Annotated in this window: 53 protein-coding genes (1 of these 53 cut by a window edge); 23 read left to right on the top strand and 30 right to left on the bottom strand. The window is 61.0% G+C overall.

The genetic code is table 11. The features are described from left to right. Positions 1-531: the 5' end (the start) of an MFS transporter gene (locus tag VF672_RS24125; RefSeq protein ID WP_331107681.1), read on the bottom strand. The gene continues 636 nt to the left of window position 1, outside the view; only the first 531 of its 1,167 coding nucleotides appear in the window; it begins with the start codon at positions 529-531; the stop codon falls past the left edge of the window. 37 nt (positions 532-568) lie between these two features. Next, entirely contained in the window at positions 569-877 is a 309-nt protein-coding gene (locus VF672_RS24120) for a metalloregulator ArsR/SmtB family transcription factor (RefSeq protein WP_331107679.1), read from the bottom strand. 277 nt (positions 878-1,154) lie between these two features. Between VF672_RS24120 and VF672_RS24115 the strand changes: the two genes are divergently transcribed. Then, the gene (locus VF672_RS24115; RefSeq protein ID WP_331107677.1) at positions 1,155-1,751 is read left to right on the top strand and encodes an ACP phosphodiesterase; all 597 of its coding nucleotides are present in this window, start codon (positions 1,155-1,157) and stop codon (positions 1,749-1,751) included. Here the strand turns inward: VF672_RS24115 and VF672_RS24110 are convergent. Continuing rightward, complete coding sequence (locus tag VF672_RS24110) at positions 1,712-2,500, bottom strand: lysophospholipid acyltransferase family protein (RefSeq protein WP_331107675.1); 789 nt, start codon at positions 2,498-2,500, stop codon at positions 1,712-1,714. The two genes, VF672_RS24115 and VF672_RS24110, sit on opposite strands and share 40 nt — an antisense overlap. Next, positions 2,500-3,255, bottom strand: a complete 756-nt coding sequence (gene olsB, locus VF672_RS24105) for an L-ornithine N(alpha)-acyltransferase (protein ID WP_331107673.1) — start codon at positions 3,253-3,255, stop codon at positions 2,500-2,502. Before olsB ends, VF672_RS24110 begins: the two co-directional genes overlap by 1 nt. 195 nt (positions 3,256-3,450) lie before the next feature. On the opposite strand from olsB, the gene VF672_RS24100 reads away from it, so the two are divergent. The 3 genes from VF672_RS24100 to VF672_RS24090 all read left to right on the top strand — a co-directional run bounded on the left by VF672_RS24100 (position 3,451) and on the right by VF672_RS24090 (position 6,181). Beyond that, on the top strand, positions 3,451-4,539 hold the full coding sequence (locus VF672_RS24100) for a serine hydrolase (RefSeq protein ID WP_331107671.1): 1,089 nt from the start codon (positions 3,451-3,453) through the stop codon (positions 4,537-4,539). Further along, positions 4,536-4,874: an amidase gene (locus tag VF672_RS24095; protein WP_331107669.1), complete on the top strand. Its 339-nt coding sequence runs from the start codon at positions 4,536-4,538 to the stop codon at positions 4,872-4,874. Before VF672_RS24100 ends, VF672_RS24095 begins: the two co-directional genes overlap by 4 nt. Before the next feature lie 149 nt (positions 4,875-5,023). Then, a complete protein-coding gene (locus VF672_RS24090; protein WP_331107667.1) occupies positions 5,024-6,181 on the top strand; it encodes a phosphatidylserine/phosphatidylglycerophosphate/cardiolipin synthase family protein in 1,158 nt (385 codons plus the stop codon). An 80-nt stretch (positions 6,182-6,261) separates the two neighbouring features. Here VF672_RS24090 and VF672_RS24085 read toward each other — a convergent pair whose 3' ends face one another. Continuing rightward, on the bottom strand, positions 6,262-7,785 hold the full coding sequence (locus tag VF672_RS24085) for a fumarate hydratase (protein ID WP_331107665.1): 1,524 nt from the start codon (positions 7,783-7,785) through the stop codon (positions 6,262-6,264). Positions 7,786-8,236: 451 nt separating this feature from the next. Between VF672_RS24085 and VF672_RS24080 the strand changes: the two genes are divergently transcribed. Continuing rightward, positions 8,237-9,358 (top strand): GGDEF domain-containing protein, encoded by a 1,122-nt coding sequence (locus VF672_RS24080; RefSeq protein ID WP_331107664.1) that lies wholly within the window; start codon positions 8,237-8,239, stop codon positions 9,356-9,358. Then, entirely contained in the window at positions 9,351-10,289 is a 939-nt protein-coding gene (locus VF672_RS24075) for an iron-sulfur-binding ferredoxin reductase (RefSeq protein ID WP_331107662.1), read from the top strand. Before VF672_RS24080 ends, VF672_RS24075 begins: the two co-directional genes overlap by 8 nt. A 112-nt stretch (positions 10,290-10,401) precedes the next feature. Here VF672_RS24075 and pyk read toward each other — a convergent pair whose 3' ends face one another. Then, entirely contained in the window at positions 10,402-11,853 is a 1,452-nt protein-coding gene (gene pyk, locus VF672_RS24070) for a pyruvate kinase (protein ID WP_331107660.1), read from the bottom strand. Positions 11,854-12,032: 179 nt separating this feature from the next. On the opposite strand from pyk, the gene VF672_RS24065 reads away from it, so the two are divergent. Next, entirely contained in the window at positions 12,033-12,407 is a 375-nt protein-coding gene (locus VF672_RS24065) for a tetratricopeptide repeat protein (protein WP_074884629.1), read from the top strand. Between the two features lie 314 nt (positions 12,408-12,721). Then, positions 12,722-13,081 (top strand): PilZ domain-containing protein, encoded by a 360-nt coding sequence (locus VF672_RS24060; RefSeq protein WP_331107657.1) that lies wholly within the window; start codon positions 12,722-12,724, stop codon positions 13,079-13,081. A gap of 12 nt (positions 13,082-13,093) precedes the next feature. Here the strand turns inward: VF672_RS24060 and VF672_RS24055 are convergent, their stop codons facing one another. From VF672_RS24055 to VF672_RS24025, 7 genes are all read right to left on the bottom strand, one after another. Then, entirely contained in the window at positions 13,094-14,449 is a 1,356-nt protein-coding gene (locus VF672_RS24055) for a DUF58 domain-containing protein (RefSeq protein ID WP_331107655.1), read from the bottom strand. Further along, entirely contained in the window at positions 14,446-15,522 is a 1,077-nt protein-coding gene (locus VF672_RS24050) for a MoxR family ATPase (protein WP_331107653.1), read from the bottom strand. Before VF672_RS24050 ends, VF672_RS24055 begins: the two co-directional genes overlap by 4 nt. 210 nt (positions 15,523-15,732) lie before the next feature. After that, the gene (locus tag VF672_RS24045) at positions 15,733-16,725 is read right to left on the bottom strand and encodes an NAD(P)/FAD-dependent oxidoreductase (protein ID WP_331107651.1); all 993 of its coding nucleotides are present in this window, start codon (positions 16,723-16,725) and stop codon (positions 15,733-15,735) included. A 353-nt stretch (positions 16,726-17,078) separates the two neighbouring features. Next, positions 17,079-18,299 (bottom strand): DUF4350 domain-containing protein, encoded by a 1,221-nt coding sequence (locus tag VF672_RS24040; RefSeq protein ID WP_331107649.1) that lies wholly within the window; start codon positions 18,297-18,299, stop codon positions 17,079-17,081. Then, the gene (locus VF672_RS24035) at positions 18,296-19,915 is read right to left on the bottom strand and encodes a DUF4129 domain-containing protein (RefSeq protein ID WP_331107647.1); all 1,620 of its coding nucleotides are present in this window, start codon (positions 19,913-19,915) and stop codon (positions 18,296-18,298) included. The genes VF672_RS24040 and VF672_RS24035 overlap by 4 nt, the downstream gene beginning before the upstream one ends. Continuing rightward, positions 19,902-20,882 carry a stage II sporulation protein M gene (locus tag VF672_RS24030; RefSeq protein ID WP_331107645.1) on the bottom strand — a complete coding sequence of 327 codons (981 nt, stop codon included), beginning with the start codon at positions 20,880-20,882 and terminating at the stop codon, positions 19,902-19,904. The genes VF672_RS24035 and VF672_RS24030 overlap by 14 nt, the downstream gene beginning before the upstream one ends. Next, the gene (locus tag VF672_RS24025; protein ID WP_331107643.1) at positions 20,879-21,616 is read right to left on the bottom strand and encodes an RDD family protein; all 738 of its coding nucleotides are present in this window, start codon (positions 21,614-21,616) and stop codon (positions 20,879-20,881) included. Before VF672_RS24025 ends, VF672_RS24030 begins: the two co-directional genes overlap by 4 nt. Before the next feature lie 235 nt (positions 21,617-21,851). Between VF672_RS24025 and sbcB the strand changes: the two genes are divergently transcribed. Further along, positions 21,852-23,282, top strand: a complete 1,431-nt coding sequence (sbcB, locus tag VF672_RS24020; RefSeq protein WP_331107641.1) for an exodeoxyribonuclease I — start codon at positions 21,852-21,854, stop codon at positions 23,280-23,282. A gap of 100 nt (positions 23,283-23,382) precedes the next feature. Here sbcB and mvaT read toward each other — a convergent pair whose 3' ends face one another. After that, positions 23,383-23,760: a histone-like nucleoid-structuring protein MvaT gene (gene mvaT, locus VF672_RS24015; RefSeq protein WP_065992265.1), complete on the bottom strand. Its 378-nt coding sequence runs from the start codon at positions 23,758-23,760 to the stop codon at positions 23,383-23,385. 352 nt (positions 23,761-24,112) lie between these two features. Between mvaT and purU the strand changes: the two genes are divergently transcribed. Continuing rightward, a complete protein-coding gene (gene purU, locus VF672_RS24010; RefSeq protein ID WP_331107638.1) occupies positions 24,113-24,964 on the top strand; it encodes a formyltetrahydrofolate deformylase in 852 nt (283 codons plus the stop codon). Positions 24,965-25,064: 100 nt separating this feature from the next. Beyond that, positions 25,065-25,253, top strand: a complete 189-nt coding sequence (locus VF672_RS24005) for a hypothetical protein (protein ID WP_331107636.1) — start codon at positions 25,065-25,067, stop codon at positions 25,251-25,253. Here VF672_RS24005 and VF672_RS24000 read toward each other — a convergent pair. The 3 genes from VF672_RS24000 to VF672_RS23990 are packed head-to-tail and all read right to left on the bottom strand — an operon-like array spanning position 25,230 to position 28,091. Beyond that, positions 25,230-26,225 carry a lysylphosphatidylglycerol synthase transmembrane domain-containing protein gene (locus VF672_RS24000; protein ID WP_331107634.1) on the bottom strand — a complete coding sequence of 332 codons (996 nt, stop codon included), beginning with the start codon at positions 26,223-26,225 and terminating at the stop codon, positions 25,230-25,232. The two genes, VF672_RS24005 and VF672_RS24000, sit on opposite strands and share 24 nt — an antisense overlap. After that, a complete protein-coding gene (locus VF672_RS23995; RefSeq protein ID WP_331107632.1) occupies positions 26,222-27,001 on the bottom strand; it encodes a polysaccharide deacetylase family protein in 780 nt (259 codons plus the stop codon). Before VF672_RS23995 ends, VF672_RS24000 begins: the two co-directional genes overlap by 4 nt. Beyond that, on the bottom strand, positions 26,994-28,091 hold the full coding sequence (locus VF672_RS23990) for a glycosyltransferase family 1 protein (RefSeq protein ID WP_331107712.1): 1,098 nt from the start codon (positions 28,089-28,091) through the stop codon (positions 26,994-26,996). The genes VF672_RS23995 and VF672_RS23990 overlap by 8 nt, the downstream gene beginning before the upstream one ends. Before the next feature lie 240 nt (positions 28,092-28,331). On the opposite strand from VF672_RS23990, the gene VF672_RS23985 reads away from it, so the two are divergent. Then, a complete protein-coding gene (locus tag VF672_RS23985) occupies positions 28,332-29,822 on the top strand; it encodes a helicase HerA-like domain-containing protein (protein WP_331107630.1) in 1,491 nt (496 codons plus the stop codon). Positions 29,823-29,937: 115 nt separating this feature from the next. On the opposite strand, the gene VF672_RS23980 is transcribed toward VF672_RS23985, so the two are convergent. After that, on the bottom strand, positions 29,938-31,410 hold the full coding sequence (locus VF672_RS23980; protein WP_331107628.1) for an inorganic phosphate transporter: 1,473 nt from the start codon (positions 31,408-31,410) through the stop codon (positions 29,938-29,940). A 245-nt stretch (positions 31,411-31,655) separates the two neighbouring features. Then, positions 31,656-31,853: a hypothetical protein gene (locus VF672_RS23975; RefSeq protein ID WP_331107626.1), complete on the bottom strand. Its 198-nt coding sequence runs from the start codon at positions 31,851-31,853 to the stop codon at positions 31,656-31,658. An 819-nt stretch (positions 31,854-32,672) separates the two neighbouring features. Between VF672_RS23975 and pcaR the strand changes: the two genes are divergently transcribed. The 6 genes from pcaR (at position 32,673) to pcaD (ending at position 38,848) form a co-directional block, all read left to right on the top strand. Beyond that, complete coding sequence (pcaR, locus tag VF672_RS23970; RefSeq protein ID WP_331107624.1) at positions 32,673-33,515, top strand: pca regulon transcriptional regulator PcaR; 843 nt, start codon at positions 32,673-32,675, stop codon at positions 33,513-33,515. Positions 33,516-33,681: 166 nt separating this feature from the next. Further along, positions 33,682-34,542: a CoA transferase subunit A gene (locus tag VF672_RS23965; RefSeq protein WP_331107622.1), complete on the top strand. Its 861-nt coding sequence runs from the start codon at positions 33,682-33,684 to the stop codon at positions 34,540-34,542. Then, positions 34,539-35,318 carry a CoA-transferase subunit beta gene (locus VF672_RS23960; protein WP_331107620.1) on the top strand — a complete coding sequence of 260 codons (780 nt, stop codon included), beginning with the start codon at positions 34,539-34,541 and terminating at the stop codon, positions 35,316-35,318. Before VF672_RS23965 ends, VF672_RS23960 begins: the two co-directional genes overlap by 4 nt. Beyond that, on the top strand, positions 35,315-36,517 hold the full coding sequence (gene pcaF / locus VF672_RS23955) for a 3-oxoadipyl-CoA thiolase (protein ID WP_331107618.1): 1,203 nt from the start codon (positions 35,315-35,317) through the stop codon (positions 36,515-36,517). Before VF672_RS23960 ends, pcaF begins: the two co-directional genes overlap by 4 nt. A gap of 168 nt (positions 36,518-36,685) precedes the next feature. After that, positions 36,686-37,975, top strand: coding sequence for an MFS family transporter (locus VF672_RS23950; protein ID WP_065992283.1), 1,290 nt, complete (start codon positions 36,686-36,688; stop codon positions 37,973-37,975). 84 nt (positions 37,976-38,059) lie between these two features. Continuing rightward, positions 38,060-38,848, top strand: coding sequence for a 3-oxoadipate enol-lactonase (gene pcaD / locus VF672_RS23945; protein WP_331107615.1), 789 nt, complete (start codon positions 38,060-38,062; stop codon positions 38,846-38,848). A gap of 111 nt (positions 38,849-38,959) precedes the next feature. On the opposite strand, the gene VF672_RS23940 is transcribed toward pcaD, so the two are convergent. Genes VF672_RS23940 through VF672_RS23930 form a run of 3 tightly spaced genes read right to left on the bottom strand, consistent with a single transcriptional unit; the run spans position 38,960 to position 44,721 of the window. After that, positions 38,960-40,426 carry an AdeC/AdeK/OprM family multidrug efflux complex outer membrane factor gene (locus VF672_RS23940; protein ID WP_331107613.1) on the bottom strand — a complete coding sequence of 489 codons (1,467 nt, stop codon included), beginning with the start codon at positions 40,424-40,426 and terminating at the stop codon, positions 38,960-38,962. Continuing rightward, positions 40,423-43,557: an efflux RND transporter permease subunit gene (locus tag VF672_RS23935; RefSeq protein ID WP_331107611.1), complete on the bottom strand. Its 3,135-nt coding sequence runs from the start codon at positions 43,555-43,557 to the stop codon at positions 40,423-40,425. The genes VF672_RS23940 and VF672_RS23935 overlap by 4 nt, the downstream gene beginning before the upstream one ends. Before the next feature lie 3 nt (positions 43,558-43,560). Beyond that, positions 43,561-44,721, bottom strand: coding sequence for an efflux RND transporter periplasmic adaptor subunit (locus tag VF672_RS23930; RefSeq protein ID WP_331107609.1), 1,161 nt, complete (start codon positions 44,719-44,721; stop codon positions 43,561-43,563). 254 nt (positions 44,722-44,975) lie between these two features. On the opposite strand from VF672_RS23930, the gene VF672_RS23925 reads away from it, so the two are divergent. Then, positions 44,976-45,632, top strand: a complete 657-nt coding sequence (locus VF672_RS23925) for a TetR family transcriptional regulator (protein ID WP_331107606.1) — start codon at positions 44,976-44,978, stop codon at positions 45,630-45,632. Positions 45,633-45,836: 204 nt separating this feature from the next. Next, complete coding sequence (locus VF672_RS23920; RefSeq protein ID WP_331107604.1) at positions 45,837-46,682, top strand: cache domain-containing protein; 846 nt, start codon at positions 45,837-45,839, stop codon at positions 46,680-46,682. Positions 46,683-46,700: 18 nt separating this feature from the next. On the opposite strand, the gene VF672_RS23915 is transcribed toward VF672_RS23920, so the two are convergent. The 3 genes from VF672_RS23915 to VF672_RS23905 form a co-directional block, all read right to left on the bottom strand. Then, a complete protein-coding gene (locus VF672_RS23915; protein WP_331107602.1) occupies positions 46,701-48,206 on the bottom strand; it encodes an MDR family MFS transporter in 1,506 nt (501 codons plus the stop codon). Between the two features lie 128 nt (positions 48,207-48,334). After that, complete coding sequence (locus VF672_RS23910) at positions 48,335-48,511, bottom strand: hypothetical protein (RefSeq protein WP_331107600.1); 177 nt, start codon at positions 48,509-48,511, stop codon at positions 48,335-48,337. 139 nt (positions 48,512-48,650) lie between these two features. Beyond that, complete coding sequence (locus tag VF672_RS23905) at positions 48,651-49,538, bottom strand: LysR substrate-binding domain-containing protein (RefSeq protein ID WP_331107598.1); 888 nt, start codon at positions 49,536-49,538, stop codon at positions 48,651-48,653. Positions 49,539-49,684: 146 nt separating this feature from the next. Here VF672_RS23905 and VF672_RS23900 point away from each other — a divergent pair, with 146 nt between their 5' ends. Further along, complete coding sequence (locus VF672_RS23900) at positions 49,685-51,316, top strand: 5-guanidino-2-oxopentanoate decarboxylase (protein ID WP_331107710.1); 1,632 nt, start codon at positions 49,685-49,687, stop codon at positions 51,314-51,316. A 62-nt stretch (positions 51,317-51,378) separates the two neighbouring features. On the opposite strand, the gene VF672_RS23895 is transcribed toward VF672_RS23900, so the two are convergent. Then, positions 51,379-52,341 (bottom strand): AraC family transcriptional regulator, encoded by a 963-nt coding sequence (locus VF672_RS23895; RefSeq protein WP_331107596.1) that lies wholly within the window; start codon positions 52,339-52,341, stop codon positions 51,379-51,381. 354 nt (positions 52,342-52,695) lie between these two features. On the opposite strand from VF672_RS23895, the gene VF672_RS23890 reads away from it, so the two are divergent. Together VF672_RS23890 and VF672_RS23885 are read left to right on the top strand one after the other, a co-directional pair. Then, positions 52,696-53,049, top strand: a complete 354-nt coding sequence (locus tag VF672_RS23890; RefSeq protein ID WP_331107593.1) for an antibiotic biosynthesis monooxygenase family protein — start codon at positions 52,696-52,698, stop codon at positions 53,047-53,049. Positions 53,050-53,164: 115 nt separating this feature from the next. Then, complete coding sequence (locus tag VF672_RS23885) at positions 53,165-53,404, top strand: hypothetical protein (protein WP_331107591.1); 240 nt, start codon at positions 53,165-53,167, stop codon at positions 53,402-53,404. Here the strand turns inward: VF672_RS23885 and VF672_RS23880 are convergent, their stop codons facing one another. The 4 genes from VF672_RS23880 to VF672_RS23865 form a co-directional block, all read right to left on the bottom strand. Then, positions 53,405-54,028 (bottom strand): flavin reductase family protein, encoded by a 624-nt coding sequence (locus VF672_RS23880; RefSeq protein ID WP_331107589.1) that lies wholly within the window; start codon positions 54,026-54,028, stop codon positions 53,405-53,407. Between the two features lie 199 nt (positions 54,029-54,227). After that, the gene (locus VF672_RS23875; protein ID WP_331107587.1) at positions 54,228-54,551 is read right to left on the bottom strand and encodes a hypothetical protein; all 324 of its coding nucleotides are present in this window, start codon (positions 54,549-54,551) and stop codon (positions 54,228-54,230) included. Positions 54,552-54,957: 406 nt separating this feature from the next. After that, positions 54,958-55,365, bottom strand: coding sequence for a phage infection protein (locus VF672_RS24740; protein ID WP_414705655.1), 408 nt, complete (start codon positions 55,363-55,365; stop codon positions 54,958-54,960). Between the two features lie 381 nt (positions 55,366-55,746). Next, a partial coding sequence (locus tag VF672_RS23865; protein ID WP_331107585.1) for an MFS transporter occupies positions 55,747-56,740 on the bottom strand: 994 nt, incomplete at its 5' end.

Genomic DNA, 56,740 nt, shown 5'->3' with positions numbered 1-56,740 from the left:
GAAGCGAATCAGGCCGATGAAGGCAATGACGCCAATCACCGTGACCGCGAAGAACGTCGAGCGCCAGCCGGCCTGTTGTCCCAACGCAGTGCCCAGCGGCACACCCAGTACGTTGGCCAGTGTCAAACCGGTGAACATCAATGCGACGGCGGATGCGCGACGATTGGCGGGCACCAGGCCTGCAGCCACCACCGACCCGATGCCGAAAAATGCACCGTGGCACAGCGCGGTGACCACGCGAGCGAACATCAGGATGTTGTAGTCCGCCGCCAGGGCGCAGAGCAGGTTGCCGACGATGAAGATCCCCATCAGCGTGACCAGCGCGCCTTTGCGCGGCAACTTCGCGGTGGCCATCGCCATGAACGGCGCACCGATGGCGACGCCCAGGGCGTAGCCGGTCACCAGCCAGCCAGCGCCGGGAATACTGACGCCCAGGTCGCTGGCGACGTCGGGGAGCAGACCCATGATGACGAACTCGGTCGTCCCGATGGCAAAGGCGCTCAGGGCCAGAATGAGTAGTGAAAGGGGCACGTTGCGTCTCCTGGAATCCGATTGGGTGGCGAAGGGCTCAGAGCCGCTGTGCCAGTTGCTGCACGAAGGCCTGAATGACGTCTTCGTTGCGTTTGAAAAAGTGCCACTGGCCGTGCTTCTGGCTGGTGATCAACCCGGCGCGCTGAAGCGTTGCCAGATGAGCTGAAATGGTCGACTGCGACAGGCCGGCGCGTTGGTCTATCTGACCCGCGCAGACACCGCCATCGATCGTGTGACGTTGATCTGGAAACGTCGTGACCGGGTCTTTGAGCCAATCCAGAATCTGCCGCCTGACCGGGTGCGCCAGGGCTTTGATGATGTCGTCAATGTCGATGTCGGTGGGCATGTCGTTCTCAGGGCAGTAGCGCTGTATCGCGATGGGGCGAACCTTATATCTATAAATCGCGATATACAAATATGAATAGGTGATTAAGACGTTCTGAATCGTTATATCGGGTTACAACGATATGGAAACCGCTCGATGAGGCGGGGAAGGTTTTGAACAGCGATGCCGCTTTACAGGCGCAATGAATGTGGCGAATGTACGAGGCAGATCACGGGCGATCCCGTCTTTCAAACGGTGTCAGTTGCCAGAGGCAACCGACCGCAATAAGGCTACAACCATGAATTACCTCGCACATTTGCACCTCGGTGGGCAGGCGCCGGCGCAATTGCTGGGCAGCCTGTACGGTGATTTCGTCAAAGGGCTGCTGCCCGGACGTTTTCCGCCGGACATCGAAGGGGCGATTCGTCTGCATCGGCGTATCGATGCGTTCACCGATTCGCACCCGCTGATCAAACGGGCAGTGGGGCGCTTTCCAGACGGCCGTCGGCGCTATGCCGGCATCGCACTGGATGTGTTTTTTGACCATTGTCTGGCCCGGGACTGGGATCGTTATTCGACTGAGCCGCTGGACCTCTTCACCCGCAAGGTTTACCGCGTGCTGGCCGATGAGCCCGCGTTGCCGGAACGGCTGGCACTGATTGCCCCGCGCATGGCAGCGCAAGACTGGCTGGGTTCGTACCGTGAATTTTCGGTGGTAGGCGATGCGCTGGCGGGCATCTCACGACGCCTGTCACGTCCGGAAGGCCTGGCCGGGGTCAACCAGGAACTGCAGGCGCTGTATCGACCCTTGAGTGACGACTTCAGCGCGTTTTATCCCGAGGTTCAGGCCTTTGCTCAAGCGGCCCTGGCGGCGGAACGAACAGCCGCAGGCTGAAGCGCCTCGCCGAACAGTGCGACCTGCACCGCTTGCTGGGCTTCGAACGCCAGCGCGGCGCGTTCCTTGCCGTGGGACGGGATGGGCGACAGCAACCGGATATGCACCTCGCTCACCTCGTGGGCAAACAGGCGGCGCAGGTGCGAGAGCAAGTCGTCGTCGCCAATGAATGGCGCTATCTGGTCCGGCTGGCCGTCCCGCACGTACTGAATGGCCACCGGCTGCACTGGCACGCCGGTGTCGATCGCACTGGACAGCAGACGGCCATGGAACGTGCGCACACTGCGCCCGTCGGTGGTGGTGCCTTCCGGGAAGAGCACCAGCGAATGCTTGCCGAGCAAATGCTGCCCCATCTGTTTCTGAATCAGCTTGCTGTCGCCCGAGCCCCGGCGAATGAACAGTGTGCCGGCTTTCAAGGCCAGCCAGCCCGCCACCGGCCAGGTGCGCACTTCGGCTTTGGACAGAAACGACAGCGGCGCCAGCATCCCCAGCAGCGGAATGTCGGTCCATGACACGTGGTTGCTCACCCATAACATCGGCTCGTTCGGCAGCGTCCCTGTCACTCTCACCCGAAAAGGCAGCGCGGCCGACAGACGTGCCATGAACCAGGCCGTCCAGCGCTGGCGACGCGCCATTGAGTTGCCGATACGCAGGCGTTCCATCAAGGCGAAGGTGCCGGCGATGCTCAGACCTAGCGCGATCACCCACAGCACGCGCACCACACGGGCGTATCGGCGTGAGGTGCTCATCACATCGCTGCCTTGAAGTGGCGAGCGTAACGCGGGCACAACTCGTCACGCTTGAGCAGGATGAACACGTCGGCGACCTGAAAATCCTCATCCCAGCACGGCTCGCCGCATATTTTCGCGCCCAGGCGCATGTACGCCTTGAGCAGGGGCGGCATCTCACAGATCACGTTTTTGGGGAGGTCCAGCGTCGGCAGAGGATTCTTCGGTTCGGCGCGCAGGTGTTCAGTGCACAGATACCGTTCGCGCAAGCGTTGCATGATGGCGTGGGCCTGAATGCCGCCGTCCTGCATCGGGATACTGGCGCAGCCCATCAGGTAGCTGTAGCCGCCTTCGTTGAGGATCTCGGCCAGTTCGCTCCACAACACCGCGATGGTGCCGCCGTTGCGATAGGCCGGGTCGACGCAGGTGCGGCCCAGTTCGAGTATCGGGCCCTGCAGGTGGCGCAGGCCATGCAGGCTGAACTCTTCTTCGCTGTAGAACCGGCCCAGGGTGTTGGCGGCCTTGTGATCCAGCAAACGGGTGGTGGCGACAAGGCGACCGTTGCTCAGGTCCCGCACGCCGATGTGCATGCAGTGAACGTCGTAATCATCGATATCCAGGCCCCGTTCGGCGCCCTTGAGTCTGGCGTTGAACTCGCCGCTGAACACACTGAAGCGCAACGCCTGTGCTTCCTGCAGGGCCTGCTCACCGACCAGGCGTTCTGCCTGCAGGCGACGTTCGGTTCGGGTGTCTCGAATGCTGGCGATCTGAGTCATGCGGCATCTCCGTAATCCAGCCTTCGTCCAGGCGGGTCGACTGATTGTTCGAGCATTGCTGTACGACTGCAGGCTAGGGAGAGGCCGTGTCATGACCGTTAAGCTTTGGTGATGGTTGCGTGACAGGGGTTTGTGAACCACGGGCTGTCATCATTGCCTGCCAGGGTTGCCTTGATCCGACTTCGAGCGCTGTCCATGACCCGTCTGCTATTCACCCTCGCGTTGTTGCTCGTTGCCTGTTCCGCCGCTGCCCAGCCCTGGCCCGAGCCTGACGGGTCGGAGCGCCCACTCAGCGCCAGCGCTGCTGTCGCTGCCCTTGAGGCGTACGCCTTTCCGCCCCGCGACGAAGCCGGCCGCACAGGTGTGCGCACCGATGCGCTGCTGATCATTCATGACGACGAAGTGGTGTACGAACGCTATGGCGGCGTGACGCGCGCCGATACCCCGCACCTGACCTGGTCCATCAGCAAAAGTATTTTGGCCACCGTGCTCGGCGTCGCTTATGGGGAAGGCCGCTTCAGCCTTGACGACCCCGTGGCAAAGTACGTTGCGCCCTTCACCGCTCATCCCGACATCAAGCTGCGGGATTTGCTGCACTGGGCCTCGGGGCTGGACTGGCAGGAAGACTATGAATACGCACCGCTCAACTCCTCGGTTGTTGCGATGCTCTACACCCGAGGTCGCGGCGACATGGCGCGGTACACCGCCGAACACGCCGTCGCCGGCGCGCCTGGCACCTCGTACCGCTATTCCAGCGGCGATAGCACTGTCCTTGCCGCCGCGCTGAAAACCATGGTCGGGGAAAGCGCGTACGCCGATTACCCGTGGACGGCATTGTTCGAGCCGCTGGGGATCACCAGCGCAACGTGGGAGCGCGATGCCACGGGCACCTTTGTCGGTTCGTCTTATGCCTACATGACAGCCCGCGACCTGGCGCGTGTCGGTCTGCTGATGCAACACGGCGGACGATGGCAGGGTCGCCCATTGCTGCCCAAGGCCTGGGTCGACTTCAACCTCACGCCGTTTGAGTCCGTGACCCCAACCGACGAAGCCCCGGGCGGTCACTGGTGGCTGAACAGGAGGGCAGACGGCAAGCCCGGTCCCTGGCCTGCCGCGCCGGCGGACACGTTTGCCGCCCTCGGCCATTGGGGGCAGGCGCTGTACGTCATCCCCAGCGCAGGCCTGGTGATCGTGCGGTACGGCGATGATCGCGACGGCAGTTATGACCACAACCAGTTGCTCAAACGGGTGCTGAACGCCGTGGCCGGGGAGGGTGGCAAATGATTGCCCGCAATGGATTTATCCGGCGCCGCCCCTTTAGCAGCCTCGGGTTCCTGGTGCTGCTGATCCTCGCCGGCCTGATCTGGCACTGGCGTGTCCCGCTTCAGGTATTCCCCAGCATCATCAGCGCCTACACCGCCAAGGAGTATTGCTCGTGCCGCTTCGTGGTGAATAACCCCGCCGAATATTGCCGCGGTTATGTGAAACAGTGGCTGCCGAGCACCATCGACGAAGACTCCCTGAATAAACGTGTGACGGCGACCGGCCTGGGCCGCGAAAGCCAAGCCCGCTGGGAAGGCCAGCGCCAGGGCTGCCGGTTGTCGTCGCCGGTGCCGTAGAACGTTGAAGTTTGCCTGCGGTCAGACTGCCGGATAGGGTTGCGTATCGCACCTTCTGGAGTTCGCATGTCCATTCGCCTTCCTTCCTCGCTGGCCCGCGCGGCAAACGCCGTTGACGCCTGTGCTTCAATCGCCACGGCGGGCCGCTCATGAGGGGCGCGATCTTCCCGTGGCGCGAAGAAAACCAATTCAACCTGCTGATCGACGGTCCCGCCTTTTTTCCGCGCATGATTGCGGCAATTGAAGGTGCCCAACAGCAGATTGAGCTCGAGCTGTACCTTGTCGAAGCCGGCGCCTGCGCCGAAGCGATTGTGCAGGCGCTGGTCGGCGCGGCGGGTCGTGGAGTGATCGTGCGTTGCCTGTTCGACGGTTTCGGCTCGGCAGCTTTCACCCACCACCTGCGCTCGCGCCTGACCGAGGCTGGGGTCATCCTGCGTTTTTATAACCCTGTGCATTGGCGGCGGGGCCTTCGCAACCTTTACCGCGACCACCGCAAACTGCTGCTGGTGGACAAAGAGTTGGCGGTGGTGGGCGGGACCGGGGTAACGGATGAATTCTGGCGCCCCGACCTCAACAGCAGCGAGTGGCATGAAGTGATGGTCGAGATTCGCGGCCCGATGGTGATCGACTGGCAGGCGCTGTTCGATCGCCAGTTTCACGCCAACCCGCGCCGCCGTGCCTGGCGGCCTGCAGAAAACTTTGGCCTGCCGCGCCTGCCCAAGGCGCCCGAGGGCGGCAGTGGTCTGGGCCGCGTGGCCTACGCCGATTCGCGTCAGCACCGGGACATTGTGCAGTCACTGGTGCGTGCGCTGAACACCGCCAAAACCCGCGTCTGGCTGGCAACGCCGTATTTTCTGCCAACCTGGAAAGTCCGTCGGGCCCTGCGCCGGGCCGCCTTACGTGGCGTGGACGTGCGCTTGTTGCTGACCGGCCCGCGCACCGATCACCCGTCGGTTCGCTACGCGGGCCACCGCTATTACCCGCGTCTGCTCAAGGCCGGGGTCAACATCTTTGAATACCAGCCGTGCTTCCTGCACCTGAAGATGGTGTTGATCGACGATTGGGTCAGCGTGGGCTCGTGCAACTTCGATCACTGGAACCTGCGCTTCAACCTTGAGGCCAACCTCGAAGCAATCGACCCTGCGCTGACGCAGGCGGTGGCTGCCAGTTTTACCAAGGATTTCGCCGTCAGCAGCGAAATCAGCCTTGAGGGCTGGAAATCCCGGCCTATTTGGCGGCGGGCTCAGGAGCGGGTTTGGGGATGGCTGGATCGGCTGGTGGTGAATGTGCTGGATCGGCGCGGCTGAGCGACCGCAACGCATCAAACCATCGCTCACAAAAAAGCCCGACACGCAGGTCGGGCTATTTCGTTGTTGCGATCAGACGTTTACTGCACTTCTACCGCCAGGCTTTCACTGATCTTTTTCTGCCAGATGGCAGGACCGGTGATGTGAACCGACTCGCCGTTGCTGTCGACCGCAACGGTGACCGGCATGTCCTTGACCTCGAACTCGTAGATCGCTTCCATGCCCAGTTCCGGGAAGGCCAGCACCTGGGATTTCTTGATCGCTTGAGCAACCAGATACGCGGCGCCGCCAACGGCCATCAGGTAAACGGCTTTGTTGTCCTTGATCGCTTCGATGGCGGTCGGGCCGCGCTCGGATTTGCCGATCATGCCCAACAGGCCGGTCTGCTCGAGGATCTGGCGGGTGAACTTGTCCATCCGCGTGGCTGTGGTCGGACCGGCGGGGCCCACCACTTCGTCACCGACCGGATCAACCGGGCCGACGTAGTAGATGAAGCGACCTTTCAGATCCACCGGCAGTGTTTCGCCCTTGTTCAGCATCTCGACCATGCGCTTGTGCGCGGCGTCGCGGCCGGTGAGCATCTTGCCGTTGAGCAGCACCGTTTCGCCCGGCTTCCAGCTTTGCACGTCATCCGGCGTCAGGGTGTCCAGGTTGACACGGCGAGCCGATGGGCCGGCTTCCCAGACGATCTCCGGGTAAGCGTCCAGCGGCGGCGCTTCCAGTGAAGCAGGGCCGGAGCCATCGAGCACGAAGTGGGCGTGACGGGTGGCGGCGCAGTTGGGAATCATGCAGACCGGCAGCGAGGCGGCGTGGGTCGGGTAATCCATGATCTTGACGTCGAGCACGGTGGTCAGGCCGCCAAGGCCCTGGGCGCCGATGCCCAGCTGATTGACCTTCTCGAACAGCTCCAGACGCATCTCTTCCAGACGGTTCGACGGGCCGCGTGCCTTGAGTTCGTGGATGTCGATGGACTCCATCAACACTTCCTTGGCCATGACTGCGGCTTTCTCGGCGGTGCCGCCGATGCCGATGCCGAGCATGCCCGGTGGGCACCAGCCAGCGCCCATGGTCGGCACGGTTTTCAAGACCCAGTCGACGATCGAATCGGACGGGTTGAGCATCGCCATCTTCGACTTGTTTTCCGAACCGCCGCCCTTGGCCGCTACGTCCACTTCCACGGTATTACCCGGGACGATGGAGTAGTGAATAACCGCAGGTGTGTTGTCCTTGGTGTTTTTACGAGCGCCTGCCGGGTCGGCGAGGATCGAAGCACGCAGGACGTTTTCCGGCAAATTGTAGGCGCGGCGTACGCCTTCGTTGATCATGTCGTCCAGGCCCATGGTCGCGCCATCCCAGCGCACGTCCATGCCGACGCGAACGAAGACGGTGACGATACCGGTGTCCTGGCAGATCGGCCGATGGCCCGTGGCGCACATGCGCGAGTTGATCAGGATTTGAGCCATGGAATCGCGTGCGGCGGGCGACTCTTCACGCAGGTAGGCCTCGTGCATGGCCTGGATGAAATCAACGGGGTGGTAATAGGAGATGAACTGCAGGGCGTCGGCGACGCTCTGAATCAGGTCATCCTGCTTGATCACGGTCATGAGCGTTCTCCTCTCTCAGGCGGGAACTTTAGGTAGGGCTGCTCACGCAATGCAATCGGCAATCGCGGGAACGGCCTTCGGCCCGGCAGCCCATCAGGCGCCGTGGCAGGAAAAGGCGCGGCAGTATACCGCTTGACCGTCGGCGCGACACCCTGCCGCAGGGTAAAGGTCAGTATTGCCGACAGAGGCGCGCGGAATGGGCGGAGAGGTTACGAGGCTTATTCAAATCGCGGCTGGACTCAGCGCAGCTTATACCGCACAACTGAATGGCCGTGTCAGCCTTGTTACACTCGAACGGCATTATGCGCGTGTTGGACGACGGGCGCGTTGGCGAAACGCGCCGTTTCCTCTACATTGGCACTCTTCCCGGATGATCAAAGCGTTCGCTGAACGTCTTCGGCCAGCGGCGCGAAGCAGGCCCCTGTGGCCGGACAGGACGAAACACGACACGATGACCACCCAGCCTCTATTAGACGGATCTATCCAGCGCTTGCGGCTAAAGCGTTTTGGCCTGGCAACCGGCACCTACGTGCTATTGATCATGCTCGTCATGGTTGCGTATTGCACCGGGTACTACCACGCAACCTTCTTTGGCGTCTGGCTTGCCAGCGTGTCAGTACTGCTGATCCAGGGCGTGCTGAGCCTGGTGTTTTTCGGCGGCTATAACCAGCGTTTCAAGGACCCCAGCCTGACCGAATTCCAGGTGCTCATGGGACTCGGCTGGCAGACGTTTTTGCTTGCCCATATGGATTCGGCCCGGGGCACGTTTCTGGTGTTCTACGTGCTGGTGTTGCTGTTTGGTCTGTTTCATTTGAGGCCAAAAGTCTTCATCCGCTGCTCGGTGTTCGCCTTGCTCGGCTTCATAGGGCTAAACCTGTGGGACGCTGCGCACGACCGGCTGGACGATCCGGGGCTCGCCGCGCTGCAGACCTGCGCCCTGTTCATCATTTTCTCGTGGCTGTGTCTGTTCGCGCGCTTCGTTCAGAATTCGCGCAACCGCATGCACCAGCGCCGCATTACCTTGCAGGCGCATCAGGAAACGCTGCGCGGCATGATGTTGCAGCTCGAAGAGCTGGCGTCCACCGACGAGCTCACGAACCTCTACAACCGCCGTCACTTCCTGCGTATTGCAACCCGTGAACTCGAACTCATGGACGGCAACTACACCGCCGGGCTGGCGCTGATCGACCTCGATCACTTCAAGCGGGTCAACGACATTTACGGTCATGCCGCGGGCGACCGAGTGCTGCAGACCTTTGGCAAAATCGCCGCTCAGTGTTTGCGGGCCGATGACATCCTGGCCCGCTACGGCGGTGAAGAATTCGTGCTGCTCATTCCCCGTTGTACCCGCGCCCAACTGGTCGACTGCTGCGAGCGCATCCGTCTGGCCTTTACTCTCGTCACGCTGCCCGACTTTCCGGACCTCGACCTGAGCCTGTCGATCGGCATGTCCATCATTGAGCGCGGTGACCGCATGGACCGCGCGTTACAGCGTGCCGATCAGTCGCTGTACCGCGCCAAGCACCAGGGCCGCAACCGCTGCCACGGCGCCTGGGATTTCGCCGATGCCTGAATTGCATGTCGGCGACCGGCAATGGTCGGTCGCAGCCGGGGCCCCTCTGCTGGATGCTTTGAACGACGCCGGTCTGTCTGTGCCCTACAGCTGTCGTGCCGGCAGTTGCCACGCCTGCATGGTGCGCTGTGTCCGTGGTGAGCCGCTCGATGAGCTGCCGCAGGCGCTGGACGCCGACAAACGCGATAAAGGCTGGCGTCTGGCCTGCCAATGCCGCGTGGTCCAAGACCTGTCCGTGGAAATATTCGATCCCTTGCGCGACGGTTTGCCCGCTCTGGTGAGCGATTACCACTGGCTCAGCGCTTCAGTGCTGCGCCTGCGCCTTGAGCCCGAGCGCCCGCTGCGGTACCGCGCGGGGCAGCATCTGGTGCTGTGGACAGCCAGTGGCGTTGCACGACCGTATTCGCTGGCCAGCCTGCCTGGCGACGACGCATTTCTGGAGTTTCACCTGGATTGCCAGCACCCCGGCGCATTCGTCGATGTGGCGCGTGCCCTGAAAGCAGGTGATCCGGTCAGGCTCGGGGAACTGCGCGGCGGGGCACTGCAATACGACCCTGACTGGCAGGAGCGCCCTTTGCTCCTGCTGGCGGCAGGCACCGGACTGGGCCCGCTGTGGGCGGTGTTGCGTGAAGCGTTGCGTCAGGAGCACCAGGGGCCGATCAGGGTGCTGCATCTGGCCCGCGATAGCGGCGAGCACTATTTGGCAGAGCCGTTGAAGCAGTTGGCGCAAGCGCATCCGAACCTGCAGATTGACCTGATAAGCGCTGTCGACTTTCAAGACGCCCTCGTCAGCCTGCGTATCACCTCCCGTCAGACCGTCGCGCTGGTCTGCGGCTCGCCAGCGAGCGTCGAAGCCTTTTCCAAACGGCTGTTTATCGCCGGCTTGCCAAGAGGACAATTGCTCGCGGACGTTTTCGTCGAAAAAGCCTGATCTGCCTTCGACGTCTGCTGCGGTGTGACGGGGGACTGATGCGCCACGCTGTAAACAAAAAAGCCCCGACCTCTCACGAGCGCCGGGGCTTTTGCTTGTTGCAGGCCGCGCCTTAAACCATTGGGTCGCCGACGTGAAGGATCTTCATGCCGTTGGTGCCGCCGATGGTGTGGTAGCTGTCACCCTTGGTCAGGATGACCCAGTCGCCTTGCTCAACCAGACCGCGTTTGACCAATTCGTCCACAGCCGACTGGCTGACTTGGCCGGCTGGCAGTGCCGCCGGGTCGAACGGAATGGTGTAAACGCCACGGAACATCGCCGCGCGCGCCTGGGTGCCACGGTGCGGGGAGAACGCGTAGATCGGCACCGAGGAGCGAATGCGCGACATGATCAGCGGGGTGTAGCCGCTTTCGGTCAACGCAATGATCGCTTTCACGCCAGGGAAGTGGTTGGCGGTGTACATGGCCGCCAGCGCGATGCTTTCGTCACAACGGGTGAACGAGTGACCGACGCGGTGGCTGGAGGTCTTGCCGGTCGGGTGACGCTCGGCGCCGACGCAAATGCGCGCCATCGCTTCCACGGCTTCGACAGGGTAGGAGCCGGCAGCACTTTCAGCGGACAGCATCACGGCGTCGGTGTAGTCGAGCACGGCGTTGGCCACGTCGGACACTTCAGCGCGGGTTGGCATCGGGCTGGAAATCATCGATTCCATCATCTGCGTGGCAACGATCACCGCCTTGTTATGGCGACGTGCGTGCAAAATGATTTTCTTCTGGACGCCGACCAGCTCGGCGTCGCCGATTTCCACGCCCAGGTCGCCGCGGGCAACCATGACCGCGTCGCTGGCGCGGATCAGCGCATCAAGGGTTTCGTCGTTGGCAACGGCTTCGGCGCGTTCGATCTTCGCCACCAGCCAGGCGGTGCCGCCGGACTCGTCACGCAGTTTGCGTGCGTACTCCATGTCGGCCGCATCACGCGGGAAGGAAACCGCCAGGTAGTCCAGGTCCATTTCGGCAGCGAGCTTGATGTCCTGCTTGTCTTTCTCGGTCAACGCCGGTGCCGTAAGGCCGCCACCGCGACGGTTGATGCCTTTATGATCTGACAGCGGGCCGCCGATCGTCACGGTGCAATGCAGTGCATCGGCGGTTTGCGTGTCAACGCGCATGACCACGCGTCCATCGTCCAGCAGCAGCTCGTCGCCGACGCCGCAGTCCTTGACCAGATCGGGGTAATCGATACCGACGATGTCCTGGTTGCCGTCAGTCAGAGGATGGCTGGTAGAAAAGGTAAACGTGTCACCTACCTTCAGCTCGATCTTCTTGTTGACGAATTTGGCGATGCGGATTTTCGGGCCTTGAAGGTCACCCAGCAACGCGACGAACCGGCCGTTCTTGGCGGCGATGTCGCGGATCAGCTTCGCGCGAGCCTTGTGCTCGTCGGGCGTACCGTGGGAGAAGTTCAGGCGGGCGACGTCCAGGCCAGCAAGAATCAGCTTCTCGATGACTTCTGGCGAATTACTGGCAGGGCCCAGTGTGGCTACGATTTTGGTGCGGCGAACGGTCATGCACAAACTCCTTAAATGAAGCGCAGCAAGAGGCTACTACTCTATTGCCCTGTAGTCATTGTTCCTTTGCACTACCTGACCTCCTGATCGCTGGGCAATCGGCCGGCCGGCGGCGCTCAAATCGCCCTTGAAGAAATCCTGCAATACGCCGATACAAGGGCTGAGCACAGGAGACTCTCATGCGAATCGTGATGATATTAGTGGCGCTGCTTGCCCTGGGTGGCTGCACCCGCTGGGCAATGAACAGCCATTTGAACAATGCCAACCGCGCCTACGCCCAGGGCGACTGCGACGCGGTGATGTACAACCTGTCGAAAGTCGACCGGGAAAGCCGTTCGCGCCGTTATGTACAGCCTGAAGTGTCGATGCTTCGCGGCCAGTGCCTGGAACGCCAGAAGTTCTACATGGACGCGGTCCAGACCTACCAGTACATCATCACCCAGTTTCCGGAAAGCGAATACGCCTTCCGTGCCAAGGCTCGTCTGGACACGCTGCATCAGCTCGGCCACGACAACCTGGCGCCGCCCGCCACCCCGCGCGCTGCTTCACGGTAGTTACACCCGAGTGGATGTACGGTCACGTTTACGGGTGGATAACGGGAAAACCTGAGCTAGGCTGAGATGGGTAGGGACCTAAGTGTTTTGGCGATAAGGTATCGCCACTGATCTGAAAGCGGGCGGGATAGACACGATTATCCCGAATTGAACGCGCGGATCAGTGACTTTTGCCGGCGCCGGGTGAGTCAGATGTCGTCATCGGTTTTCAACGGATGGATTCTGGTGTTGCGCGGCTCTGGCAGTTCTGTGCAACCGAATCCCAAGGCACTAGCGCGGCCATGCTCAATGGTCATCTCAGGGCGAGTGTTCGAATGCTTAACGAAAGACGAATAGAGCGTCACCAACTGCCGTACTACCTGCAGGTATTTAACCGGTTCACCGATAAGCCCATGGGGTGTCTGGGGAACGTGTCAGAGCAGGGCTTGATGCTGATCAGCGACCTGCCAATTCTGGTGGGGGCCGATTTTCAGCTGCGCCTGAAAGTGCCGGACGGCAAGCATGGCCTCTATAACATCGACATCGATGCCAGTTGCCTGTGGTGCCACGAAGACGAAACCCCGCGGGTGTTTGATTCCGGCTTCCGCCTCCAGGCGGCCCCTGCCGAGTATTTCGTCCTCATTCAGGCGCTACAGCACTATTTCAGCTTCTATCCAATGGAAGCGTCTGCCTGAAGAGGGTCGCGTTCAAAGCGCGCCGGCCTTTTTCCAGCTCAGGTATCGACTGACCAACTCCGGCCCCAGCTCACTGGGGCGCACATCCAGCACCGGGATTCCATGGGCGACCAAACGCTCATGCAGCCCGCTGCGTGCGTTGAGCAAATCGACCGCCCCGCAATAGTCCACGGCCTGTTGCCACGTGTGCACAGGCGTTTGACGCAGGTCGTCGAGCACGGCTTCGCGCAGACTTGCGATCAGCACCCGATGATGGCGGCTCAGCTGTTTGACCGCTCCCAGTAATTGCTCGTCATCTTCATCGCGCAGGTTGGTGACCAAGACCACCAGCGCCCGGCGTTTTTGCCGCGCGAGGATGTGTCGCATCGCGGTGGCGTAATCGGCAGGGCGCTGCGTCGCGTTCACGTTGTAGAGGTGATTCAACAGCACGTTCAGCTGGCTGGCGCCTTTCACCGGTGGCAGATGTTTGTCCTGCTCACCCGCAAATGTCGACAGCCCGACGGCGTCGCCCTGACGCAACGCCACATAAGACAGGAGCAGACAGGCGTTCAGCGCATGGTCGAAATGCGTCAGCTCGCCATCCTGGCTGCGCATGCGTCGGCCGCAGTCGAGCATGAACAAAATCTGCTGGTCGCGTTCGTCCTGGTATTCCCGCGCAATGGGCGCACGGTGCCGCGCAGTGGCTTTCCAGTCGATCTGGCGCAGGCTGTCGCCTTCACGAAACTCGCGCAATTGATGGAATTCCAGTCCCGGCCCTCGGCGCGGCTGTTGGCGAATACCGGTCTGGCTGAGCCAGTTCTCGACGCCCAACAGCTGGCCGTTGTGCAACCGGGCGAAATCCGGGTACACCCGAACGATGTCAGGGTTGAGCACATAACGCCGGGATGACCACAAGCGCAATGGGCTGCGTATGACGAGTTCGGTCCGTTCGAACGTGAAGTCCCCCCGACTGACCGGGCGCAGGCGATAGGTCAACTGCGCAGTGCGCTGGGGGCGCAGCAGGACGTCCTGCGGCAGGTTCTCGGTTTCGTAGCGGGCGTGCGGTTCCAAGGGGCCATGGTCAAAGAGGCTCACGGAAAGCGCGCGGGCGGAATCGTGTTCCAGGTTGATCTGCACCTCGCTCCAGCGTCCCATCCCGAGACTGCCATTGATGTGCCGCTTGACGCGGGGGGAGGGCAGGCGCCAAAGCCAGCCCGCATCCAGGGCCGCTACGGCGGTCATCACCCACAGCAGGGTCCAGAAAAAGCCATCCAGCCGCTCAGCGGAGTCTCGCCCCAATGCCTGGAGGATGCCGAGCAGCACCGAGACGCCGAGCAGAACGGCCAGCCACCAGAGCATGCGCGTTGACGGCTTGAGCAATTGCTTCATCGACGCGGCGCCGCCACCTGATCCAGCAATTGCCTGAGCACCTGATCCACCGACAACCCTTCGATGTCCAGCTCCGGCGCAAGCCTGACCCGATGACGGAGCACCGCCAGCGCACAGCCTTTGACGTCATCGGGGACAACGAACTCGCCGCCGCGCAACAACGCACGCGCCCGTGCGCCCCGAATCAGCGCGATGGAGGCCCGCGGTCCTGCGCCAAGCGTCAGGCCCGGCCATGTGCGCGTGGTGCGGGCGAGCCGAACGGCATAATCGAGGACCTGCTCATCCACCGGCAGCTCGCCGGCGATGCGTTGCAGTGCCTGCACGTCCCTGGCTTGCATCAACGTGCGCAAGGGCTGAATGTCGAGCATGTCCGAGCGTGTCGAACGGGTCACCTGGCGGACCATCTCCAGTTCCTGGTCGGCCTGGGGATAGTCCATGCGCACTTTAAGCATGAAGCGATCGAGTTCGGCTTCAGGCAGTGGGTAGGTGCCCTCCTGTTCGATCGGGTTTTGCGTCGCCAGCACCATGAACGGTTGCGGCACCGGCAGGGCACGGCCTTCCAGCGTGACCTGACGTTCCTGCATTGCTTCAAGCAGCGCGGCCTGGGTCTTCGCCGGTGCGCGGTTGATCTCGTCCGCGAGCAGCAGATGGGTAAACAGCGGCCCCTTGCGCAGCTTGAACTGCTCGCTCTGCATGTCGTAGACGGCATGCCCGGTCACGTCGCTGGGCATGAGGTCAGGCGTAAACTGGATGCGCGCGAACTCACCGCCGAAACACCGGGCTAGCGCCCGCACCAGAAGCGTCTTGCCCAGACCGGGCACGCCTTCGAGCAACACATGCCCGCCGCCGATCAGCGCGGTCAGCACGTCATCGATGACGGCGTTCTGGCCGATGACGGCTTTCTGCAGCTCATGCCGTACAGCCTGCACCAGATGAATCGCGCGCTGACGCTGCTGCGCCGGGTGACTGCCCTGCGCCGCATGAGGGTCGGCCTCTGCAGACCCTGCCGAAGGCAAGTCAGGCGCGGGAAGGGGGTTGCCCAAAGGCGCCGGCTCGGTCGGTTGATCGCTCATCACTCTCAAACTCTACTCACGGTTGAATTCCATTTATCTCCATGACATGAATCCACCACGAGTCGAAAGACCCTTGGCGGTCGTGCTCATAGAACCGCGTGCAGTGTCAGTTGAAGTGCCTTGAGTACGCAACCCGTCGGCAGTGACTGTTTAGCAACCTTCAAACGTAAAGCCCCGGATGCATTCCACGTCTTCGTAGCGCATTTACGTTTACTGTGAAGCCTCGCTGTGCGGGCGGCTCCAGAGTCGGGTCTCAAGACTGTTATGCACCGCAGTTGCGCAGACGGCAGCCTGCCCATTGGCAACGCTGATTTGCTTGAGGGAGCTGACCACATCGCCGATGGCATAAAGCCCCGAGACCGAGGTGGCCTGATGAGCGTCGACCTGAAGAAACCCCTCGCTGTCCGTTTGTGCGCCCACATTCGAGGCCAGCTCTGAGCAAACGCGAGACCCTAGTGAGGGGTACACGATGTCGAAGCAGTAGGCGTTGCCCTCGCAGGTGGTCAGTTGCACTTGATCGTTGCTCATTTCAATGTGCTCGACGCGATCGGTAACAAGGCTGATCCCGGTGTGCCTGGCCAATGCGACGGCCTCTTCACACGCGTGGCTTTCCCCGTGCGCAAACACAGTGACCCGGTCGGTGAAGTTACGCAAAAACACGCCATGTTTAATCGCGCAGTGTGCCTCCCCGTAAACGGCTACGTTGTCACCGTTGACTTCGTAGCCGTCGCAGATCGCGCACAAACGAATCCGGCTTTGCGCAACGGCGTCATAGGCGCCTGACATATGAGGCAGCGTATCGACGAGGCCTGTGGCCAATATCACGCGGCGAGCCCTCAACACCCGGCCGTTGAGGTGAGCGTCAAAGCCGGTGCGACTCTGGCGCAACTGCTCGACACGCCCGGATTCGAGGGTGGCACCGTAGTGCTCTGCTTGCTCCCGAAGTCTGGACAGCAAGTCGCGCCCGGATATGCCAGGCGGGAAGCCCGGGTAGTTATGGGAAAGGGGAATGAGGCTGGCCCGGCTCGGGCCCCCGTCCGCCACCAGCACCCGTCGGTGAAACCGGCCCAGATAGATAGCGGCGGTCAGCCCCGCTGGCCCGGCGCCGATGATCAGACAATCAACGTCCACGTGCCCTGCCGCGAGGGAGGCCGATTCTGGTTGATCGAACAGTTGTGCTAATTCGTTTGCTTGTGTGGACATCCGTTTTGATCCTTGGCGCTGCTTATGTTCCAAAGACCTGTGCGGCCCGCAAAAAATTGGCTGGGGCGACAACTGGTGTCTGTTTCTTCGGGGACCTGTCCTCCAGGGTATCTGCCCGATCAATCATTTTGCGTTCTATGCGGGATGGCCGAGTGTGTGCTCAGCCGTCCCGGCCTTCGAAAGCGTGTTTGCGAGTCGGGCTAAACACCCATCGCTCATGCGCAATAAGGCCATGAAGCGCTTTTTCAGCGATGAGGAGGATCGTCTGCTGGCTCATAACGAGGCCTTTCAGCGTCGAAACACTGTGCGCGGCAAGCGCGTCTGTTCGGCCGCGTTGAGTGTGAGGTCTCCGGTCACAACGCATTCCTGAGCGTTTGCAGGTAGGCCACCTGACGGGTGAATTCGGTACTGGACAGGCGTTGCTCAGGGCGCGGACGCAGTGCCTGGCCGATGCTGCTGGTGGATTGTCGCGTCATTCGCGCCAGCGTTTGCCATTGCTCGGTCACGGCCAGCGTTTCAAAACCCGGATGCTTCTGCCGTGCCCGGCGCAGGATGTCCTGTTGCAAAGCGCGCAATGCGGCGTGTTGACCTTCGCGACGAAGCATGAAGTCAGCGCTCGCCCTTAGATGTTCGCTGAGCTGCCGCCGCCCGCGCGAAAGAGCCGGCAGCAGTGGGCCATGGCGCATGCTGGCGTGCCATAACAAGGCCACAAGGCATATCGCCAACGTCAGGAGTGCTTGAGGGAAGTATTTCCAGAGCAGGCCAAAGAGGTTGTCGTGCTCGGTGCGCAACAACATCGTGACGGTAGTGTCCTGGCTCAGGTACCAGAGCAGCCAGGCATTATCGTATTCACCGATGGCCTGGGTTTTCCACAGGTCGGCGTCACTGACGATGGTGATCAAACCGCTGCCGTAGACCAGTTGCAGCAGGTGTGTGGCGTCCGCGCTGTTGGCCCACGACTGTGCATGATCTTCAGGGTCATCCAGATGGTAGGCCGGGTCGAAGCTCATGTAGGCCGGGTCGTGCTCGTTCTGCACATACAACCGGGTCAATTCAGGCCAGGGGGTTTCCGGCCCCTGAACATCGGGGATGCTCAGCGGGATGACCGGCTTGAGTTGCTCGCGCTGCCGTTCGCGGTCTTGCTCCTGTACGTCCTGGGTGAGGAATTGCCGAATCTGCAACGCGTCCAGCAGAAGGTCGCCGCTGCTGCCCTTGCTCTCGTTCCACAGCTGTTCTGCGACAAACAGAAGGCGGCCGCCTGACCGGGTCCAGGCCAGCAAGCGCTTGACCTCGGACGGCGTCATTTTCTCGCGCGAATCCAGGAGCATGAGTGTCTGTGGCTGGGTCTGGATGTCGGGGAGGGCACCGAGCGTTTCAACCGTCTTCACCTGGATGCTTCGCTGCTGCAAAAAGGTCTGGGCGGCGAGGTAGGGGTTGGCCTGCGCTTCAGGCGAAGGGCCCTGATCAGTGATTTCCTCATAGCGCTGCAGTCGCTTCAGCGCAGGAATACTGGCGATGACGATGCTCAGCACCATCAGCGCGGCAACCAGCCCGATGATCCAGCGCCGGCTCATGCACCTGCTCCCTGACCAAACACTTTCCGCCAGCCGGCGCACAGCGTCTGCCGTGCCTGATCCGGCGGTGCTTGATGACCGTAGGCGAGATTCTGCCAGTGGTGCGTGAGCTCCTGGCTGAACGCGTCGAGGGATGGCTGCTTGAGTTCGGCGATGCGGACCAGAATCTGGCCCTCGGTGTCGGCGCTTTTAAGCGGCAGGTGATAGTCAGTCAGGAGGTGACTCAAGAGCGCACGGTAAAGCAGGCCCAATGCCTCACGCGGCGATTGCTGCCACAGCGTGTCCGCTGCCTCTGCGACGTCCGTGGGCAGGGTTTCTGCGCGGACCTGCAGGCCGAAGAGTTGCTGAGGGACGTCTGCAGGTGCGGCTGCCCTGGGGGAAGACTGACCAACGAAGGTCGCAAGCCAGGCCCGATAACGCCAGATCACCCAGGCGATGGTCAGGGCGAGCAGTGTCCACAAAAGGGCACCGAATACGGCCGACAGGGTTTTGCCCACGTTCAGCAGCCCTACGACCAGCCGCGCCAGCCAGTTCGGCGCGTCCCCGGTTCTGGCATCCTGCTTATGCTGGGCGATGCGCCACCCGGACACCGGTTTGGGGTTTTTGAACGGGGGTTGCTCAAGCACCGCATGGATGGCGTTTTGTGACGCCTGGCTGGTCAGCGGCTGATTAAGCAGGCGCGCCGCATCCGGTGGCGCAAGGTCTTCGTCAGCCTGCGGGCTGTCCAGCGGCGGCAGAGGGCAGCTGTTACCTGACTCGCTGGGCATCTCGTCCGCCATCGACTGATTGACTGCCGACTCGGCCAAGACTGAAGGTGGCAACATCGTCAGCGCGAGTAGTCCGCCAAGCAGTAACGCCATTGCGCTGCCCAGGACGCGCTGGTGCAGCTTGCGGAACCCCAGCTCGATGTCCCACGCCTCCATCGTGGTGCGGCGGTTGAGGTATAACGCGAACCCGCACGACACGTAGACCGGCCCCCACACGATCAGCACCACGGCATAGAACGCATTGGTCAGATGTTCCAGCCAGTTCCATTCACCCTCGATGTCCAGCAGGCTGCGCCACGACCAGTCCGCCTCGATCTGCGGCGGAATCATGGCGTAGAACAGCACTACCAGGCCGACCCAGAAGGTCATTTCAAGCGTGCTGCCCAGCGCGGTCAGCAGCCGCGCCGCCCATGAATCCTTGCGGCCAAGCACGACAATCCGCTGCGCACGCGGCAGCCCGTCGAGCCCCTCGAGTTGCTGCACTGGCTGATAGAAGCTGCGGCTGAGGCTCAGACGCCGCCAGGTCAGGCTCGCGATCAACTGCGGTCTCAGAGCGGACGGGAATTCTTGCAGCGCCTGCTTGAGCGAAGGTGCGGAGCCTAACAGCGCCTGCGACAGAATCAGCAGCGGCAGCCGTTCGTACGCCGGTTTCAGCCACCAGAACACCAAAACTGCCAGCGACGGGTAATCCCACAGCAGCAGGGTCAGTAAGGCAAAGATCGGCAAGGTGACGATGGCCCAACTGGTCATCAACAGCTTCCGATGGCGTTGAGCCAGAAGCACGCCCAGGTCAATGGCCTCCCAGGACGTACGCGGGCGCAGCACAACGCTGGCGTCAGTCAGGCGCATGGGGTGTGCGTCCGGCGAGGGTCAGGTAAACAGCGACCAGCAACCACAGACAAGCGCCCACCCCGTATTTGGCCGCCGCTGAGGGCCAGCTCATCGACGACCAGTACGCCTCAATAAATGCAGCGATAAGCAAGAACATCATCACCCCGCCGATGAGTCGCACGCTGACCTGGGCGGCGCGGCGCAGGGCCTCGCCTCGGCGGAGTCGACCGGGAGCGACCAGCGCCCACCCCAGTTTCAGCCCCGCTGCACCCGCCAGCATGATGCCGGTCAGCTCGAAAGCGCTGTGTCCCACCACGAACGGCCAGAACGTCGTGCCCATGCCTGCGTCTGTGAGGTGGCCTGCCACTGCGCCAATCATCAGGCCATTGAAGAACAGAAAAAACAGACTGCCCACACCGAAGAACAGACCGCTGGCAAAGGTCTGGAAAGCAATGCCGACGTTGTGCATGACGTAATAGCCGAACATCAGCCAGTCGGCGCTCGACGTCCGTTCTGCCGCCTGCCCGATGCGCGGTGCGGCGGGGTCGTACATCGCGTGCATGCCGGCGACATCGGCGGGGCTGACGACGCTGTACACCAGATCCGGATAGCCGTAGACCAGAAGCGCCATGAGCGCCAGGCTGCCGAAAAACAGCAGGCCGGCAAGGGCGACCCACCGCCACTCGGCACGCACCAGGCGCGGAAAGTCCGCGAGCACAAAACCCAGCATCTGCGCAGTGAACTGGCCTCGGTGGCGATACAGCTGCTGGTGACCCCGCAGCGCAAGCTGCTGCAGGTGCTCGACCCGATAACTGGCGTATCCACGGTCTATCGCCAAGGCCAGGTGTTGGCAGACCTGACGGTAGTCGCGGCTGAAACCCTTTGCAGACGTGCTGTTACGGCGGCTCCGCTCCAAGGCGTCAAGGCGTGTAGCAAAACGATGCCAGTCTTCCTCGTGGCGCTTCTCGAACAGGCTCTGCTTCATGGAATGCCCGCCAGGCCGCGGGCGATGCCATTCAGTTGCTGGACCGGGTGGTGCGGATCGGGCGATGCCGACAACTGCAGCGGCTGCGCGAGGATGCCGGCGAGCTCCCGGGCCCTGGCCGTGGACAACGTGCCTTGCCGCTCTGCAAACGCCTGGATGGTGCGCTGCTCCTCCAGCAAGAGGGGAAACGGCGGGGGTAACGCAGCGGCCTCGGCCAACGGCAATCGTTGCGGGGGCAGGTCGCGATAGATGACCAGGGTGCCGGCCGCAAGATCGCCCAGTCGTTTGAACAGTGGGTGCTGCAAGCAGGTAAGGGCGCCCACGCCGTAGCCGAACGGCAGCATGTCGACGAAGCGCAGCAGGTTGCGCAGTACGGAGCCCGACCAGCCAATTGGCGTGCCGTCGTTGTGAATGACCCGCAGCCCCATGATCTGTTTCCCCGGTGTGCGACCCTGATGCAGCACCTCGAACAGCACCATATAACCCCAGGTCATGACAAACAGCATGAGCATGAACAACCCGGTGCCGAAGTCGCCCAGCGTGCCAAACAGGAAAAACAGCGCACCCAGTAATACGCCTCTGATCATCAGGTCGATGCCGAATGCCAGTGAGCGAGACAGCAAACCGGCGGGACGCAGAATGAGATCAATGCCCTCGGGTGTCTCCATACGGACACGAGTGTCCAGCAGGGTAAGCGGTGCAGCAATTCCTGGCTCTGCATGCGAAAGGGACATAAAGAAAGGTACGCCGGTGAAAGAGGTTTGATGCTAGCCACGCCGAGGTAGCTAAGCAACCGGATGATTCTGGCTGGGGTGTGGGAAGGGTCCTGTTACAAGTTGCTTGCCCTCAATAGCCGACACTTTCGCACAAACTGTGTCGCGATATCCCAAGCTGTAGGGTGTATTCGTTGACGTCAGACGCAGAAGGTCATCTGTTAAACTCGCCCGGTCTTTTGTTCAGGATCAGCCCGTGACTTCCAGCATCTTCTGGTACGACTACGAAACCACCGGGATCAATCCACGCAACGACCGGCCGCTGCAAGTGGCGGGCATTCGTACGGACGATCAGCTCAACGAGATCGGCGAACCGATCAATCTCTACTGCCAGCCCAGTGATGACATCCTGCCGCATCCGGCAGCGTGTCTGGTGACCGGCATCACGCCTGACCGGCTCGCGGAAAAAGGTCTGTGTGAAGCAGACTTCATGACCCGGCTGCACGCCCAGATGTCCCGCCCCGGTACCTGCAGCGCGGGCTACAACACGTTGCGCTTTGACGACGAGATGACCCGTCACAGCCTCTACCGCAACTTCTTCGATCCCTATGCCCGCGAATGGCAGGGCGGTAATAGCCGCTGGGACCTTATCGACGCAGTGCGCACGGCTTATGCATTGCGCCCCGAAGGCATCGTCTGGCCGGAAGAAGAGGGGCGGGTCACGCTGAAACTTGAACGGCTCACAGCGGCCAACGGCATCGATCATGGCCATGCCCACGACGCGCTTTCGGATGTTCGTGCAACCATTGCGCTGGCGCGGCTGCTCCGCGACAAACAACCCAAACTTTACGATTATCTTTTTGAATTACGCTTCAAGCACAAGGTGCAGGATCAGATTCGATTGATGCAGCCACTGGTGCATATATCGGGGCGTTTTTCCGCCGCACGAAGTTATGTCAGCGTCGTACTCCCGCTGGCCTGGCATCCGGTCAACCGAAACGCACTGATCGTCTGTGATCTGTTCCATGACCACAGTCCGTTACTGGACGAAGACGCCGCGACCCTCGGTCAACGTCTATATACCCGTCGCGAGGATCTGCTGGAAGGCCAGTTACCGGTGCCGCTCAAATTGCTGCATGTTAATAAATGCCCGGTGATTGCGCCGCTGAGCGTGCTGCGCGAGGAAGACCGTCAGCGTCTGCAACTGGACATGAGCGTTTATAAAACGCGCGTCGCCGCGTTGAATGAAGGGCAGGCGATTTGGCAGGACAAGTTGAAAAGCGTCTATGCCGGCGACAACTTCGCTGCCAGCGAGGATCCGGAACAGCAGTTATACGATGGTTTTATCAATGATCGGGACCGGCGTCTTTGTGAGCAGGTGCGAATTGCCGAGCCGCAGCAACTGGCGACCGATGTCTGGCCGTTCGACGATCCTCGTCTGCCTGAGTTGTTATTCCGCTACCGCGCGCGCAACTTCGCCGAAACCCTGAGTGTTGCCGAGCAACAGCGCTGGCTGGCTTTTTGTCAGTTGCGCCTGAGTGATCCTCAGGCCGGCGCGCCCAATACGCTCAAGGCTTTCAGCCGTGCGTTGGTAGAACGCTCCCTGACGGCCACGCCCGAGCAACTTAAAGTGCTTGCCCAGTGGCAGGAATACTCTCTGATGTTGAAACAGCGTCTGGGGCTTTAAGCGAAGGGGGGTAAAGGGCAGGCAATAAAAAACGCCAGCAGTGGCTGGCGTCTTTTTGGGTCGAACATCTCTGCGCGACGGCTGACTCTACACCTTGGGATTAACCCAGCAGAGTTGCCCAGCCTTCAACCTCGTCACCGCCCCACTTGGCCTTCCACTCTTTCAGCGTCTTGTGGTTGCCGCCTTTGGTTTCGATGATTTCACCGTTGTGCGGGTTCTTGTATTGCTTGACCTTGCGAGCACGTTTAGTGCCGACCGGCTTTACAGCGGCGCCACGTGGCGCTTTCATCTTGGACTCTGGATCCAGCAGCGCGATGATGTCGCGCAGGGATTTCTGATACTCGCCCATCAACGTGCGCAGTTTGCCTTCGAACTCAAGTTCTTTTTGCAGTTTGTCGTCTTGTTGCAGGTTCTGCAGGCGGGCTTGCAGTTCTTTGATGGCTTCTTCAGTTGCGCGGTATTCGTTGATCAGTGACATGGGGATTACCTATGTTGTGACGTGATGGCATGAGGCGATGGCGCATAATAATCAGAGTGTTTGCGCAAGTAAACATTTAAGAAACGTTTTGTCTGTAGCGTTTTGAAAATAAAGCGCAGACATACCCGCGATTTAGATACACATATTGCTTTAAAGAACACCCATGGCCTTGCCGTTTTCGATGAAGTATCTGGCGCCGTGTTTCCGTCGTGGATCAACCGATCAGGCACTTGTCCATTATCTGCTGCAGGGTGCGCTTTTTTGTCGCCTGAAATGAGCGTCATGCGGATACTGCACAGTCCTGCGCTAATCGCTAGAATGGCGGCCTTTGCGAAGTTCTGGAGTTTTTCACATGCGCACTTTTCGTCTGGTGATTGCTTGCCCGGACCGTGTCGGTATCGTTGCCAAGGTCAGTAACTTCCTGGCCTCGTACAACGGCTGGATTACCGAAGCGAGCCATCACTCTGACAGTCTCAGCGGCTGGTTTTTCATGCGTCATGAAATCCGCGCCGACACCCTGCCTTTCGACCTCGAAGGTTTCCGTGAGGCCTTCGCACCCATCGCCGAAGCGTTTTCGATGGACTGGCGCATTACCGACTCTGCCCAGAAAAAGCGCGTGGTGCTCATGGCAAGCCGGGAGTCCCATTGCCTGGCCGACCTGCTGCACCGCTGGCACAGCGACGAGCTGGATTGCGAAATCGCCTGCGTGATTTCCAACCACCAGGACCTGCGCAGCATGGTCGAGTGGCACAACATTCCTTACTACCACGTTCCGGTTGATCCACACGATAAAGAGCCGGCGTTCGCCGAAGTCTCGCGTCTGGTCAAACACCATGAAGCCGATGTTGTTGTACTTGCGCGCTACATGCAGATCCTGCCGCCGCAACTGTGCCGGGAATACGCGCACCAGGTCATCAACATTCACCACAGCTTCCTGCCTTCGTTCGTGGGCGCCAAGCCCTACCATCAAGCGTCGCTGCGGGGTGTGAAGCTGATTGGCGCGACTTGCCACTACGTCACCGAAGAGCTCGACGCCGGTCCGATCATCGAGCAGGACGTGGTACGTGTCAGTCATCGCGACAGCATCGAAAACATGGTTCGTTTCGGTCGCGACGTGGAAAAGATGGTACTTGCTCGCGGCCTTCGTGCGCATTTGGAAGACCGCGTGCTGGTGCATGACAACAAGACTGTCGTCTTCGATTAAGCTTCGGTTTAAGGCGTCGGTGTGCCCTTGATTCAGGGGCATACGGCCACACCACTGACTACGACCCGGTGGCATCTTCGGCAAGACAAGCGGAATCAGCATGCCCGACCCCCTCGACAAAGCCACATCCAAAGCCCCGCCGACCCTTGGTCAGGGCTGCCTGAGCCGTTACGACGTCGACGCCATGTCACCGGGAGACGGCACGGACTTCGAAGGGGCCGAAGCGCTGTGGAAAGAACTGACCTCTACCGACGAAGACGATCGTTCAGACGGTCTTGATCCGCAATAGCTTGTTCAGCAAAGGTCGCCCGACCATGAGCAGGAACACCGGACCGCCCGCCACTAGATAGAAGTAATAGGTGACGATCCGCCAGATCAGGATCGCTGCCGCCGCCGTCGACTTGCCCACCATCGGCGCCAACAAGGCCGCTGACGTTAATTCTGCTGCACCGGCACCGCCCGGCGACAGGCTGAACTGCCCCGCACTCAGCGACAGCATCTGCACCAGGAACGTCCACGCCCAGTCGATATTGACGCCCAGCCCTAGCAGCGCCAGGTAAAGCACGCTGTATCGCAAACTCCAGTGCACGCAAGTCAGTGCAAACACTTGCAACAGGATGCGGTGGGGCATCTTCCAGGTTTCAGCCAATGCGTCGCGAAAATGCAGCAGTTTGCGCGCCCAGCGAATGCGCGTGGTGTTCTTGCGCTTCAAGCGTTTGAGCACCCGGCCATTGAAGAGAATAATGCGCCGGTGATACCGCGCAAAACCGGCGCACGCGCACAGCCCCGCGCCGATCAGCAGGGCGCTGGCAATGAGCATCCATTCGAGGTTTTCGCTGAGCTGGTGGAACACTGCGTAGATCAGGATGCCGATCAGCGCGAGCAGAAAAAACACGAGGTCGTTTAGTTGGTCAGTGGCAAAGGCCGCCGTGCTTTTCGCCGGGCCGATGCCGCTGCGCGACAGCAGTGCGACAAGGGTCAACGGGGCACCGCTGCCGCCTGGCGTCGCGCAATAGGCGAACTCCGTTGCCATCACCACGGCCAGACTTTTGCGCATGCCGATCCCGCTGGCGCTCTCGCCCAGTAACAGGCGCAGGCGCATGGTGTTCATGCACCAGCCCACCAGCACCATGACGAACATGCCTACCAGAAGCATGATCGGGAAGTTGCGCAGGCGATGGAACATGTCCGCGCCGCCCATGAAGAACGGAATCAGCAGGGCCAGTATCAGGGCTGCTGCGAGCCAGCCAAGTCGCCTCACGCTGCAGACCTGGTGGCATTCAGGCTTTGAAGCCAGGCAAATTTGCTCACGGGCGTGCGCCCTTCGTTCAACAAGCGTTCGACGGCTTGCAGCCAGTAACGACGGGAAAACTCGTGGCGCATATCTACGGGGTGCAGGCCCAGACGAATGGTTGCGGCGTTGTGCAATTGAACCTCACGGTGGTTGCTGACTATTTTCGATACGCCACGGCGCCAGGCGCTGCGAGCGCTCCAGACGATACCGGGCGCATCGATCCGGGAAAAGTCCGGCAGACGATACAAGTGTTGGGCATCACTTGTGTAGTCCAACGGCAATTTTTGCAGCGCATCACGTGTGCCTTCGCTCATTAGCCAGGCGGGAGCGACGAACCCGTGAAGCGGCCAGCCGTTGCGCCGGAACACCTCCATGCCGGCTTCGAGTCTGCGCATCGCCTGCTGCTCGTTGAGGGTGTAGAACTCGCCTTCCCACGTGTAGATACGCCGCATAAAAAAATCCAGAGGCGTGCGTGGAGCAGGGCTGTCGTCGCAATGGTAGTAGCCATGCAGCACCAACTCGTCGCCCCGTGCGAGGCGGTCATGCATCAACCGCTGGAACGCCGGGTTCGCGTCGATCCGGTCCTGCTTGTGGAAGTCCGGTACCACCAGCCAGGTGATGGGGATGTTGCCCAATTGGTCGATTGCTTCCACGAAGGGGCGATAGTGCGGCCAGGTCTGCGGCGCCACGTCGTGGAGCACAAGCATCAGGCTGCGCTGCGTGGTTCTGGACAGGTCAGCCATGAGCGTAGACCGGCTGATGGGCGCCGAGCACCGCCTGGTAATGGCCCAGCAGGCCGGCCACCACGGTGTCCCAGGCGTAATGCGCTTCGACATGACGCCGCGAGTGTGCGCCTCGGGTCGCAGCGTTCTCGGCAAAAAGCTGGCGCACGGTGGCGGCCATGGCCAAGGGGTCACCGGGCGCGCACAACAGGCCGCAGTGCTCGGGAATGATCTCGCGGAACGCCCCGGCATCTACCGCCACCACCGGGATCCCGCTGGCCATGGCTTCAATCACCACCAGGCCGAAGGTTTCCTGATCCCCGGCATGCACCAGCGCGTCGGCGCTCGCCAGCAAACGCGCTACCTCCGCGGCAGGGCGGAAGTTATCCAGCACCGTGACGTTGTCCGGCACGCCCGTCGGCATATGTGAACCCACCAGCGCCAGGTGGTAACCCGGACCCAGCGCCTTCATGCAGCCGAGCAAAACGGTCAGGTTTTTCTCTTTGGAACCGCGGCCTGCGAAGATGAGCAGACGCGTGTCGTCCGCCAGGCCCAGCTCAGCCTTGAGGCCGGGGTCGCGCCGACAAGGATGAAACGTGTGCAGATCAACCCCCAACGGCTGCACATGGACATTCTTCACACCCAGACGAATCAGCTTGTCGGCCATCGCTGCGCTCGGCGCCAGCACCCGATCGAAGTTGCCGTAAAGTCTGCTCACATAATTCTCGACGTTGGCGCCCAGCCAGGTGCCGATGCGGTTGCTCACCAGCAGCGGCAAGTCGGAGTGATAGAAGCCAATCACCGGCACGTCCAGTTGACGCCGGGCATCAAGGGCGGCCCAGGCCGTGAGGTAAGGGTCGCCGACTTCAATGAGGTCGGGCCGCAGCCTTCGCAGGGTTTCTCGCCAGGGACCGACGCGCAGCGGAAAACGATAGCCGTTGCCGAATGGCACAGGCGGCGCCGGGACCCGGTAGACGCCATCCTCGTGAGTGCTTTGTGGGCCGGGAATCAGCAGGCTGTGACGGACACCGGGTGAAAGCGCCAGGCGACGGTGTTTGGCGTCCAGATACGTGCGCACGCCGCCGCTGGCAGGGGCGTAGAACATGGTCATGTCAGCGATATGCACTGTATGCCTCCGTCCGTTGATCGATCCTTCTGGTTGACCATCCACAGATACGGATGTTCGCGTGCAGGTCGTCGCTCCAGGGCGCATAGGGGGCATCGCGCCGCTTGCGCTAGAGTAAGGAGGCGGACAAAGGGCCGAATGCCAAGGGTTGACCAGCGGTGCGGGCCAGTCGGACTGCCGCCGTCGTCCCCTCGGGAATATCAAACGCGACGCTTGGGTGATCGGATGCCTGACTCACAACAGATTCTTATCGGCGCTGACCTTGACGGCCAGCCAATCGGGCAGGCGATGCGTCTGGCCAATCGTCACGGGCTGGTGGCCGGCGCCACCGGTACCGGGAAAACCGTCACCTTGCAACGTCTGGCCGAGGTCTTCAGTGATGCCGGGGTAGCAGTCTTCGCGGCCGACATCAAGGGCGATCTCTGCGGGCTCGGCGCCCCGGGCGGCCCTCAAGGCAAGATCGCAGAGCGCATTGCCGGCATGCCGTGGTTGCGCCATCAGCCTCAGGGCTATCCGGTCACGCTATGGGATGTGCACGGTGAAACCGGTCACCCGTTGCGCACGACCTTGTCGGAAATGGGGCCGCTGTTGCTTGGGAGTCTGCTGGAATTGACGGACAGCCAGCAGTCGGCGCTCTACGCCGCGTTCAAGGTCGCCGACCGGGAAGGGTTGTTGTTGCTGGACATCAAAGACCTCAAGGCGCTGCTCAATCATTTGCGCGACAACCCCGAGGTGCTGGGCGATGACAGCGCGTTGATGACCACGAGGTCGAGTCAGGCATTATTACGGCGGCTGGCCGTGCTCGAACAGCAGGGTGTCGAAGCCTTGTTTGGCGAGCCGGCGCTGCAACTGGAAGATATTTTGCAGCCCGCCAGCGACGGCCGCGGTCAAATCCATTTGCTCGATGCCAGCCGGCTGGTGCACGAGTCCCCGAAGGTCTACGCCACCTTCCTGCTGTGGCTGCTGGCAGAGCTTTTCGAGCAATTGCCTGAGCGCGGCGATGCAGATAAACCCTTGCTGGCGCTGTTCTTCGACGAAGCGCATCTGCTCTTTGCTGACACGCCGAAAGCGCTGCAGGAGCGGCTGGAGCAAGTGGTGCGGCTGATTCGGTCCAGAGGGGTGGGCGTTTATTTTGTCACCCAGTCGCCAGGGGATCTGCCGGACACCATTCTGGCGCAGCTCGGTTTGCGCATTCAGCATGGCCTGCACGCGTTCACCACCAAAGAACAAAGAGCATTGAAAGCGGTGGCGGAAGGCTTTCGCCCCAACCCCGAGTTCGACGCGCTGTCGGCGCTGACCGAGTTAGGAATCGGTGAGGCGCTGGTGGGCACGCTTCAGGACAAGGGCACGCCTGAAACCGTCCAGCGCGTGTTGATCGCACCGCCTCAATCGCGCATCGGGCCGTTGACGCCGGCCGAGCGCGCCACGCTGATCGCCCGGTCGCCGCTGGCCGGTCGCTACGATAAACCCGTGGACCGCGAATCCGCTTACGAAATGCTGCTGGCCCGCAAAGGCGCACCGGCGGATCGCGCGCAGCAACCTGCAGCTGAAGAGAAGCCAGACAGTGGCTTTGCCGACATGGCGGGTGGGTTTCTGGGTGGGCTGGCGGGGCAGGCGGTCAAGAGTGCGATGCGGCAGGCTGCCAGCCAGATCGGCCGCGAGCTGGTGCGAGGCTTGATGGGCTCGCTGCTGGGTGGCGGCAAGAAGCGCCGCTAGCGAATCCGCGCGCCGGCTTGGTTCGTGGGCGATCCATGACCGCTCATTGCGATTGGCACCCATAAAAAAGCCCATTCACTGAATGGGCTTTTTCACATCAGGCAGCGCAGTCAGGTCAGGCCAGCGCTTTGGACGCCAACCAGAACAGCCCGGCCGACAGCGCGACGGTAGCGGGCAGGGTCAATACCCACGCCAGCAGGATATTGCGCACGGTGCCGCCTTGCAGGCCGCTTTTGTTCGCCACCATGGTCCCCGCCACGCCGGACGACAGGATGTGAGTTGTGGAGACCGGCAGGCTGAACACGTTGGCGAGGGCAATGGCGCTCGCGGTGGTGATCTGTGCGGACATGCCCTGAGCGTAGGTCATGCCTTGCTTGCCAATCTTCTCGCCGATGGTCAGTACCACACGTTTCCAGCCGACCATGGTGCCGACGCCCAGTGCCAGTGCAACGGCGAAGATGACCCAGAACGGCGCGTATTCAGTGGTGGCGGTCAGGTCTTTACGCAGCTTTTCCAGATCGGATTTTTCGCGGGCATCAAGCGCCGGGAGCTTGCCGACCTTGCGGGCCGTGTCATCCAGGCACAGCAGGTAGCGACGCACTTCGATGCGATGCTCTGGCGCGAGGCTGTGGTAATCATTGACGCCTTTGAGGTTGTTCAGCAGGGCATCGATGGTCGGCTCGGTCTGCTCGGGGTCGCAGCTAAATCGCTCGGGCAGGTCGCCCGCAGCCGATTTGCCCAGCGCCAGGTACTCACCCAGCGTCGCGTTGTTGCGCTGATAAAACTGGCTCAGGTGTTGGGTCGCGTCGCGGGTGCGCTCGATCTGGTAGGTGGTGGTGCTCAGGTCCAGCACGAATTGCGCGGGCACGATACCGATCAGCACCAGCATGATCAGGCCGATGCCTTTCTGGCCGTCGTTGGAGCCGTGCACAAAACTCACCGCCATCGCGGAAATCACCAGAACGAGGCGGTTCCAGAACGGCGGGTGTTTTTTGTCATCGAGCTTGCGGCGTTGTTCCGGGGTCTTGTGCATCTTGGACAGCGGGCGCCAGGCCTTGAGCCCCAGCAGCACCAGACCTGCCACGATGAAACCGGCCAGTGGCGAGAACACCAGCGAGGCGCCAATATCAATCGCCTTCTGCCAGTTCACGCCTTCGCCCAACGGGATGTGATTGATCAGCGCATTGGCCAGACCCACGCCCAGAATCGAGCCGATCAGCGTGTGTGAGCTGGAAGCTGGAATACCGAAATACCACGTGCCCAGGTTCCAGGTGATGGCCGCAGCCAACAGCGAGAACACCATTGCCAGACCATGACCGGTGTTGACGTTGATCAACAACTCGACCGGCAGCAGATGGACGATGGCATATGCCACGCCGACGCCACCCAGGAGCACCCCGAGGAAGTTGAACACACCCGAGAAAAATACCGCCAGATGGGGCGGCATGGCCTTGGTGTAAATGACTGTCGCCACCGCGTTGGCAGTGTCATGAAAGCCGTTGATGAACTCGAAGGTGAGGACAAACGCCAGGGCGAGCAACAAGCTCACAATCACCCAAGCATCCAGTCCGCTGAATAGATCGATCATGGAAGGTTTTCTGACCCGGTCTTAAGGGGGCGGGATTATGACAGAAAAAAAACTAATCGATAGGCACGCCGCTCATTGGTAGCAACCTGCAACGAAATTTCTGCCCAAACAGCCTGTTGACTTCCTGTCGGGAAGCACTACGGGAAGCAATCCTAGACCATAGACCAGTCAATCAAACTCAGCCATTAAAGCATTGAGCGCGCTCGTCGTCGGCTGCCCGAATCAGCGACCGGCAAGCGAAAGGCTCATGGCTCTTCCCTGAGTTCTTCTTCCATCTTTTGCAGTTCGTGCTTGAAAGCCTGGTCGAGCAGGCTGGCCCGTTTGCGCCAAGGCTTGCGCTCTGGCTCGGGCTGGGCGGCATAGGTGGTCACTTCGCCGCCGTAAACATCCTTGTAACGTTGTTCCTGGCGCTCTAATTCTGCGCGCAGTTCATCTTTGGTCACGTTAATACCTGATCGGGTCGAGTTTAATCCCGGTGTTGACGCCGAGTCTGAAAGTGTCGGCCCTGACGATCACACTGTATCGAGCCAGGAATAATCATCGGGCAGCGGAGCTGCGCTGGATGATTCACACTTCAACCGTGGGCGGCTACGGACACCAGACTGACAGTACTGTCGTAGCAACATTCATATTGAGTGCCTGCAAGAGGGCAATGGACCAGGGTGCTGGCCTGCCGGCGCCGAGCATTGCGAACAAACCGTGCAATGCATGCGTGAGTTTGGATCCATGCCAGATAAGCGGGGGATTAAATCACGCGTTAGCGTTCCAGGGCTTCAATGACGGCCACTATCGCGAAGATGCGCAGGCGAGTCAACTGTCGAGACTGTCGTAATGGAACAACTGAGGATTTATACCTTTCTCATGTACGAAGGTTCCTAAGTTGCACACTCCGATTTATGACAGAACTTGACGCTTCACATGTTTTAACGCGCCAGACAGTTTTCTGACGACGTAAATTGACAGCTTATGAAGGTGCGAATAGCGCATCTGTATTTATACGCTTACAAATAAGTGGGCGGGGCAGAGACAAAAACGGCCTTGCGGTGAGCAAGGCCGTACCTGGGACTTCTCAGTGGGTACCTGACCAGTAGTTCCAAGAAGCCACATATGGCATGTGAAAGGTATAAGCAACGACGCAACTGGTCAATTGCGATTATCGGCCAGTCGTTCGATAATCGCCCAAAGCGCGCTTGCCGTGGTGCGGAAAACAGGCGAGAGTGGCGTTCTACAAGGCTTTCGCGGCCACGACGAACGGTGTCAGCATGAACGATCAATTGCGTAATTCTTTCGCGTCACTTGCGCCGCCCATTGTTGCGTCCCCTGCAAAAAGGATTCAGGCGCTGACCGGTGATCCTGATTTCATGACCTCGCTGGCACGCGGGCTGGCCGTGATTCATGCCTTTCAAGAGCGCAAACGCCACCTGACCATCGCTCAGATCAGCCATCGAACGGAAATACCCAGGGCGGCGGTGCGTCGCTGCCTGCACACATTGATCAAGCTCGGTTATGCCACCACTGACGGTCGTACGTACTCGCTGCTGCCTAAGGTGTTGACGCTCGGCCATGCGTACTTGTCATCGACGCCGTTGGCGGTTTCATCGCAGCCGTATCTGGACCGCATGAGTGATCAACTGCACGAGGCCTGCAACATGGCCACGCTCGAAGGCGACGACATTCTTTATATAGCGCGCTCAGCCACCACTCAGCGACTGATCTCCGTGGACCTGGCAGTGGGCGGGCGTTTGCCGGCGTACTGCACATCGATGGGGCGGATTCTTCTGGCGGCGCTGGACGACGTCTCGCTGCAGGAATATCTGGATCACGTCGATCTGCAGCCCAAAACCAGCCGCACATTGCGCACACCCGAAGCCTTGCTCGAATGCCTGCAGCAAGTTAGGCAACAAGGGTGGTGCATCGTTGATCAGGAGCTCGAGCAGGGGTTGCGTTCTATCGCGGTGCCGGTCTACGACGCATCCGGCCAAGTGCTTGCGGCGCTGAATGTCAGCACCAGCGCGGGTCGGGTGACGCGCAATGAGTTGGAGCAGAAGTTTCTGCCGATCATGCTGGATGCCAGCCGGGACCTCAGCACGCAGTTGTTCACCTGAGCTCCTGAAGGGGTGCAGATCGAACTCCGCATAGGCTGTCACTCTCTGTTCGGTGATCGAACACTTAGTCGATTATCGGATTGTTACGCCCCGTCCCCAGGCATAACCTCAGCCTCAACGCCGTCCCGCAACAGGTCGGCAACCGAGTCTGAACCTGGAGCATCCGATGGCTGCGATTCTTTCCCTCCACGAGGCCGTGAAGCAATTCGTCAACGATGGCGACACCGTTGCGCTTGAAGGCTTCACCCACCTGATTCCTACGGCGGCGGGCCACGAGCTCATTCGCCAGAAGAAGAAGAATCTGACGCTGGTGCGCATGACCCCTGATTTGATTTATGACCAACTGATCGGCGCAGGTTGTGCGAAGCGGCTGATTTTCTCGTGGGGCGGCAATCCGGGCGTTGGCTCCCTGCACCGGCTTCGCGATGCCGTCGAACGGCAATGGCCGCAACCTCTGGAGATCGAAGAGCACAGCCATGCCGACCTCGCCAATGCCTATGTGGCGGGCGCATCCGGCCTGCCATTTGCGGTGTTGCGCGCTTACGCCGGTTCCGACCTGCCGAAGGTCAACCCGTTGATCAAATCGGTGACCTGCCCGTTCACGGGAGAAGTGTTGGCGGCCGTGCCGGCGGTGCGCCCCGACGTCACGGTTATCCACGCTCAGAAAGCTGACCGCAAAGGCAACGTGCTGCTGTGGGGCATCCTGGGTGTGCAGAAAGAAGCGGCGCTTGCGGCCAAACGCTGCATCGTCACCGTCGAGGAGATTGTCGACGACCTCAAGGCGCCGATGAACGCCTGCGTGTTGCCTACCTGGGCATTGAGCGCAGTTTGCGTTGTGCCGGGTGGCGCGCACCCTTCCTATGCGCACGGCTACTACGAGCGCGACAACCGTTTCTATCAGGCCTGGGATGCCATCGCCCGTGATCGCGAGGCGTTTACCGCCTGGATCGATCGCCACATCCATGGCACCCGTGATTTCAGTGAGTTCAAGAACACGCTGGCCCACGCAGCGGAGGCTGACCAATGAACTATTCCACCAGCGAAATGATGACCGTTGCCGCTGCGCGTCGATTGAACAATGGCGCGGTGTGCTTCGTCGGCATCGGCCTGCCCTCGAAAGCGGCCAATCTGGCGCGCCTTACGTCGTCGCCCGACGTGGTGCTCATTTATGAATCCGGGCCCATCGGCGCCAAGCCCGACGTGCTGCCTCTGTCCATCGGTGACGGGGAACTGGCGGAAACCGCGGACACTGTGGTGTCCACCAGCGAGATCTTCCGTTACTGGCTGCAGGGCGGGCGTGTTGATGTCGGGTTTCTCGGCGCGGCTCAGGTCGACCGTTTCGGCAATATCAACACGACGGTGGTTGGCGATTACCATGCGCCGAAAGTGCGCCTGCCGGGGGCCGGGGGCGCGCCGGAAATCGCCGGATCGGCCAAAGAAGTGCTGATCATCCTGAAGCAGTCCCCCCGGACCTTCGTCGACAAGCTCGACTTCCTGACGTCGGTTGGCCACGGCGAAGGCGGCGATTCGCGCAAGCGCCTTGGCCTGCCGGGCGCCGGGCCGGTCGGCATTATCACTGACCTGTGCATCATGGAGCCGGAAGAGGGCACTCACGAGTTCGTGGTAACCACCTTGCACCCGGGCGTGACCCGCGAGCAGGTGATCGCGGCCACCGGGTGGAACGTGCGTTTTGCCGACAACGTCGTGTGCTCCGACCTGCCCACCGAGTATGAACTGACGGCGCTGCGTGACCTGGAAGCGCGCACCGCTGCCGCCCATGGCCAGGCGCCAGGAGAAGCATGATGCGTGACGTATTTATCTGCGACGCGATTCGCACCCCCATCGGCCGTTTCGGCGGCGCCTTGGCGACGGTTCGGGCTGATGATCTGGCGGCGCTGCCCATCAAGGCTTTGATGCAGCGCAACCCGTCGGTCCACTGGGATGACCTGGATGAAGTATTCATGGGCTGTGCCAATCAGGCCGGTGAAGATAACCGCAACGTCGCCCGTATGGCGGCGCTGTTGGCAGGGTTGCCGCCTAGTGTGCCGGGCGTGACCCTGAATCGCTTGTGCGCTTCTGGCCTGGACGCGGTGGGTTCGGCGTTCCGCGCCATTGCCTGCGGCGAGATGGAGCTGGCCATCGCCGGCGGCGTCGAATCCATGTCACGCGCACCGTTCGTGATGGGCAAGGCCGACAGCGCGTTCGGCCGAGGACAGAAACTGGAAGACACCACCCTGGGCTGGCGTTTCGTCAATCCGCAGATGAAAGAACAATACGGCGTGGAAAGCATGCCGCAGACCGGCGACAACGTGGCTGAAGATTTCGGCATCTCGCGAGAGGATCAGGACGCGTTTGCCCTGCGCAGCCAGCAGCGCACGGCAGCGGCTCAGGCCTCAGGTTTCTTCGCCGAGGAAATCGTGCCCGTGCGCATCGCCCACAAGAAAGGCGAGACCGTCGTTGATACCGACGAGCACCCACGTGCCGACACCAGCCTTGAGGTGCTCGGCAAGCTCAAGCCGGTCAACGGGGCTGGTAAAACCGTGACGGCAGGCAATGCAGCGGGACTGAACGACGGCGCGGCGGCGATGATTCTGGCGTCCGCCGAAGCGGTGAAGAAACACGGCCTGACCCCACGCGCCCGCGTGCTGGGCATGGCCAGTGCTGGCGTGGAGCCGCGCGTCATGGGCATCGGTCCCGTCCCGGCGGTGCGCAAACTGGTTGAGCGGCTGGGCCTGGCGATCAATGATTTCGATGTCATCGAACTCAATGAAGCGTTCGCCAGTCAGGGCCTGGCGGTTCTGCGCGAGCTGGGCATTGCCGACGACTCGCCCAAGGTCAACCCGAACGGCGGGTCGATATCGCTGGGTCATCCGCTGGGTATGAGCGGCGCGCGGTTGGTGCTGACGGCGCTGCATCAACTGGAGAAAACCGGCGGCAGCAAAGCACTGGCGACAATGTGCGTCGGTGTGGGGCAGGGGCTGGCCCTGGCGATAGCGCGCTAAACCAGATCCTGGCAATTCAACCACCCGGGTCATCAGTTGCCTCCACGAATGGGCAACTTGATGGCTTGGGTGGTTGTCCTTGTGATGTCGAAACGTTCCTGCTTAAGTCTAAATGTTGCAGGTTATGTCTTAGACTGGCTGACCTTACTTACACCTGGGGAAATAATAATGACAACGACTCACTACACCGGAGAAGAACGGCGCAAGCGGATCTTCGCAATCGTGGGTGCCTCATCGGGCAACCTCGTCGAATGGTTCGACTTTTACGTTTATGCGTTCTGCGCCATCTATTTCGCCCCGGCGTTCTTTCCTTCCGATGATCCGACCGTGCAGTTGCTCAACACGGCGGGTGTGTTTGCCGCCGGCTTTTTGATGCGCCCGATTGGTGGCTGGCTGTTCGGCCGCGTCGCGGACAAGCACGGCCGCAAAAATTCGATGATGATTTCCGTGCTGATGATGTGTGCCGGTTCGCTGGTCATCGCCTGCCTGCCGACCTACGCATCGATTGGCGCCTGGGCGCCGTTTCTGTTGCTGATGGCGCGCCTGTTCCAAGGCCTGTCGGTGGGCGGCGAGTACGGCACGACTGCCACGTACATGAGCGAGGTCGCGTTGCGGGGGCAGCGCGGGTTTTTCGCTTCATTTCAGTACGTGACGCTGATTGGCGGCCAATTGTTGGCCGTACTGACCGTGGTCATCCTGCAGCAGTTTCTCAGCGCCGATGAGCTGAAAGCCTACGGCTGGCGGATTCCATTCGTGGTCGGAGCCGTGGCGGCGGTGATTTCGCTGGTCCTGCGCCGGTCGTTGAAAGAAACCACCACGGCCGAAGTGCGTCAGAATAAGGATGCCGGCAGCGTGTCTGCGTTGTTTCGCGATCACAAGGCAGCATTCATCACCGTGTTGGGCTACACCGCCGGCGGCTCGCTAATTTTTTACACGTTCACCACGTACATGCAGAAATACCTGGTCAACACCGTGCACATGGACGCCAAGGTCGCGAGTTACATCATGACCGGTGCGCTGTTCCTCTACATGTGCATGCAACCGGTGTTCGGCATGCTCGCCGACAAGATTGGTCGTCGCGCTTCAATGCTGTGGTTTGGCGGACTGGGCACGCTGTGCACGGTGCCGTTGCTGCTGACGTTGAAAACCACCACCAGTCCAATCATCGCCTTTGTGCTCATCACCCTGGCGCTGGCCATCGTCAGTTTCTACACCTCGATCAGCGGCCTGGTGAAAGCCGAGATGTTCCCGGTCCAGGTCCGTGCGCTGGGCGTCGGCCTGGCCTATGCGGTGGCCAACGCGATCTTCGGCGGCTCGGCTGAATACGTCGCTCTGGGTCTAAAAAACATGGGCATGGAAAACACGTTCTATTGGTACGTCACCGCGATGATGGCCATTGCTTTCTTGTTCAGCCTGCGACTGCCGAAGAAGCCGGCGTATCTGCACGAGGATCACTGATCCTGTCGCGCGTGCCCGGGCGGGGCACGCGCTGTCCATGTTCATCACACTGATTCCACATGCTTGACGGAGAGGGACATTGCCATGGCGTTCATAGCACTTGAAGACGGTGAGCTGCATTATCAAATGGAGGGCGCTGCGGATGCGCCTGTGCTGGTGCTGTCCAGCTCGCTGGGCACCGACCTGCATATGTGGGACTCGCAGGTTGCGGCGCTGAGCAAATCATTCCGGGTGCTGCGTTACGACACCCGTGGGCATGGTCAATCCCTCGTCACGCAGGGCCCGTACACCATCGAACAACTGGGACGTGATGTGCTGGCGCTGTTGGATGCGCTGAAGATCGACCGCGCGCACTTTTGCGGTCTGTCCATGGGCGGCCTGATCGGTCAGTGGCTGGGCATCCATGCGGGCGATCGGCTGCACAAGCTGATTCTGTGCAACACCGCAGCGAAGATCGGCGATCAGGCAATGTGGGCACCGCGTCTTGAGCTGATAGAGAAGGGCGGGGCGCAGGCCATGAAAGAGCTGGCCGAGGGCGCAGCAGGCCGTTGGTTTACACCTGAATTTGCCCAGAAACACCCGGATCAAGTCTGCGCCGTGACCGACGTGCTGGCCGCGACTTCGCCGCTGGGCTATGCCGCTTGCTGCGCCGCCGTCCGGGATGCCGACCTGCGCAAGGCAGTCAGCTCGATCAATGTCCCTACCCTGATCATTTGCGCCAGTCACGATACGGTGACCACTGTGGCAGACGGGCATTTTTTGCAGAACCACATCTACGGCAGCCAGCTTTCGGACTACTACGCGGCGCACCTCTCCAGCGCTGAACTGGGCGAAGTATTTGCCCTACGCGTCACGGACTTCCTGCTGGGATAACCATGGCCTGCGAGGGCAGCCGGTAACGCAACGGTAGTCGTCGCGGTTCTCATGGCTTTTTGGCAGGCAAAAAAAACCCACCAATTGGTGGGTTTTTTCATGGGCGTTGAATCAGAACAATCGGGTGGATGGCACATCACCCGCCGTCGGCTGGCGTTCGCCAGTCGGGGTCTGTTCGTACCAGCCGCCACCCAGCGCGCGGTACAGATTGACCTCGCTGTTGAGCTGCGACAGGCGATCGGTGATCAACGACTGCTGCGCGCTGAACAACTGACGCTGGGCGTCGAGGAAGGTCAGGTTGCTGTCGATCCCGATGCGATAGCGACGCTCGGCCAGACGGTAGTAATCCTGGTTGGCGTTGACGAAATCCGTCTGCGCCTTGAGCTGATCGGTGAACGTCTTGCGTGCGGCCAGGCCGTCGGACACTTCCTGGAACGCGGTCTGAATCGCCTTCTCGTAGTTGGCGACGCCGATGTCTTTCTGGATCTTCGAGTAGTCGAGGCTTGCGCGCAGACTGCCCGCGTTGAAGATCGGCAGATTGATCGTCGGTTCAAACAACCACGTGCCCGAACCGCCCTTGAACAGCCCGCTCAAATCGCCGCTCGCGGTACCCGCACTGGCGGTAAGGCTGATGCTGGGGAAGAACGCGGCGCGTGCGGCGCCGATGTTGGCGTTGGCCGCTTTCAGGCTGTATTCGGCCTGAAGAATATCCGGACGACGCTGGAGCAGTTCCGAAGGCAGGCCCGCTGGCATTTCGTTGAGCATGTCAGCGCTCAACGGCTTTGACGCCGGCAGGTTGGCCGGCAAGCTGGTGCCCAGCAGCAGCACCAGGTTGTTCTCGTCCTGTGCGACCAGTCGCTGATACTGAGCCAGTTTGACGCGGGCGCTCTCGACGGAGGTGCGCGACTGCGCCAGATCCAGCGCCGACGCCACGCCCACTTCGTTGCTGCGCGAGGTCAGACGCAGGCTTTCCTCGAACGCCCCGAGGGTGTCCTGGGTCAGCTTCAGCAGTTCTTTGTCCGCTTCCCACGTCAGATAGGCGTTGGCAACGTTGGCCACCAGACTGATCTGCGTACTGCGACGGCCTTCTTCACCGGCGAAGTAGGTCTGCAGCGCCTGCTCGCTCAGGCTGCGCACCCGGCCGAACAGATCCAGCTCATAGGAACTGATGCCCAGACCCACCGAATACTGACTGGTGATACCGGATTGGCCCGTTTGCGAAAGATCGCCCGGTACGCGCTGACGGGTGCCAGTGCCGGAGGCTGCCACACCGGGAAACAGGTCCGCACGCTGAATGCGGTACTGCGCGCGGTAGGCGTCGATGTTCAGGGCTGCAACGCGCAGGTCACGGTTGTTTTGCAGCGACGTCTGAATCAGTTGCTGCAGCGCCGGGTCATGGAAAAACTGACGCCAGCCTTGTTCGGCCGCCGCCTGGTTTGCCGCCTGGGCCGGCGCGTAGGCCGGACCTTGCGGAAACTGAGCCGGCACCGGCGCGGCGGGCTGATTGTATTCGGGGATCAACGAGCAGCCGCCGAGAATGAACGCGGTGACCGCCAGCGAGATCAGGGACTTGCTCATTGGCCAGCCTCATCGTGTGGAGTGTGTTTCTGTTTGCCCTTGAACAGCGAGGATATCGAAACGAAGAACAAAGGTACCCAGAAGATCGCGAGAATAACGGCAGTGATCATACCGCCGATCACGCCCGTACCGATCGAATGCTGGCTACCTGCACCGGCGCCCGAGGAAATCGCCAGCGGGACCACACCGAGGATGAACGCCATGGACGTCATCACGATGGGCCGCAGACGCATCCGGCACGCTTCGATGGTCGCGTCGACGATGCCTTTGCCCTGCTCGTGCAGCTCCTTGGCAAACTCGACGATCAGAATGGCGTTTTTCGCCGCCAGACCCACCGTCACCAAGAGACCCACCTGGAAGAACACGTCGTTGGACAGGCCACGCAAGCTCGTCGCGATCAGCGCACCGATAACCCCAAGCGGGATCACCAGCAACACCGCGATCGGAATCGACCAGCTTTCGTACAACGCCGCCAGACACAGGAACACGATCAGAATGGACAACGCGTACAGGGCAGGTGCCTGGGAACCCGACAGACGCTCTTCATAAGACAGACCCGTCCAGGAAAGGCCAACGCCGGCTGGCAGCTTCTTGGCCAATTGCTCGACCTCGGCCATTGCCTCACCGGTGCTGTAGCCCGGCGCCGGCGTCCCGAGCACTTCTTCTGCCGGTACACCGTTGTAACGCGACAGCTTCGGCGAACCAAACACCCACTCCCCGGTGGCGAATGAGGCGAACGGCACCATCTCGCCGGCGCTGTTGCGCACGTACCACTTCTTCAGGTCTTCGGGCTTCATCCGCGCGCTGGCATCGCCCTGGACGTACACCTTCTTGACCCGACCGCGGTCGATGAAGTCGTTGACGTAGTTGCCACCCATCGCGATGGACAGCGTGGTGTTGATGTCCGACAAGCTCAGGCCCAGCGCCTGCGCACGTTCGTCGTCGATGACCAGTTGATACTGCGGCTCATCGTTCAGACCGTTCGGGCGCACACCGGCCAGAATCTTGCTCTGTGCCGCCATGCCCAGCAGTTGGTTACGCGCTTCCATCAGTTTGGCGTGACCCACGCCGCCCTGATCCTGCAGATAAACGTCGAAACCGGTGGCGTTACCCAGCTCCAATACCGCAGGCGGTACGACAGCAAAGGTCATTGCATCGCGGAAGCCGAAGAAATGCTGCTGCGCGCGTTTGGCCAGCTCGAACACACTGTTGGACGCGTCACGATCGCCCCAGGGTTTAAGCATGATGAACGCCAGACCGGAACTCTGACCGCGACCGGCGAAGTTGAAGCCGTTGACGGTAAACACCGAATTCACTGCGCCGGATTCTTCTTCCAGCAGGTACTTACGCATGTTGTCGATGACGGTTTGCGTACGTTCTGCTGAAGAGCCCGGTGGTGTCTGCACCTGGGCGAAAATAACGCCCTGGTCTTCTTCCGGCAGGAAAGCACTCGGAATGCGGGTAAACATCCAGATGGTGCCGCAAACGATCAGCGCGTAAACGATGAAGGCCGGAATCTTGTGCTTGAGCATGTTGCCGACGCCGCGCTCGTAGCTCACTACGCTGCGGTCGAAGGTACGGTTGAACCAGCCAAAGAATCCACGTTTCGGCTGCCCGTGCTTCTCGTGATCGATTGGCTTGAGCAGGGTGGAGCACAACGCCGGCGTGAAGATCAGCGCGACCAGTACCGAGAGCGCCATCGCCGAAACGATGGTGATCGAGAACTGCCGGTAGATCACACCCGTGGAGCCACCAAAGAACGCCATCGGCAACAGAACCGCACACAACACGAGCGCGATGCCCACCAATGCGCCCTGAATCTGCTCCATGGATTTGATCGTGGCGTCTCGCGGCGACAGTTTGTCCTCCGCCATGACTCGCTCGACGTTCTCCACCACAACGATGGCATCGTCCACCAGCAAGCCGATGGCCAGGATCACCCCGAACATGGTCAGCGTGTTGATGGTGAAGCCGGCGGCGGCGAGGATCCCGAACGTGCCGAGCAATACCACTGGCACGGTCATCGTGGTGATGATCGTGGCGCGGAAGTTTTGCAGGAACAGGTACATCACCAGGAACACCAGGATGATCGCTTCACCCAGGGTGTGAACAACCCCGGTGATGGATTCCTGAACGACCGGTGTGGTGTCGTACGGGTAAACCACTTTCATGCCCGGCGGGAAGAAAGGTTCCAGCTGGGAAATCGTGGCGCGGATCGCCTTGGCGGTGTCCAGCGCGTTGGCGCCGGTTGCCAGCTTGATCGCCAGGCCCGAAGCCGGCTTGCCGTTGAACTGCGCGTCAATGCTGTAGTTCTCGCCGCCCAGACCGACTTTGGCAACGTCTTTGAGGCGAACCTGGGAACCGTCTGGATTGACCTTCAGCAGAATGTTGCCGAACTGCTCGGCAGTCTGCAGACGGGTTTTACCAATGATCGTGGCGTTCAGCTGCTGGCCCTTGAGCGCAGGCAGGCCGCCAATCTGGCCGGAAGACACCTGAACGTTCTGGGCGGTGATGGCCGTCTTGACGTCGACCGGCGTCAGCTGAAAGTTGTTCAGCTTGGCCGGGTCGAGCCAGATACGCATGGCGTACTGAGCACCGAACACCTGAAAGTCGCCCACACCGGAGGTACGGGAGATCGGATCCTGCATGTTCGACACGATGTAGTTGGACAAGTCTTCCTTGCCCATGCTGCCGTCTTCGGACACCAGACCGACGACCATCAGGAAGTTCTTAACGGCCTTGGTCACGCGGATACCCTGTTGCTGCACTTCTTGCGGCAGCAGCGGGGTGGCCAGGTTGAGCTTGTTCTGCACCTGAACCTGCGCGATGTCCGGGTTGGTACCCTGGTTGAACGTCGCGGTGATGGTCATGCTGCCGTCGGAGTTACTTTCCGATGACACATAACGCAGGTTGTCGATGCCGTTGAGCTGCTGCTCGATCACCTGAACGACGGTGTCCTGCACGGTTTGCGCGTTGGCGCCCGGGTAGGTTACGGCGATTGCAATGGCCGGTGGTGCAATGGCCGGGTATTGGTTGATCGGTAGCTTGAGGATCGACAGCGTCCCCACCAGCATGATCACGAGGGCGATTACCCACGCGAAAATCGGCCGGTCGATAAAAAATTTCGACATGAATTACTCCCCTTTGCTGCCTGCGGCTTTATCAGTTGCCGGGGCAGGTGCCGGGTTAGCTGCATTGACGTTGGTGGCTTCGGCCACTTTCACTTGCGCGCCTGGCTTGACGTATTGCAGCCCTTCGGTAATCACGCGATCACCGGCGTTCAGGCCTTTCTCGACCAGCCAGTCGCTGCCGATGGTGCGGTTGGCAACCAGAGTGCGGGTCTCAACCTTGTTGTCGGCGTTGACCACCAGGGCGGTCGGGGTGCCTTTGAGGTCACGGGTGATGCCTTGCTGCGGCACCAGAATCGCGTTCTCTGCCACGCCCGATTGCAGTCGTGCGTGCACGAACATGCCCGGCAGCAGCGTGTGATCAGGGTTCGGGAACACGGCGCGCAGGGTCACGGAGCCAGTGGTCTGGTCGACCGAGACTTCGGAAAACTCAAGCTTGCCTTCGATCGGGTACAGACTGCCGTCTTCCAGCACCAGCTTGACCTTGGCGGCGTTGTCGCCGGCTTTCTGCAGCTTGCCGCTTTCCAGCTCACGACGCAGCTTGAGCATTTCGGCCGAAGACTGGATCACGTCGACGTAGATGGGGTCCAGTTGCTGAATGGTGGCCATTGCATCGGCCTGACCATTGCTGACCAACGCGCCTTCCGTTACCAGCGAACGACCAATGCGGCCGGAGATCGGCGCATAGACCTTGGTGTAACGCAGGTTGATTTCCGCAGTTTGCACAGCAGCCTTCGCTTCGCGAGCCGAACCCACCGCCGTGTCGTATTCCTGACGGCTGACGGCTTGCTCGTTGATCAGCTGCTTGTAGCGGCCGGCGAGCGAGTTGGAAGATTCGAAGGTCGCTTTGGCGCTGTCCAGAGTGGCCTGGTAAACGGCCGGATCGATCTGGTAGAGCTGCTGACCGGCTTTGACGTCTGCGCCTTCGGTGAACAGCCGCTTGAGAATGATGCCGTTCACTTGCGGACGCACTTCGGCGATACGGAACGCGGTGGTCCGGCCGGGAAGTTCAGAGGTCAGGGTGTACGCCTGGGTTTTCAGAGTAACGACGCCGACCTGAGGGGGCGGTGGTGCTGGAGCCGCTTCTTCCTTCTTGCTGCATCCGGAGAGCAGCGTTGCCAGGGCGACGGCAGTGACCAGTACGGTAACAGCTGGCTTGAATTGCATGAAGATCCTCGGGTCAGGAGCCTGAACTCATGAAAAGTTGAAAGGGACGGGAAAGTGTTCCTGCTGGATAAGTAGCATGCTAATGAATATACTTACATTCACGGTTGTTTGTAAACACCCACGAGTGCGACACTCCAACGCACCGAGGGTATCGATTGTAGGTCCGGGACAAGGCATTACAAAGGCCGCCCGACGTGCTGTACAGGCCACTCGACCAGAGTGCCTGAGGCATTTTCATAGAGGTTTTTACTGCCATGGTCCGACGCACGAAAGAAGAAGCTCAGGAAACGCGCAAGCAGATCCTCGAAGCTGCCGAGCAGGCTTTCTACGATCGAGGGGTTTCCCGCACGACGCTGGCGGACATCGCGACCCTGGCGGGCGTGACTCGCGGCGCGATCTATTGGCATTTCAGCAATAAGGCCGACTTGGTCCAGGCGATGCTCGACAGCCTGCATGAGCCCCTTGAAGAAATGGCCAAGGCAAGCGAAAGCGAAGACGAAGTGGACCCACTGGGATGGACGCGCAAGCTTCTCACCCATTTGTTTCAACAAGTTGCCAGCGACCCCAAAACCCGCCGCATCAACGAAATTCTCTTTCATAAATTCGAATTCACCGACGAAATGTGTGACATGCGGCAACAGCGGCAATTTGTCTGGCTCGACGCCAACGAGCGAATTGCCTTGGCGCTGGGCAATGCTTCCCGTCAAGGACAGCTCCCCGCTGACCTGAACCCTCAACGCGCCGCGATCTGCCTGCACGCTTACATACACGGCATCCTTGGCCAATGGCTGCTCGTACCGGAAAGCTTCTCGCTGCAAGACGACGCAGAGCGCCTGGTCGACGGCATTCTCGACATGCTGCGCTTCAGCCCGGCGTTACGCGATCCCGGCGCTGTTAAAACGGCCAGCTAAGTGGCGCTTGGCCTGTATCTATACCGCGCCTGACCCTCACTGAACAGGCGCTTTACCTTCGCTTTACCCGGTTTGCCGGGTCATTCAGCGACCATTCAGGCCTGCTGCCCCATCGAAGCGCCGAATACTTCCCTATTGCAATCCCCCGACTACGCTTGCCCCATCACCAAGAAACTGGGGGGCGAAGCAATGGCAGTCGTGTCAATGAGCGCGTGCAGAAAACTCCTGATTGGCGCACTTGCAGCTCTGTGCGTCGGGCAAGGATGGGCTGCAGGCGATGAGCTTCAGGAAGCCGCAGCGGCCAGGGCGCTGCTGGAAAAGGCTGTTGCCCGATATCGCGTTCAGAGCGACAAGGCGCTGGCCGAGTTCAGCCGTCAGGGCGAGTTTGTCGACGGCGAGCGTTATGTCTTTGTCGTCGATACCAAGGGCATCATGCTCGCCAGCGGCGGACCGTCGGTGGCGTTGATCGGCCGTGACGTGTCGTCGGTGCTGGACCCGGAGCTGCAAAAAAACTTGAGACAGGTGCTGCAAACACCCGAAGACGCCGGCATCCAGCAGGCCGAATACCGCTGGCAGAACTGGCGCGACGGCAAAGTCGAGCGCAAGCGAGTGTATTTTCAGCGTATCGGCGATCGTGTCCTAGCCGTCGGTTACTACTTGCCCCGCGCCTCGCCGGAGCAGGCGAGGGCATTGCTCGACAGAGCGTCCAAGGCGCTTGAACAGGATAAGGACGGCACCCTTCGCGCGATCAACGACCTCAAGGGTGGGTTTTTGCAAGACGATCTGTATGTCTTCGTGGTGAACGTGAACACCAAGCGCTACGTCGCCCACGGCACTAGCTTGAGGCTGGTGAATACCGATTTCAGCAAGGTCAGGGACCCGGAAGGCAAGCCGGTCGGCATCCCGATGCTTGATCTGGTCAAGCAACAGCCCGAAGGCGAGTACGAATACCGCTGGCGCAACCCGGTCACCAGCAAGATCGAACACAAGCACGCTTACGTGCGCAAAGTCGGTGACTGCCTGGTGGCGGTGGGTTTCTACAGCGGCTGACCGCCGCGCCGGACGGGATTACCGATCCTTGTCGTCCCGCCCCCGCAGCAGGTGGTTGGGCATCGCCAGCGCTGCCGACAGCCCCAGCAGTGACACGGCCGCGCTGCCCATCAACAAGTGCTGAAAGGTCATTGACAGCTGCCCGCGCAGCAGTTCAAGCGCCGGGCCGCTGGCGGCATGCAGGCTGTCCATCAGCAGATTCCCCGAGCCTTCGCCGGGAATCGCGCTGCCGCCGACCTGGGCAATGCCGGAACCGGCGAGCATGGCCAGCAGCAGGGCCGACATCGTTGCCACGCCGACCGCACCGCCCAGGGAGCGGAACAAGTTCGTGGTGCTGGTTGCCACGCCCATGTCTTTTACGTCCACCGAGTTCTGCGTCCCTACCAGCGAGGTCGGGAACTGCATCCCGCTGGCAATGCCCGTGAGGACCATGAACACGCTCGTCAGAATGCCCGACTGCGGCGGCGTGAGCGCAATGCCGAGAATCGCCAGTGGCATCAGGGCGGCGCCGGTGAGGATGATGGGTTTGTAGCGCCCCGTGAGCGAGGTGCGCCGGCCACCGAAATACGCGCCGATGGGCATGCCGATGGCCAGCGGCATCAGGTGCAACGCCGCGCTGTCGGCGCCTCCACCGGTCACGGTCTGAAAGCGCAGCGGCAGCAGCACGATGAGCGAAATGGCCTGAAAGCTGGTGAAGAAAATGGTGCACCAACAGAGCACGGCGCTGCGGTTGGCGAACAGGTGCATAGGCAACAACGGCTCGCGGGTGCGGCGCTCATACAGCACAAAGATCACCAGCGCCAGGAGGGCCACGGATAATTGCATGACCACCGATTCATCGCGCCAGCTGCGGCCCTGACCGATCTCGGTGATGCCCAGCAGTAAGGCGGTCAAGCCGATGATCATTAACACCGTGCCCAGGTAGTCGATCACCGGTTTGCGCTGGGGAATCGGCAGGCCGACCAGTGTCTTGCGCGCGACCCACCACGCCGCCAGCCCCAGCGGCAGGTTGATGATGAAGACCCAGCGCCACGACAGATATTCGGTCATGAAGCCGCCGAGCACTGGCCCGGCCACGCTGGCCGCCGCGTACATCCCGCTAAAGTAGCCTTGATAACGGCCACGCTCGCGGGGCGGGACGATGTCGCCGATGATCGCCTGGCTCACTGAGACCATGCCGCCGGCGCCGATGCCCTGGAGCAGCCGTGCCAACACCAGTTGTTCCATGCTCTGGGCCATGGCGCAGAACAGCGAGGCGAGGGTAAAGGTCGCCAGTCCGAACAGCATCAGCCGACGCCGGCCGTACAAGTCCCCCAGTTTGCCGTAAATGGGCACGGCCACGGTAAGCGCGACCATGTAGGCCGAGATGACCCAGGCGAGCAAATCGAAGTCCTGGAATTGAGCAGAGATGGCCGGCATCGAGACCGCGACAATGGTCTGATCTAGCGCGCTGAGGAAAACGGCCATCATCAGCGCGAAAAGAATGCTGCGGATATCCGGACGGGGTTGATTGAGGCTCGTCACAGAGGGGACTCGACTGGCAGATTGACCTGCTGAACACGCGCAGGAATATGGGCCGAGTCTAGTCCGTTAGCTTGCTAATCGATAGCAGGCTGTGAAGATTCACGCGTTACGTTGACGAGCGTGTGCCGTCAGCGAAGTGCGCTGAATGTCGCATCGGTCGGGACGCAATGCCCCATGGTGCAGGCCACCGCCATGCGGGGCGCCTGTCGCATCTGTTCGATTCGGTAGGCACCTGCGGCATACAGGCTCAACACGCCGACGACGGCGACGACGTAAACGCATTGTCTTTTTATTGTGGTTCTCATGACACTTGCCTCGATCCGGTAGGACAGCTGATTCAGAGCGGACACTGTCAGTGTAGGTCGCTATTGGCCGTCACACCGGGCGAGGGGGATTGAATGTTTTTATCAGGCGGCCCGTTGAAGTAGAGCCGGCATTCGCTGTTCAGCCGATGCGGCGTTCTGCGGCCTGCGTTGACAGCCATTCCAGCAGATCAGGGAGCGACGCAGATGCCTCGGCTCGCTTGGGATGAACGAAGTAATACGCGGCGCCTGTTCGCACTTTCAGCTCAAAGGGCATGACCAGGCGCCCCGCGCTCAGGTCCTGACCGATCAGCGACCAATCGCCCATGGCCACGCCGGAGCCCTGTGACGCGACGGTCATCGCCAGGTCCATCGTGTCGAAGTGCTGGCCCTGCTCGACACGACTTGGCTTCGCACCAGCGGCCTTCAGCCACAGCGTCCAGTCCCGCCCATCGAGGCTGGGGTGCAGCAACATATGCTGATCGAGATCGGCGGGATCAGCGAGCGGGTGACTGGACAGCAGCGCCGGCGAGCACACCGGGGTCAGTTGTTCATCGAACAGAGGTTGTACGTGGTTGGCATCACCCGGGTGCGGGCCGAACACCACGGCGGCGTCAAAATCTTCCTGACGGAAATCCACGGTGTGGGCGCTCGTCGTGGTCAGCTGCACCGGCACGTCAGGCCGCTGTTTGTGCCACTGCATCAAGCGCGGCAACAACCAACGGCTGATGCAGGTCGGCGCCTTGATCTGCAGCGCCCTCGGTTTGGCATCGACCCGATCCACCGCCTCTTCGATCAGGCCGAACACCTGCTCGATGCGCGGCAACAGTTCCCGGCCCTGCTGTGTCAGGCTCAAGCCTCGCGCCTGACGATTGAACAGCCGATAACCCAGATGAGCTTCCAGCCCTGAAATCTGCCGGCTAACCGCGCCCTGAGTGATGTGCAGCGCCTCGGCCGCCCGGGTGAAATTGCAGCACCTGCCCGTGATCAGGAAGGTGTGCAGCGCGGGGAGGGGCGGAAGACGTTTCATTCGGCAGGCCAGCCATGAGCTTAAGACATGGCTAAGCATGACATTTTTTGCGTTGTGGCCGATACGGCGCTGCGGTTTCAATGCTCGCTTATCATGCCTCGCCCATCGCGATCCGGTTCTGGCAGGCTCATAAAGAGGACGGACACATGGCGACGTGCGGGGAAGTGCTGGTCAAGTTGCTTGAAGGCTATGGGGTCGAGCGGGTGTTTGGCATTCCAGGCGTACACACCGTCGAGCTCTACCGAGGGCTGGCGGGTTCGACTATCTCCCACATTACCCCGCGGCATGAGCAAGGCGCAGGCTTCATGGCCGATGGTTATGCGCGTACCCGCGGCAAGCCCGGTGTGTGCTTCATCATCACCGGGCCCGGCATGACCAACATCGCCACGGCGATGGGCCAGGCTTACGCGGACTCAATCCCGATGCTGGTGATTTCCAGCGTGCAGTCGCGCAGTCAATTGGGCGGCGGCCGCGGCAAGCTGCACGAACTGCCGTCCCAGAGCGCGCTGGTGGCGGGCGTCGCGGCGTTCTCCCACACCTTGATGTCTGCGGCTGAGTTGCCCTCGGTGCTGGCCCGCGCTTTTGCGGTATTCCACGCGGCTCGCCCGCGCCCCGTGCACATCGAGATTCCGCTGGACGTGCTGGTGGAAAACGCTGATGCCCTGCTGAACTGCCTGCCGGTGTCGGTGACACGCGCAGGGCCGGCGGCCGCCGCGATCAGGCAGATGGCGAATCTGTTGGCCAAGGCCCAACGGCCGCTGATCCTGGCGGGAGGCGGTGCCATTGACGCCGCGCCGGCTCTGACGCGTCTGGCGGAACGGCTGGCCGCCCCGGTCGCGCTGACCATCAACGCCAAAGGCATGCTGCCGAGTGCCCACCCGCTGTTGATAGGCTCGACGCAGTCGCTCGATGCAACGCGTGACGTGATTGAAAGCGCTGACGTGGTACTGGCGATCGGCACGGAGCTGGCGGAAACCGATTACGACATTACCTTCCAGGGACACTTCAAGATCCCGGGCACGTTGCTGCGCATCGACATCGACCCTGATCAGACCGTGCGCAATTATGCGCCGACGGTCGCGCTGGTCTCAGACGCCGAGTGCGCTGCCGAGGCGTTGGTGGAAGCGATGGCCAGTGAGTTGCTGGCCCCGCGCAACGCGGATTGGGGGCCTGCGCGGGTTGCCGCACTCAGGGCGGATATTGAGGCAGGTTGGGACGACGTGACCCGTGCGCAGACGCTGTTCTTGCAGACGGTGCTCGATGCGCTGCCGCACGCCGTGATCGTGGGGGACTCCACCCAGCCCGTGTACACCGGCAACCTGACCCTCGACCTCGACGGGCCCCGGCGCTGGTTTAACTCATCGACCGGTTACGGAACCCTCGGCTACGCCTTGCCCGCCGCCGTGGGCGCATGGCTCGGCAGCCGCGACGCTGGAGAATCGCATCCGGTGGTGTGCCTGATTGGCGATGGCGGCTTGCAGTTCACCTTGCCTGAGCTGGCGAGTGCCGTGGAGGCCCGAACGCCGATTGTCGTGTTGCTGTGGAATAACCAGGGCTACGAGGAGATCAAGAAGTACATGGTCAACCGCGCCATCGAGCCCATCGGCGTGGACATTTACACGCCAGATTTCAGGGGCGTGGCCAACGCACTGGGATGTGCGGCGGAGGCGGCCGGCAGCGTTGAGCAGTTGCAAGCGGCACTGAGTTCAGCCAGCCGGCGCGAGGGGCCAACCTTGATCGAGATTGACCAGGGTCGCTGGATGAGCAGCTGTGGCTGACGTTTCAGACCGGCAGACCAAGACCGAGGGTCGCTTCGGCTGCGCGAGTGATCGTCGCAGCTTCACACCGTACTGCGCAGGCGCGCCAGGTCCCGCAGCGGCGGCGCGCCGAACAGCCGACTGTATTCGCGGCTGAACTGCGAAGCGCTTTCGTAGCCCACCCGGTAACCGGCCGCCGACGCCTCGAGGCCGTCCGCCAGCATTAAGCGTCGCGCCTCCTGCAGGCGCAGTTGCTTCTGGTATTGGAGCGGGCTCATGGCGGTGACGGCCTTGAAGCGATGGTGCAGCGTCGACACGCTCAGGTTGACCTCTTTGGCCAGGTCTTCGATCCGCAAGGGCTGCTGGAAATGATCGTTGAGCCATTTGATCGCTTGGGTCACGCGGTGGGTCTGGCAATTGGAGATGGCGATTTCATACAGCCGGTGACCTTCACTCCCACGCAGCAGGCGGTACAGAATCTCCCGGTTGATCAGCGGTGCGAGCATGGGGATGTCTTTCGGCGTGTCCAGTAGGCGGATCAGACGGATGACGGCGTCCAGCAATTGCGCGTCGATCCGCTCAACGTACATGCCGCGCCCGCTGTGGCTGCCCTGGCGCATCGGCACGCTCATGGGCCCGGCTTCAGCGATCAGTGCGTTGATTTCCACCGGATCGATTTCCAGGCGCAAGGCCAGGTGCGGCTCTTCCGGCGTCGCGTGGATCACCTTGCCACTGATGGGCAACGCCACCGACAGCACCAGGTAATTGAGCGGGTCGTAGGTGTAGAGCTCGCCGCCGAGTGTCACGTCCTTGCGGCCCTGCGCCATGATGCACAGCGCCGGTTGTACCAGCCCCGGCACCGATTGCGACGGATGATCGTGGCGAACCATGAACAGCGGTTTGATTACCGTCTGGAAACTGCCATCGGCGGGGGCATGACGGCGGATGAGTTCCGCCAGTTCGGCGCGCTGTTGCGTCATCGGTGCGTTCAGCTCGGCAACGGGTCGAGCGTCCGGTGCGGACGGCGCAAGAGCGGTGAGCGACATGGGGAACTCCTTTGGCAGGGTATTGATGCAGCACAGCTTATTTTTGGGCAAGCGCAAGCGGTAGGCGAATTCTGCCGGATGATTGCCTGATCCTGTTACCGGTGTGTATCGGCCCCTTGGACGTGGCCTGCCCGCCGGGGATGGTTGCTTGAAAGTCCATGCATCCGGCGCTGCGCAGCGCCCAGAGCGTGACGCACGATGAGCCTGTCGGCGCAGAATCAGGCAATAACTGCGCAGTAATTGGCTACCGCAGCGGGCGCGGCTGCTCCTAACCTTAACGCCCAGCCGCCGCCTGTTTCACGCACAACAGATTCTGGATCGCGGCCCGCACGCAAAAGAGAAGGAGCGCAGACCATGCTAGATACGTCAGTCGTGAGCCATTGGGTATCCGTTCGCGCCCGCGCCGGACACAGCGTCCAGGTGGGTGCCCGCCTGAGCAGCCTGATCAACCCGTCCGCCGCGGCACCGGGTTGTCTGCACTTCGCGCTGCAGAGATCCCTGACGGACGAAAACGTGTGGGTCATGACCGGTTCGTGGGCTGATCCCAGCGCGATGAACGACTGGTTCGCTGCGCCTGAGCTGAACCTGTTTTCCGAACTGCTGAGCGAGTCGCTGGTGGTGAGCCTGGATTTTCAGACCTATGCCACGGTGACCCCGGCTCAGGCGCAGACGGCTTATGTCGCTGCGGACGTCCGTCTGGCCGGGTGACGGGGTGATGTACGGTTTCGCGCTAGCGCCGCCGACAAGCAGAACAAAAGTCTTGCCGAGGCGAATCCCTCTCCGTTTAAAATCCTGCCTTTATTTCCAGGCAGGGCGTCGAAACATGGCACGCAGAGAATTCCAGCATCACGAAGCCGTATCGGCTGCTGTCCCGGGCGAAGGCGGCTACAGCGCAGCCATCGCCGTCAAAGAGCGGGTCATGGGCGGTGCGCCGACTTTCCACCGCGTGCTCGCGGAACAGAAATTCCCCACGGCGCTCGCCGCTGACGACGCCGCCGTGAAAGAGCTGGAGCGGCTCGCCGATGTGACGCAGGAAGGCGAGCTGGTCTTCGCTCAGGAATGATCAGGCCTTTGGCCGATACATTTTGAAGAGTGATTCCGCGCTCAGCTGGAAATAGTCAGCCGGGCCGCCGCCGCGCAGGATCGGCTCTCCGGCGGCGGTGTCATACACCCCTTCCTTCAGCAGCCGCTTGGCGATATGCACCGCCACCACTTCCCCCAGAATCAGCCAGCTCGGCACGACTTCCTTGTCGGCGCGTTGCAGTTGAATGATCTGGGTCACCTTGCATTCGAACGAAACCGGCGTCTCCTTGACCCTCGGCACTGAAACGATGCGCGAGGGTTCAGCCGTCAGGCCTGCCAGCTCGAACTCACTCACGTCCGCCGGCACCGGCGCGCAACTCATGTTCATCTGCTCGGCCAGGCTGCGCGTGGCGAGGTTCCAGACGAATTCGCCGGTCTGTTCGATGTTGTTCAGGCTGTCTTTGCGGCCGATGCTGCAGAAGCCGATGATCGGCGGCACATAGTTGAAGGCGTTGAAAAAGCTGTAGGGCGCCAGGTTCAGTTTGCCCTCTGCGTCGTGGGACGAGATCCAGCCGATCGGGCGGGGGCCGACGATGGCGTTGAACGGGTCGTGCGGCAGGCCATGACCCTTGGAGGGTTCATAAAAATGAATATCGTCTGACATGGTGTGTTCCTGAATGGGAGGGGCCGGATGGCGGCCACGCAGTGCGCGTGCACCGAAAGCAGGTCGCCATAGTGCAAGGCATTGCATGAGGATTCCAGCCGCTGGCGAATGCCGGGCAAAAAAAAGCCCGACAAGCGTCGGGCTACAAAGGGAGTTCAGGAGGTGGAACGTGAAGCGGTAAACAAGACGCCGGTGTCGCTTAGCTTGTGCGGTTGGCACCGACATGGTCAGCGCCATCAGCGGCAAGGCGGTTGGCGCCGACATGGTCAGCGCCATCAGCGGCCTGACGATTTGCACCTACGCGGCCAGCACCGTCAGCGGCAAGGCGGTTGGCGCCAACATGATCAGAGCCATCGGAAGCCTGACGATAGGAGCCGGTGTGCGAGGCGTTGGTGTGGGATGAACCGCCTTCCGCTACAACCATGCCGTTAAGTGCCGAGTGCTGTTCGGCAACAGGCAGAGCGAATGCGCTCGATGCCAGAATGGACAGACTTAGACCAAAAATAATATTTGAAGTTTTCATGAGTGTTGCTCCAGTAAGTTCAATAATTTTTCAACTTGGGAATGGAGCCAATGTTACGCGCGTGCAGATTAAGTTGAAGTTAAGGCTGTTGCTAACGACCATTGCCAAAAATGATAGTTGGCGGAGATGCCCGGTTTTAAGGCGCTGCAGAGAAATGTGCGCTCGTATGGCGCAATTTTCGCCATTTCAGCTGTAATGACGTATTGACTAATTTGAATTCTTATGAATCTTCGCGTATGAGGCGCGAGGGGTTGAGGCCCGGTGGCCATCAGCAGGGTGCGATAAACCGGTGTTTGTGCACATGGCAATTTGTCGAACGACCCGGGAATACAGGGCCTGCGGATATGAATGGAGCTGAAAAAATTAAGCCCGGCACGGGGCCGGGCTGAGAGAACGTCAGGGTGATTCAGCTTAGGCGATTTGCACCAACATGGTCGGCACCGTCGGCAGCAAGGCGATTTGCGCCTACGTGGTCAGCACCGTCAGCAGCGAGGCGATTTGCACCTACGTGGTCAGCACCGTCAGCAGCGAGGCGATTTGCACCAACATGGTCAGCACCGTCGGCAGCAAGGCGGTTGGCACCTACGTGGTCAGCGCCATCAGCAGCGAGGCGGTTGGCACCAACGTGGTCAGAACCGTCAGCTGCCACGCGGTTGGCACCGACGCGGTCAGCGCCATCAGCAGCGAGGCGATTGGCGCCTACGTGGTCCGAACCATCAGCGGCCTGGCGATTGGCACCTACACGGTCGGCACCGTCGGCGGCGAGGCGGTTGGCGCCTACATGGTCAGAACCGTCAGCAGCGACGCGACCGATGTTAGTGTGAGATGAGCCGTTTTCTGCAACTACCGCAGCGTTAACGGCGTGATGCGCATCCACTGCAGGAAGTGCAAAGGCGCTGCTTGCAAGAAGAGAGAAAGCGAGGCCGAAGATCAGTTTGTTAGTTTTCATGGTAGTTGCTCCAGATCGACTTAATTAGTGGGTAACTCGGTATGGAGTGAACTCTACTCGCCTCAGAATTATTAAGAAGTCAATCACGTTGGTAGCGATCATCGCTGAAATTGATACTGCGAAAAGGAAGCGTTATTCATGCACTTAGCCGCGCCTGCGAATGCAAAAGGGCAGCTCATCCGAGTGAGCTGCCCTTGTTTTTGCCCTCTGTAGGCTGATCGACGCTGCTCCGCAGCTCCGTTCAGGTCAGTCGGTTTCGATCCGCGAGTGCTTGCGGGTGTCCTTCATGAACACATACACCAGCAATGACACTGCGATGCAGGCGGTGACGTACCAGTAGTAACCGGTCTCCATGCCAATACTCTTGAACCACAACGCGATGTACTCGGCAGTGCCGCCGAAGATCGACACGGTGAGTGCGTAGGGCAAGCCAACGCCCAGCGCGCGGATCTCGGTGGGAAACAGTTCGGCTTTCACCACGGCGTTGATCGACGTGTAGCCGCTGACGATGATCAGCGCGGCCATGATGAGGAAGAACGCGCCCCACCAGCTCTGGATGGTGTGCAGGGTGGTGAGGATCGGCACGGTACACAAGGTGCCCAGCACGCCGAAGGCAATCAGGATCGGGCGGCGGCCGATCTTGTCTGACAGCGCGCCGATTACCGGTTGCAGCAGCATGAACAGGAACAGCGTGGCGGCAGAAATCGTTGTCGAATCGGTGATGCTCATGCCCACCGTGTTCACCAGGTACTTCTGCATGTAGGTCGTGTATGTATAGAAGGCCAGCGTGCCGCCCATGGTCAGGCCCACGACGGTCATCAGCTCCTTTGGATGGCGCATCAATGTACGCATCAGGCTTTCTTTGGGCTTGTCCTTCTTGCGGGTGAATGACTCGGTCTCTTCCATTCCGCGACGCAGGAACAGCGCTACCACCGCGCACAGCGCGCCGATCGCGAACGGGATGCGCCAGCCCCATGCGTGCAATTGCTCAGTGGTCAGCGTCTGCTGCAGCACGATCAACACCGCCAGCGCGATGAGTTGGCCCGAGATCAGGGTCACGTACTGGAAGCTTGAGAAGAAGCCCCGGCGTTCTTTGGTCGCCATCTCGCTGAGGTAGGTGGCCGAGGTGCCGTATTCACCACCCACCGACAGGCCCTGCAACAGGCGGGCGAACACCAGCATGATGGGAGCGCCAACGCCGATGGTTTCATAGCCGGGCGTGAGGGCGATGATCAGCGAA

The organism is Pseudomonas sp. (assembly GCF_036387035.1).
In the GTDB taxonomy this organism is placed as follows: Bacteria; Pseudomonadota; Gammaproteobacteria; order Pseudomonadales; family Pseudomonadaceae; genus Aquipseudomonas.
Note: the sequence above shows the minus strand (reverse complement) of the source record. Positions and strands in the feature narration are given on the sequence as shown.

Excerpts from the sequence above, each read along its gene's own strand:
- VF672_RS24120 (WP_331107679.1), bottom strand. The coding sequence starts at position 877 with ATGCCCACCGACATCGACATTGACGACATCATCAAAGCCCTGGCGCAC.
- VF672_RS24115 (WP_331107677.1), top strand. The coding sequence starts at position 1,155 with ATGAATTACCTCGCACATTTGCACCTCGGTGGGCAGGCGCCGGCGCAA.
- VF672_RS24110 (WP_331107675.1), bottom strand. The coding sequence starts at position 2,500 with ATGAGCACCTCACGCCGATACGCCCGTGTGGTGCGCGTGCTGTGGGTG.
- olsB (WP_331107673.1), bottom strand. The coding sequence starts at position 3,255 with ATGACTCAGATCGCCAGCATTCGAGACACCCGAACCGAACGTCGCCTG.
- VF672_RS24100 (WP_331107671.1), top strand. The coding sequence starts at position 3,451 with ATGACCCGTCTGCTATTCACCCTCGCGTTGTTGCTCGTTGCCTGTTCC.
- VF672_RS24095 (WP_331107669.1), top strand. The coding sequence starts at position 4,536 with ATGATTGCCCGCAATGGATTTATCCGGCGCCGCCCCTTTAGCAGCCTC.
- VF672_RS24090 (WP_331107667.1), top strand. The coding sequence starts at position 5,024 with ATGAGGGGCGCGATCTTCCCGTGGCGCGAAGAAAACCAATTCAACCTG.
- VF672_RS24085 (WP_331107665.1), bottom strand. The coding sequence starts at position 7,785 with ATGACCGTGATCAAGCAGGATGACCTGATTCAGAGCGTCGCCGACGCC.
- VF672_RS24080 (WP_331107664.1), top strand. The coding sequence starts at position 8,237 with ATGACCACCCAGCCTCTATTAGACGGATCTATCCAGCGCTTGCGGCTA.
- VF672_RS24075 (WP_331107662.1), top strand. The coding sequence starts at position 9,351 with ATGCCTGAATTGCATGTCGGCGACCGGCAATGGTCGGTCGCAGCCGGG.
- pyk (WP_331107660.1), bottom strand. The coding sequence starts at position 11,853 with ATGACCGTTCGCCGCACCAAAATCGTAGCCACACTGGGCCCTGCCAGT.
- VF672_RS24065 (WP_074884629.1), top strand. The coding sequence starts at position 12,033 with ATGCGAATCGTGATGATATTAGTGGCGCTGCTTGCCCTGGGTGGCTGC.
- VF672_RS24060 (WP_331107657.1), top strand. The coding sequence starts at position 12,722 with ATGCTTAACGAAAGACGAATAGAGCGTCACCAACTGCCGTACTACCTG.
- VF672_RS24055 (WP_331107655.1), bottom strand. The coding sequence starts at position 14,449 with ATGAAGCAATTGCTCAAGCCGTCAACGCGCATGCTCTGGTGGCTGGCC.
- VF672_RS24050 (WP_331107653.1), bottom strand. The coding sequence starts at position 15,522 with ATGAGCGATCAACCGACCGAGCCGGCGCCTTTGGGCAACCCCCTTCCC.
- VF672_RS24045 (WP_331107651.1), bottom strand. The coding sequence starts at position 16,725 with ATGTCCACACAAGCAAACGAATTAGCACAACTGTTCGATCAACCAGAA.
- VF672_RS24040 (WP_331107649.1), bottom strand. The coding sequence starts at position 18,299 with ATGAGCCGGCGCTGGATCATCGGGCTGGTTGCCGCGCTGATGGTGCTG.
- VF672_RS24035 (WP_331107647.1), bottom strand. The coding sequence starts at position 19,915 with ATGCGCCTGACTGACGCCAGCGTTGTGCTGCGCCCGCGTACGTCCTGG.
- VF672_RS24030 (WP_331107645.1), bottom strand. The coding sequence starts at position 20,882 with ATGAAGCAGAGCCTGTTCGAGAAGCGCCACGAGGAAGACTGGCATCGT.
- VF672_RS24025 (WP_331107643.1), bottom strand. The coding sequence starts at position 21,616 with ATGTCCCTTTCGCATGCAGAGCCAGGAATTGCTGCACCGCTTACCCTG.
- mvaT (WP_065992265.1), bottom strand. The coding sequence starts at position 23,760 with ATGTCACTGATCAACGAATACCGCGCAACTGAAGAAGCCATCAAAGAA.
- purU (WP_331107638.1), top strand. The coding sequence starts at position 24,113 with ATGCGCACTTTTCGTCTGGTGATTGCTTGCCCGGACCGTGTCGGTATC.
- VF672_RS24005 (WP_331107636.1), top strand. The coding sequence starts at position 25,065 with ATGCCCGACCCCCTCGACAAAGCCACATCCAAAGCCCCGCCGACCCTT.
- VF672_RS23995 (WP_331107632.1), bottom strand. The coding sequence starts at position 27,001 with ATGGCTGACCTGTCCAGAACCACGCAGCGCAGCCTGATGCTTGTGCTC.
- VF672_RS23990 (WP_331107712.1), bottom strand. The coding sequence starts at position 28,091 with ATGACCATGTTCTACGCCCCTGCCAGCGGCGGCGTGCGCACGTATCTG.
- VF672_RS23985 (WP_331107630.1), top strand. The coding sequence starts at position 28,332 with ATGCCTGACTCACAACAGATTCTTATCGGCGCTGACCTTGACGGCCAG.
- VF672_RS23980 (WP_331107628.1), bottom strand. The coding sequence starts at position 31,410 with ATGATCGATCTATTCAGCGGACTGGATGCTTGGGTGATTGTGAGCTTG.
- pcaR (WP_331107624.1), top strand. The coding sequence starts at position 32,673 with ATGAACGATCAATTGCGTAATTCTTTCGCGTCACTTGCGCCGCCCATT.
- VF672_RS23965 (WP_331107622.1), top strand. The coding sequence starts at position 33,682 with ATGGCTGCGATTCTTTCCCTCCACGAGGCCGTGAAGCAATTCGTCAAC.
- VF672_RS23960 (WP_331107620.1), top strand. The coding sequence starts at position 34,539 with ATGAACTATTCCACCAGCGAAATGATGACCGTTGCCGCTGCGCGTCGA.
- pcaF (WP_331107618.1), top strand. The coding sequence starts at position 35,315 with ATGATGCGTGACGTATTTATCTGCGACGCGATTCGCACCCCCATCGGC.
- VF672_RS23950 (WP_065992283.1), top strand. The coding sequence starts at position 36,686 with ATGACAACGACTCACTACACCGGAGAAGAACGGCGCAAGCGGATCTTC.
- pcaD (WP_331107615.1), top strand. The coding sequence starts at position 38,060 with ATGGCGTTCATAGCACTTGAAGACGGTGAGCTGCATTATCAAATGGAG.
- VF672_RS23940 (WP_331107613.1), bottom strand. The coding sequence starts at position 40,426 with ATGAGCAAGTCCCTGATCTCGCTGGCGGTCACCGCGTTCATTCTCGGC.
- VF672_RS23935 (WP_331107611.1), bottom strand. The coding sequence starts at position 43,557 with ATGTCGAAATTTTTTATCGACCGGCCGATTTTCGCGTGGGTAATCGCC.
- VF672_RS23930 (WP_331107609.1), bottom strand. The coding sequence starts at position 44,721 with ATGCAATTCAAGCCAGCTGTTACCGTACTGGTCACTGCCGTCGCCCTG.
- VF672_RS23925 (WP_331107606.1), top strand. The coding sequence starts at position 44,976 with ATGGTCCGACGCACGAAAGAAGAAGCTCAGGAAACGCGCAAGCAGATC.
- VF672_RS23920 (WP_331107604.1), top strand. The coding sequence starts at position 45,837 with ATGAGCGCGTGCAGAAAACTCCTGATTGGCGCACTTGCAGCTCTGTGC.
- VF672_RS23910 (WP_331107600.1), bottom strand. The coding sequence starts at position 48,511 with ATGAGAACCACAATAAAAAGACAATGCGTTTACGTCGTCGCCGTCGTC.
- VF672_RS23905 (WP_331107598.1), bottom strand. The coding sequence starts at position 49,538 with ATGAAACGTCTTCCGCCCCTCCCCGCGCTGCACACCTTCCTGATCACG.
- VF672_RS23900 (WP_331107710.1), top strand. The coding sequence starts at position 49,685 with ATGGCGACGTGCGGGGAAGTGCTGGTCAAGTTGCTTGAAGGCTATGGG.
- VF672_RS23895 (WP_331107596.1), bottom strand. The coding sequence starts at position 52,341 with ATGTCGCTCACCGCTCTTGCGCCGTCCGCACCGGACGCTCGACCCGTT.
- VF672_RS23890 (WP_331107593.1), top strand. The coding sequence starts at position 52,696 with ATGCTAGATACGTCAGTCGTGAGCCATTGGGTATCCGTTCGCGCCCGC.
- VF672_RS23885 (WP_331107591.1), top strand. The coding sequence starts at position 53,165 with ATGGCACGCAGAGAATTCCAGCATCACGAAGCCGTATCGGCTGCTGTC.
- VF672_RS23880 (WP_331107589.1), bottom strand. The coding sequence starts at position 54,028 with ATGTCAGACGATATTCATTTTTATGAACCCTCCAAGGGTCATGGCCTG.
- VF672_RS23875 (WP_331107587.1), bottom strand. The coding sequence starts at position 54,551 with ATGAAAACTTCAAATATTATTTTTGGTCTAAGTCTGTCCATTCTGGCA.